Annotated in this window: 53 protein-coding genes (1 of these 53 running past the window's edge); 21 read left to right on the forward strand and 32 right to left on the reverse strand. The window is 52.8% G+C overall.

All coding sequences use genetic code 11. The features are described from left to right. Nucleotides 1–83: 83 nt before the first annotated feature. Complete coding sequence (gene purQ, locus ACP5D4_RS02655) at nt 84–782, reverse strand: phosphoribosylformylglycinamidine synthase subunit PurQ (RefSeq protein ID WP_428010071.1); 699 nt, start codon at nt 780–782, stop codon at nt 84–86. Beyond that, nucleotides 779–1,054, reverse strand: coding sequence for a phosphoribosylformylglycinamidine synthase subunit PurS (gene purS, locus ACP5D4_RS02660; protein ID WP_428010072.1), 276 nt, complete (start codon nt 1,052–1,054; stop codon nt 779–781). The genes purQ and purS overlap by 4 nt, the downstream gene beginning before the upstream one ends. Before the next feature lie 646 nt (nt 1,055–1,700). Here purS and ACP5D4_RS02665 point away from each other — a divergent pair. Next, the gene (locus ACP5D4_RS02665) at nt 1,701–2,096 is read left to right on the forward strand and encodes a Fur family transcriptional regulator (protein WP_428010073.1); all 396 of its coding nucleotides are present in this window, start codon (nt 1,701–1,703) and stop codon (nt 2,094–2,096) included. A 112-nt stretch (nt 2,097–2,208) separates the two neighbouring features. Here the strand turns inward: ACP5D4_RS02665 and ACP5D4_RS02670 are convergent, their stop codons facing one another. From ACP5D4_RS02670 to ACP5D4_RS02735, 14 genes are all read right to left on the reverse strand, one after another. Then, nucleotides 2,209–7,596 carry a PA14 domain-containing protein gene (locus ACP5D4_RS02670; protein ID WP_428010074.1) on the reverse strand — a complete coding sequence of 1,796 codons (5,388 nt, stop codon included), beginning with the start codon at nt 7,594–7,596 and terminating at the stop codon, nt 2,209–2,211. 670 nt (nt 7,597–8,266) lie between these two features. Beyond that, nucleotides 8,267–9,487: a hypothetical protein gene (locus tag ACP5D4_RS02675; protein ID WP_428010075.1), complete on the reverse strand. Its 1,221-nt coding sequence runs from the start codon at nt 9,485–9,487 to the stop codon at nt 8,267–8,269. Between the two features lie 66 nt (nt 9,488–9,553). Continuing rightward, the gene (locus ACP5D4_RS02680) at nt 9,554–11,017 is read right to left on the reverse strand and encodes an MBOAT family O-acyltransferase (RefSeq protein WP_428010076.1); all 1,464 of its coding nucleotides are present in this window, start codon (nt 11,015–11,017) and stop codon (nt 9,554–9,556) included. Nucleotides 11,018–11,141: 124 nt separating this feature from the next. Further along, complete coding sequence (locus tag ACP5D4_RS02685; RefSeq protein ID WP_428010077.1) at nt 11,142–12,389, reverse strand: glycosyltransferase family 4 protein; 1,248 nt, start codon at nt 12,387–12,389, stop codon at nt 11,142–11,144. 6 nt (nt 12,390–12,395) lie between these two features. Then, nucleotides 12,396–13,700 (reverse strand): glycosyltransferase, encoded by a 1,305-nt coding sequence (locus ACP5D4_RS02690; RefSeq protein ID WP_428010078.1) that lies wholly within the window; start codon nt 13,698–13,700, stop codon nt 12,396–12,398. Nucleotides 13,701–14,050: 350 nt separating this feature from the next. Continuing rightward, nucleotides 14,051–15,376 (reverse strand): UDP-N-acetylglucosamine 2-epimerase, encoded by a 1,326-nt coding sequence (locus ACP5D4_RS02695; RefSeq protein ID WP_428010079.1) that lies wholly within the window; start codon nt 15,374–15,376, stop codon nt 14,051–14,053. A gap of 67 nt (nt 15,377–15,443) precedes the next feature. After that, nucleotides 15,444–15,944, reverse strand: coding sequence for a KdsC family phosphatase (locus ACP5D4_RS02700; protein ID WP_428010080.1), 501 nt, complete (start codon nt 15,942–15,944; stop codon nt 15,444–15,446). A 38-nt stretch (nt 15,945–15,982) separates the two neighbouring features. Then, entirely contained in the window at nt 15,983–16,825 is an 843-nt protein-coding gene (gene kdsA / locus ACP5D4_RS02705; protein ID WP_428010081.1) for a 3-deoxy-8-phosphooctulonate synthase, read from the reverse strand. Further along, entirely contained in the window at nt 16,822–17,559 is a 738-nt protein-coding gene (kdsB, locus tag ACP5D4_RS02710) for a 3-deoxy-manno-octulosonate cytidylyltransferase (protein WP_428010082.1), read from the reverse strand. The genes kdsA and kdsB overlap by 4 nt, the downstream gene beginning before the upstream one ends. Beyond that, complete coding sequence (locus ACP5D4_RS02715) at nt 17,556–18,557, reverse strand: KpsF/GutQ family sugar-phosphate isomerase (protein ID WP_428010083.1); 1,002 nt, start codon at nt 18,555–18,557, stop codon at nt 17,556–17,558. The genes kdsB and ACP5D4_RS02715 overlap by 4 nt, the downstream gene beginning before the upstream one ends. Nucleotides 18,558–18,920: 363 nt before the next feature. Further along, nucleotides 18,921–20,078 (reverse strand): acyltransferase family protein, encoded by a 1,158-nt coding sequence (locus tag ACP5D4_RS02720; RefSeq protein WP_428010084.1) that lies wholly within the window; start codon nt 20,076–20,078, stop codon nt 18,921–18,923. Between the two features lie 177 nt (nt 20,079–20,255). After that, entirely contained in the window at nt 20,256–21,356 is a 1,101-nt protein-coding gene (locus tag ACP5D4_RS02725; RefSeq protein WP_428010085.1) for a class I SAM-dependent methyltransferase, read from the reverse strand. Nucleotides 21,357–21,417: 61 nt separating this feature from the next. After that, nucleotides 21,418–23,229, reverse strand: a complete 1,812-nt coding sequence (locus tag ACP5D4_RS02730) for an ABC transporter ATP-binding protein (RefSeq protein ID WP_428010086.1) — start codon at nt 23,227–23,229, stop codon at nt 21,418–21,420. 37 nt (nt 23,230–23,266) lie between these two features. Beyond that, nucleotides 23,267–23,419, reverse strand: a complete 153-nt coding sequence (locus ACP5D4_RS02735) for a hypothetical protein (RefSeq protein ID WP_428010087.1) — start codon at nt 23,417–23,419, stop codon at nt 23,267–23,269. 395 nt (nt 23,420–23,814) lie between these two features. Here ACP5D4_RS02735 and galE point away from each other — a divergent pair, with 395 nt between their 5' ends. Next, nucleotides 23,815–24,816, forward strand: a complete 1,002-nt coding sequence (gene galE / locus ACP5D4_RS02740; RefSeq protein WP_428010088.1) for a UDP-glucose 4-epimerase GalE — start codon at nt 23,815–23,817, stop codon at nt 24,814–24,816. 20 nt (nt 24,817–24,836) lie between these two features. Here galE and ACP5D4_RS02745 read toward each other — a convergent pair whose 3' ends face one another. From ACP5D4_RS02745 to ACP5D4_RS02775, 7 genes are all read right to left on the reverse strand, one after another. Beyond that, nucleotides 24,837–25,202 carry a hypothetical protein gene (locus ACP5D4_RS02745; RefSeq protein WP_428010089.1) on the reverse strand — a complete coding sequence of 122 codons (366 nt, stop codon included), beginning with the start codon at nt 25,200–25,202 and terminating at the stop codon, nt 24,837–24,839. A 194-nt stretch (nt 25,203–25,396) separates the two neighbouring features. After that, nucleotides 25,397–26,173: a hypothetical protein gene (locus tag ACP5D4_RS02750; protein WP_428010090.1), complete on the reverse strand. Its 777-nt coding sequence runs from the start codon at nt 26,171–26,173 to the stop codon at nt 25,397–25,399. 57 nt (nt 26,174–26,230) lie between these two features. Continuing rightward, the gene (locus tag ACP5D4_RS02755) at nt 26,231–27,157 is read right to left on the reverse strand and encodes an Npun_R2821/Npun_R2822 family protein (protein ID WP_428010091.1); all 927 of its coding nucleotides are present in this window, start codon (nt 27,155–27,157) and stop codon (nt 26,231–26,233) included. 362 nt (nt 27,158–27,519) lie between these two features. Then, entirely contained in the window at nt 27,520–28,515 is a 996-nt protein-coding gene (locus tag ACP5D4_RS02760) for an Npun_R2821/Npun_R2822 family protein (protein WP_428010092.1), read from the reverse strand. 205 nt (nt 28,516–28,720) lie between these two features. Then, nucleotides 28,721–30,130 (reverse strand): LCP family protein, encoded by a 1,410-nt coding sequence (locus ACP5D4_RS02765; RefSeq protein WP_428010093.1) that lies wholly within the window; start codon nt 30,128–30,130, stop codon nt 28,721–28,723. 140 nt (nt 30,131–30,270) lie between these two features. Further along, on the reverse strand, nt 30,271–30,612 hold the full coding sequence (locus ACP5D4_RS02770) for a hypothetical protein (RefSeq protein WP_428010094.1): 342 nt from the start codon (nt 30,610–30,612) through the stop codon (nt 30,271–30,273). Nucleotides 30,613–30,715: 103 nt separating this feature from the next. Next, nucleotides 30,716–32,356, reverse strand: coding sequence for a S8 family serine peptidase (locus ACP5D4_RS02775; RefSeq protein ID WP_428010095.1), 1,641 nt, complete (start codon nt 32,354–32,356; stop codon nt 30,716–30,718). 133 nt (nt 32,357–32,489) lie between these two features. Here ACP5D4_RS02775 and rpe point away from each other — a divergent pair, with 133 nt between their 5' ends. Then, the gene (gene rpe / locus ACP5D4_RS02780; protein WP_428010096.1) at nt 32,490–33,197 is read left to right on the forward strand and encodes a ribulose-phosphate 3-epimerase; all 708 of its coding nucleotides are present in this window, start codon (nt 32,490–32,492) and stop codon (nt 33,195–33,197) included. 77 nt (nt 33,198–33,274) lie between these two features. Here rpe and ACP5D4_RS02785 read toward each other — a convergent pair whose 3' ends face one another. Next, nucleotides 33,275–33,856, reverse strand: a complete 582-nt coding sequence (locus tag ACP5D4_RS02785) for a chromophore lyase CpcT/CpeT (protein ID WP_428010097.1) — start codon at nt 33,854–33,856, stop codon at nt 33,275–33,277. A 35-nt stretch (nt 33,857–33,891) separates the two neighbouring features. Between ACP5D4_RS02785 and ACP5D4_RS02790 the strand changes: the two genes are divergently transcribed. After that, a complete protein-coding gene (locus ACP5D4_RS02790) occupies nt 33,892–34,599 on the forward strand; it encodes a M15 family metallopeptidase (protein WP_428010098.1) in 708 nt (235 codons plus the stop codon). A 42-nt stretch (nt 34,600–34,641) separates the two neighbouring features. Here ACP5D4_RS02790 and ACP5D4_RS02795 read toward each other — a convergent pair whose 3' ends face one another. Beyond that, complete coding sequence (locus ACP5D4_RS02795; protein ID WP_428010099.1) at nt 34,642–34,926, reverse strand: DUF2470 domain-containing protein; 285 nt, start codon at nt 34,924–34,926, stop codon at nt 34,642–34,644. An 85-nt stretch (nt 34,927–35,011) separates the two neighbouring features. On the opposite strand from ACP5D4_RS02795, the gene ACP5D4_RS02800 reads away from it, so the two are divergent. From ACP5D4_RS02800 to ACP5D4_RS02820, 5 genes are all read left to right on the forward strand, one after another. Next, nucleotides 35,012–35,917 carry a DMT family transporter gene (locus tag ACP5D4_RS02800; protein ID WP_428010100.1) on the forward strand — a complete coding sequence of 302 codons (906 nt, stop codon included), beginning with the start codon at nt 35,012–35,014 and terminating at the stop codon, nt 35,915–35,917. Nucleotides 35,918–36,040: 123 nt separating this feature from the next. Next, nucleotides 36,041–36,208, forward strand: a complete 168-nt coding sequence (locus tag ACP5D4_RS02805) for a hypothetical protein (protein ID WP_428010101.1) — start codon at nt 36,041–36,043, stop codon at nt 36,206–36,208. Between the two features lie 731 nt (nt 36,209–36,939). Next, a complete protein-coding gene (locus tag ACP5D4_RS02810) occupies nt 36,940–37,452 on the forward strand; it encodes a hypothetical protein (protein WP_428010102.1) in 513 nt (170 codons plus the stop codon). A gap of 67 nt (nt 37,453–37,519) precedes the next feature. Continuing rightward, a complete protein-coding gene (locus ACP5D4_RS02815) occupies nt 37,520–38,407 on the forward strand; it encodes a hypothetical protein (protein ID WP_428010103.1) in 888 nt (295 codons plus the stop codon). Between the two features lie 689 nt (nt 38,408–39,096). Next, nucleotides 39,097–39,555: a YbjQ family protein gene (locus ACP5D4_RS02820; protein WP_428010104.1), complete on the forward strand. Its 459-nt coding sequence runs from the start codon at nt 39,097–39,099 to the stop codon at nt 39,553–39,555. 227 nt (nt 39,556–39,782) lie between these two features. Here the strand turns inward: ACP5D4_RS02820 and ACP5D4_RS02825 are convergent, their stop codons facing one another. The 3 genes from ACP5D4_RS02825 to ACP5D4_RS02835 all read right to left on the reverse strand — a co-directional run bounded on the left by ACP5D4_RS02825 (nt 39,783) and on the right by ACP5D4_RS02835 (nt 43,732). Continuing rightward, nucleotides 39,783–40,946: a cysteine desulfurase family protein gene (locus ACP5D4_RS02825; RefSeq protein WP_428010105.1), complete on the reverse strand. Its 1,164-nt coding sequence runs from the start codon at nt 40,944–40,946 to the stop codon at nt 39,783–39,785. Nucleotides 40,947–41,142: 196 nt separating this feature from the next. Further along, nucleotides 41,143–42,075: a homoserine kinase gene (gene thrB / locus ACP5D4_RS02830; RefSeq protein ID WP_428010106.1), complete on the reverse strand. Its 933-nt coding sequence runs from the start codon at nt 42,073–42,075 to the stop codon at nt 41,143–41,145. Nucleotides 42,076–42,316: 241 nt separating this feature from the next. Further along, nucleotides 42,317–43,732, reverse strand: a complete 1,416-nt coding sequence (locus ACP5D4_RS02835) for a hypothetical protein (RefSeq protein WP_428010107.1) — start codon at nt 43,730–43,732, stop codon at nt 42,317–42,319. A 123-nt stretch (nt 43,733–43,855) separates the two neighbouring features. Here ACP5D4_RS02835 and ACP5D4_RS02840 point away from each other — a divergent pair, with 123 nt between their 5' ends. The 10 genes from ACP5D4_RS02840 to ribH all read left to right on the forward strand — a co-directional run bounded on the left by ACP5D4_RS02840 (nt 43,856) and on the right by ribH (nt 52,278). Beyond that, nucleotides 43,856–44,110 carry a hypothetical protein gene (locus ACP5D4_RS02840; RefSeq protein WP_428010108.1) on the forward strand — a complete coding sequence of 85 codons (255 nt, stop codon included), beginning with the start codon at nt 43,856–43,858 and terminating at the stop codon, nt 44,108–44,110. A 67-nt stretch (nt 44,111–44,177) separates the two neighbouring features. Then, nucleotides 44,178–44,699, forward strand: a complete 522-nt coding sequence (locus ACP5D4_RS02845) for a hypothetical protein (protein WP_428010109.1) — start codon at nt 44,178–44,180, stop codon at nt 44,697–44,699. Nucleotides 44,700–44,867: 168 nt separating this feature from the next. Beyond that, nucleotides 44,868–46,412 (forward strand): serine/threonine protein kinase, encoded by a 1,545-nt coding sequence (locus ACP5D4_RS02850; protein ID WP_428010110.1) that lies wholly within the window; start codon nt 44,868–44,870, stop codon nt 46,410–46,412. A 115-nt stretch (nt 46,413–46,527) separates the two neighbouring features. Continuing rightward, a complete protein-coding gene (locus ACP5D4_RS02855) occupies nt 46,528–46,863 on the forward strand; it encodes a DUF6825 family protein (protein WP_428010111.1) in 336 nt (111 codons plus the stop codon). Between the two features lie 162 nt (nt 46,864–47,025). Then, nucleotides 47,026–48,816 carry an ABC1 kinase family protein gene (locus ACP5D4_RS02860; protein WP_428010112.1) on the forward strand — a complete coding sequence of 597 codons (1,791 nt, stop codon included), beginning with the start codon at nt 47,026–47,028 and terminating at the stop codon, nt 48,814–48,816. Nucleotides 48,817–48,831: 15 nt separating this feature from the next. Then, the gene (locus ACP5D4_RS02865; RefSeq protein ID WP_428010113.1) at nt 48,832–49,608 is read left to right on the forward strand and encodes a PP2C family protein-serine/threonine phosphatase; all 777 of its coding nucleotides are present in this window, start codon (nt 48,832–48,834) and stop codon (nt 49,606–49,608) included. 357 nt (nt 49,609–49,965) lie between these two features. Further along, the gene (locus tag ACP5D4_RS02870) at nt 49,966–50,172 is read left to right on the forward strand and encodes an NblA/ycf18 family protein (protein WP_428010114.1); all 207 of its coding nucleotides are present in this window, start codon (nt 49,966–49,968) and stop codon (nt 50,170–50,172) included. Between the two features lie 203 nt (nt 50,173–50,375). Then, nucleotides 50,376–51,260, forward strand: a complete 885-nt coding sequence (locus ACP5D4_RS02875; protein WP_428010115.1) for a universal stress protein — start codon at nt 50,376–50,378, stop codon at nt 51,258–51,260. A 95-nt stretch (nt 51,261–51,355) separates the two neighbouring features. Continuing rightward, nucleotides 51,356–51,547: a photosystem II reaction center protein PsbZ gene (gene psbZ, locus ACP5D4_RS02880; protein WP_428010116.1), complete on the forward strand. Its 192-nt coding sequence runs from the start codon at nt 51,356–51,358 to the stop codon at nt 51,545–51,547. 152 nt (nt 51,548–51,699) lie between these two features. Further along, nucleotides 51,700–52,278, forward strand: a complete 579-nt coding sequence (gene ribH / locus ACP5D4_RS02885; protein WP_428010117.1) for a 6,7-dimethyl-8-ribityllumazine synthase — start codon at nt 51,700–51,702, stop codon at nt 52,276–52,278. A gap of 434 nt (nt 52,279–52,712) precedes the next feature. Here ribH and ACP5D4_RS02890 read toward each other — a convergent pair whose 3' ends face one another. Beyond that, the gene (locus ACP5D4_RS02890; RefSeq protein WP_428010118.1) at nt 52,713–53,402 is read right to left on the reverse strand and encodes a hypothetical protein; all 690 of its coding nucleotides are present in this window, start codon (nt 53,400–53,402) and stop codon (nt 52,713–52,715) included. Further along, nucleotides 53,389–54,511 (reverse strand): peptide chain release factor 2 gene (gene prfB / locus ACP5D4_RS02895; protein WP_428010140.1). Its coding sequence is split into 2 segments (ribosomal slippage): nt 53,389–54,438 and nt 54,440–54,511, totalling 1,122 coding nucleotides; the frame shifts between segments, so codons are not numbered across the junction. Before prfB ends, ACP5D4_RS02890 begins: the two co-directional genes overlap by 14 nt. 134 nt (nt 54,512–54,645) lie before the next feature. On the opposite strand from prfB, the gene ACP5D4_RS02900 reads away from it, so the two are divergent. Further along, the gene (locus ACP5D4_RS02900) at nt 54,646–55,122 is read left to right on the forward strand and encodes a hypothetical protein (RefSeq protein WP_428010119.1); all 477 of its coding nucleotides are present in this window, start codon (nt 54,646–54,648) and stop codon (nt 55,120–55,122) included. Between the two features lie 147 nt (nt 55,123–55,269). Then, nucleotides 55,270–56,205: an AAA family ATPase gene (locus ACP5D4_RS02905; RefSeq protein ID WP_428010120.1), complete on the forward strand. Its 936-nt coding sequence runs from the start codon at nt 55,270–55,272 to the stop codon at nt 56,203–56,205. Nucleotides 56,206–56,588: 383 nt separating this feature from the next. Here the strand turns inward: ACP5D4_RS02905 and ACP5D4_RS02910 are convergent, their stop codons facing one another. Beyond that, complete coding sequence (locus ACP5D4_RS02910) at nt 56,589–57,254, reverse strand: hypothetical protein (protein ID WP_428010121.1); 666 nt, start codon at nt 57,252–57,254, stop codon at nt 56,589–56,591. Between the two features lie 132 nt (nt 57,255–57,386). Continuing rightward, nucleotides 57,387–57,671 carry the 3' portion of a hypothetical protein gene (locus tag ACP5D4_RS02915; protein ID WP_428010122.1) on the reverse strand. The gene runs 189 nt beyond the window's last position, so only the last 285 of its 474 coding nucleotides appear in the window; its start codon lies beyond the right edge, outside the window; its stop codon occupies nt 57,387–57,389.

Here is a 57,671-nt window from a genome sequence, read left to right on the forward strand (position 1 = left end):
GTAACTACCTGTGGGTAGGAATCACCGTCCTTCTAGGGCGGTGAGGATGTCAAACCTGAACGATCGACAAGTATCGGACAACATTATCGAGCCACAGCGACGGACTCGAGAATCCCTTTGAACAAAGCCAATCCGTCCGTTCCACCCACCATCGCATCGGAGGCCCGTTCCGGGTGAGGCATCATGCCTAGCACATTTTGTGCATCATTGCAAATTCCTGCAATATTATTTAACGAACCATTAGGATTGGCGTCTTCCGTGACTTCTCCAGCGGGGGAACAGTAGCGGAAGAGGACTTGTCCGTTATCTTCGAGTCGCGCCAGGGTATCAGCGTCAGCGTGGTAGCGGCCTTCACCGTGGGCGACGGGGAGGACGATGGGGCGATCGCCGCTGTACTGTTGCGTCCAGAAGACATCAGTACGCTCGACTTTCAGGGGGGTTCGATCGCAGATAAAGTGAAGGTCGCGGTTGCGAACCAAAGCACCGGGGAGCAGTCCCACTTCCGTCAGAATTTGGAAGCCGTTGCAAATCCCGAGAACATATTTTCCCTGACGGGCGTGTTCGACCACAGCGGGCATAATAGGAGAGAAGCGAGCGATCGCGCCGCAGCGAAGATAGTCCCCGTAACTGAAGCCACCGGGAACCACCACCACATCGACGTCACCGAGATCCGTTTCCCGGTGCCAAATTTTACGAGTCGGCTGTCCGAGGAGTTCTTGGGTGACGTATACCACGTCTCGATCGCAGTTAGAGCCAGGGAAGACGAGAACGCCGAATTTCATGCGCTAACCTCCTCAGCCATCGCAGTGACCTCAAAGCGGTAATTTTCGATAGTGGGATTAGCCAGAAGTCGATCGCACATAAAATCGACTTTCTCTCGTGCGTCCGCCTCGTCGTTAGCATCTAACGTCAGTTCGACGTATTTTCCGATACGAACGTCACCGACTCCCTCAAAGCCGAGTTGTTGTAGACCCGATCGAACCGCCGTTCCCGCCGGGTCGAGGACAGAGGGTCTGAGGGTAACATAGATTTGAGCTTGATAACGTTGACTCACAGCAATGCCTAGAACAAAGATCGGCGGAGGTGCTACCGCATACACTTAGTGACATCCTCCCGACGCTCACCCTAGCAGGTAGAGCGCGGGCTTCCCAAGATCGCTCTTGGGTATTCCTGCCCCACGCCACTTATCTAGGTCGAACCCCATGATTCTTCCCCCGACAGACCGACTTGACAGGCTGTTTCCAATTCCCAGAGTCCCTGGGTACAGCTTTACAGAAGCTTCCTTTGTACTGCAAAGTTTTTACCCACCCACAGTCCTTGGCCACAAAGCCAAGTGTTCTCGATGGAACGCCCTAACTTCGGCGATCGAGGTTCAGCGCCGTTCTAGAACTTTGGAGGTCCCGGCCATGCCTGACTTTCACTCTCAATCTACGGGTGGCTAGACCCTTGGTATTATAACCTAAAACCTTTGTGCTGTATGCACTTTACTCGACTGTAACCCAAAGATTGGGTGTCGATTTTCGGGGGATCGACCCCCTCAATCGACGAACCCCTCATTAGTTAAGTTACATCTTAAGTTACATCGGAGCGAACCCACTCCGACCGCACTCTCAACAAAGCTGTTACCCCAGAAACAGGTTCGGCGACAGCGATCGAACCCCGTCCCGCTACCACGATCGAACCCATTCCCAAAACTACCAATGAAAATCCGGCGCACCCGCTCCCAAGACAAAATCCTCAACCTTCTCGAGAGCCAAAAGCGATCGCTCTCGGCTCAAGACATCTACGTGGAACTGCGAAAGCGCAACCAGAGTGTAGGATTAGCCACCGTCTATCGCGCCTTAGAAGCCCTCAAACTCGAAGGATTAGTACAAGTGCGAACCCTCGCCAGCGGCGAATCCCTCTACTGTCCGCCCCACCAAGACAAACACCATCTGACGTGCTTGCAGTGCGGCGCCTCGATTCCGTTGAGCGAATGTCCCGTGCGCGATCTCGAAGAACAGCTTCACCAAGAACACCAATTCAAGATTTTTTACCACACCCTCGAATTTTTCGGACTCTGCCAACAGTGTCTGCAAGCCGAAAAATCCGTGTAAAACCCGTTGAGAATTAATAATTGACAGAGAACCGGAATAGAGTGCATGACGTAAAAAATCGGGTGTCGCAATGAAACCGAGAACTCCGAGACGCACCGACCATTTACACCACCTAGACCACGTTAATTTGACTCGCAGCCAAAGACGGCGTTCCCTCCAAAATTGCCAGCATAACCGGGGCGCCAGCCGCCGTTCCGTCAATATCGAAACTCAACCGTCCCGTAGCCGTATCGTAGAGGAACGTCGCATCGCTGCTGAGAGGCGCAGCATCCACACCGCTGACGAATACCCCCGTCTCCGAAGCCGTCGAACTCAGAACAACCCCCCCTTGCAAACCGCCGCCGAATCCCGCCGCCGACACTCGAACCCTGTCGTCGTCGTCGAAATCCATGAGAACGTCCGTTCCCTCCTGTGGGGCGTCGTAGGTGAAGGTATCCGCACCGCCACCGCCCGTTATCGTATCCGACCCCGCACCGCCCCTTAAAACATTGTCGCTGGCGTCGCCGTCGAGGGTTTGCGCCCCCTCGTTCGACCCAGCGTAAAGCGGAATTAAAAAACCGTTCCCCCGTTGCGTAAAGCCAAAATTGTTGAAAATTTGCTCAGTAACGCCGTTTTGAGTATCTTCAACAAGAATCTCGTAACTGCCCACGTTGTAGCGGGACTCGCCCACCCCCGCAATCGTCAGTTGAGACTCATTGTTGATAAATGCCGGACGATCGACCGGAATGCGATCGCCCCCTCCCGCCGGATAAATCAAACCGCCCAAAACCTCCGTGCGACCGCCATTAACATTCTCCACAACGACCCCTTCCTTCTCCGTCTTCAAACCCAAAATCCACAAATCCGAGCCATTGTTGAGGATGTTCGTCGTAGCGATTTCCGGATTGAGTTGACGGGCCCAAACCCGCTGTTGGTTAAACTCCCAACCGCCGATAGTCACATCTTCAATAAAAACCTTACCGCCCGTCACGCTGTTGCGATACGCCGTTCCCGAACTAGTTAGGATGTTCCGCATCGTCAGCGGTTGCGTCGTGGCTTGGTCGAACCAGTAGAAGCTACCGCCGCCGCTGTTACCCCAAAACCGCTCGATCGACACCGGGTTTGTCGTCCCCTCAAACCGGAACACAGGCTGATTTTGGCTTTTGAGAGGATCGTCAATAGTGAAAATCGTCTGAAAAGACAAACCCGTGATGGTTTGCACCCCATCGCCGACCGTCAACGTATCATTAATATCGTAATTTCCTTTCGGAAAGAACACCGTCGCCGCCCCAGAATCCAACGCCGCCTGAATCGCCGCCGTATCGTCGATCCCGTCGTTGGGAATCGCCCCGAACTCCGTCGGACTCACCCAGTTAGCCACATCGTCGTAAAACACCCCCGGCGCATCTTCCACGGGCAAACTTAACGAAGATTGCCCCGAGGGGAACGTACCGTGAATCGCCTGAGAAACATATTCATCAATACTGTTCCCCGGAACCACGACCCCGTTGTTGTCCAACGCCGAAGCATAACCCGAAGTCGCCACATTGCGGGCGTAGAGAGTTCCCGCGTCCATATCGATCGCAGAATTCCCCGAAGACCCGCCGCCAAAAGTACTATCGAGAACCGTAACAATGCCCCGTTGTTCCGTATTGCGAATCGCCGGGACACTGTTATTACTGGTGAGGTTGTAGAACGTGGAAATATTCCCTTCATTGAGAACCCCAACAACCCGTTGGTTCGACAGCGAGACGTTTTCAAAAACGTTGCTGTATTCGTTATGGTCAGTTTTGATGCCCACATCGAACCCTTCGATCGTGAGGTTTTTCATCATCGCCGGACCCGGCCAGGGCGTCGTCAACGCCAACCCCGTATTACCTCGGAAATTGCTATCGCTCGATCGAATCGTGACATTACGCAGACCCCCTTGGTTATTATTTTGGAACGCCACACCGATCGCACCCGGATTGTTCGCCCCCACATCAATCGTGATATCGTAAATCGAATTTTGGAACGCCTGCCCCGTACTCCCCGTACCATCAAACAACTCAATCAGCGGTTGCGGACTAGTCGCATTGCCGAACAACTCCAAACCGTTCGCCGCCTTAATCACCGTATTGTCCTGACTTTCCCCCAAAATAGACAAACGGCGATCGTCGCCCCAAGTCAAAGTATCCCTGACAATATACGTCCCATCGGGAAAATACACCGTGCGATTGTCCGCCATCGCCGCCAAAATCGCCGCCGTATCGTCCGTAACGCCATCTCCTTTCGCCCCGTAATCCCGCACATTGGCAATATTCGCCCCAGCCGGAAAATTGAATCCCGGCGTAGCAAAATCATCGTTGAGAATCGTACCCACAGCAGAATCGTCAACGATCGCCGCTTCCGTGGCATTACTGAGTTGCAAAGAGAAAGTTTCGTCATCTTCGATCTCTCCATCTCCCCGCACCGGAACCGTCACCGTCTGTTCCACCGTCCCCGCCGCAAAAGACAGCGTTCCCGAAGTCGCCGTATAATCGCTTCCCGCTGTCGCCGTCCCGTCGCTGGTGGCGTAATCCACCGTCACCACCTCGTCATTGGGCGCCGACAGTTTGACCGTAAACACCAAATCCGTCGTACCGCTATCCTCCTCATTCACCCGCACGTCCTGCACCGTCACCGTCGGATCTGGATACAGCTGACTTTGGGGAATCACCTCCCGCGTTTGCGACGGACTCGACCACAACAACTGCGCCGTCGCCCCCCCTTGATTTTCAAAATATTCCAACTCAATATCGTAGTGCTGACCCGCTTCCAGGGCAATGGTTCCCCTGTGTTCCGTCGGTCCTTGGAGTTGCCACTTATCGATAATCAGTTCGTCGTTGACCCACAGCCGCACCCCGTCGTCCGTAATCGTATGGAAAGAGTAGGTTTCCGTAAAACGGGGTTCGAGGTCTCCTATCCAACGAATCGAATAGAAATCGGAACTGAGTCCGCCAATGGCGGCACCTTGCCCCCAGCTAAAATCGATCGTCGGGTCGGTGCGGGTTCGGGCCAAGGTCTCGAAGTTCGTCCCGTTGAAATACTGACCCGTCAAACCCGTACCGCTGGCGCTGACGAAATCGTTATCGACGATGGTGAGAACGGCACTATCCTGAGACCCAATGCTGGCCCCTCCTGTAGGACTGTCCAGGGTCAGATTGAGGGTTTCCATACCTTCAATAGCGTCGTCATCTACCAGAGGAATCGAAATGACTTGCGGCGTATTGTCGCCATCGGCAAAACTCACCGCAATCGGCGTATCATCGTAATCCTCAGGACTCGTCGCCGTTACATCGCTGAAGCTTACCGTCGCCCCCACCGCGCCGCTGATACCGCCTTTGCGAGCCACTTGTACGGCGGCGATGGGCGTACCGTCTTCTCGCACGCTAAAGGTCAAATCGCTAAATTCCAGAGTTCCGGGGTTAGCATCGAGGGGATACAGCTGGCTCGTCGGCACGATTTCCCGGCTTTGGGACGCGCTCGACCATTCCAGTTGCGACACTGCCCGTCCCAAATATTCGTAATAATCGACGCGAATATCGTACTTTTGCCCCGGATTGAGGGTAACGGTGGCGCTATTGGTCGTCGGGGCTTGGATTTCCCAATCGTCGATGAGGAGTTCCCCATCGACCCACAACCGAACCCCGTCGCTGGTGGTGGTATAGAAAGTGTACTCTTCGGCGTACAGCGGCTCGATTTGCCCCTGCCAGCGCACAGCAAACGTATCGTCGTCCACCCTAGGATCGGGCATTCCACCATCCCAGTTAAAGTCAATAGTAGGGTCGGTGCGGGTCAGCACCAAATTGGCAAAATCGGGAAACTGACCGTCATGGTCGTAGTAGTACCCCGTCAGACCGGTTCCCGTGCCGATATTGGCGTCGTTGTCGATAATATTGACGCTGGCAGTATTTTGAACGCCGAGAGTCGCTCCCCCCGTGGGAGAAGTCAAAGTCAAATCAAAGGTTTCTTCTCCTTCAACGAGGTCATCGTCGGCGATAGGAATGGAGACGACCTTATCGGCATCGTCGCCGTCGTCAAAACTGACAGTAATGGGGTTGCTATCGTAATCGTCGGGACTCACAGCGGTGACGTCGCTGAGTTCCACAGTAGCGCTGACGACTCCGGTACTGCCTCCACTGCGGCTTACAGTGACATCGAGGACGGGGGTTCCGTCTTCTCGAATGCTGAATTCCGGCGCAGTAAAGGCAAGACTCCCGCGCGGTAAGTTGGGGTCGGGATACAGCTGGCTCGTCGGGACCACTTCTCTCGGTTGAGAGGCACTGGACCACTCCAGTTGTGAAATTGCCCGTCCTAAGTATTCGTAGTAATCGAGGCGAATGTTGTACTGTTGACCCGCCTCCAGGGTAATGGTGGCGCTGTTGGTGGTAGGGGCTTGGATTTCCCAATCGTCGATGAGGAGTTGTCCGTCCACCCACAGGCGCACGCCGTCGCTGGTGGTGGTGTAGAAGGTATAGGTTTCGGAATGTTCGGCTTCGATTTGCCCCTGCCAGCGCACGGCGAAGGTATCGTCGTCTACGGCAGGGGCGGGGGCGCCGCCATCCCAGTTAAAGTTGATGGTGGGGTCGGTGCGGGTCAGCACCAAGTTGGCAAAGTCGGGAAATTTGCTGTTGTGGTCGTAGTAGTATCCGGTTAAGCCGGTTCCGCTCCCCGAAGGAGAGGACGGCGTCGAGGAGGAATCGTTGTCAGCGATGGTGACGGTGGCGCGGGTTTGGGCGCCCAGGGTCGCGCCGTTGGTGGGGTTGACGAGGGCGACGTCGAAGGTTTCGTCCACTTCGATGAGGTCGTCGTCCACGATGGGAAGGGTGATGACTTTATCGGTATCGTCGCCGTCGGCAAAGCTGACGGTAATGGGGGTGCTATCGTAGTCGTCGGGACTCGACGCAGTGACGTCGCTGAGATCGAGGGTGACTTCGATCGATCCCGTGTTTCCCCCGCTACGGCTGACGGTGACGGCGGCGATGGGGGTTCCGTCTTCGTCGTAGCTGTATTCTGAGGCGGTCAGTTCCAGGGTTCCGGCGTCGCGGCTACCGGCGGAGTCGGGATAAAGCTGGCTGCTGGGGACGATTTCTCGGGTTTGAGAGGCACTGGACCACTCTAGTTGTGAAATGGCTCGTCCTAAGTATTCGTAGTAATCGAGGCGAATATCGTATTTCTGTCCTGCTTCTAGGGTAATGGTGGCGCTGTTGGTGGTAGGGGCTTGGATTTCCCAATCGTCGATGAGGAGTTGTCCGTCCACCCACAGGCGCACGCCGTCGCTGGTGGTGGTGTAGAAGGTATAGGTTTCGGAGTGTTCGGCTTCGATTTGCCCCTGCCAGCGCACGGCGAAGGTATCGTCGTCGACGCTGGGATCGGGCATTCCGCCATCCCAGTTGAAATCGACGGTGGGGTCGATTCGGGTCAGGACGAGGTTGGCAAAGTCGGGAAATTTACTGTCGTGGTCGTAGTAATATCCGGTCAGTCCGATACCGTTACTCATGGTTCTTAGGTCGCGATAAACTCAGTTGTCGTCTTGGGGCTGTTTGCGGAAGCGGTGCGGTTCTCTTTCTAGGAAAGCCGCGAGTCGGCGGGGACGCTTGAAAGACCCACTGCCCCCGAACACAGCTCGGCCTCGCATGGGAGGCGAGACCCCCACTTAACAAACGCTGCCAACACCCTGCTGGTCGCTCCAGGCTTCAATAAAGTTGTTGTTTAAGTGAATTAAACGTAGTTTTTTTTGAGTTACTTCTTATTATGGAGTCCGGAATCGGGGTTTTTAGAAAACTTCTCCGTGTCTTTACTGAATCTATAAAAACAGCGAACGCAAATCCTGCGTGAATTTGCGTTCGCTTTACGGAATCTTTAAAAATCGCGGTACGAAAGTACTCGGAGGCTAAGCGACGATTGAAAGTTGAGGGGCGTCGAGGTTGGGGATTTCCTGTGAACGACCACTCATCATCGCGAGGCGATAGATGAGATGAGTGGCTTCGAGCTTTCAAAGGGAATCGCCTCGGGAAGCGTCGAACGAATTCGACCGTCTTACTTCCCTCCAACGGAAAAGCCGGGTTTCTTGATTTCCATCCCCGAGTTGACAAAGCGGTGCGTTCCGGCCGGTTTCACTTTTTTTCTAACTCAAACAGCCATAAACGCCGGAATACAGCCTACCTTTCTCACTGTTGGCGGCTCACGGTATACCCGAGGGCGCTGCGAACGGCTTGTGCGACTTCGGCGACTTCGTGGGGATAGTCTTGTCGGTAGCGATCGCCCGCCGTCCGTATCGAGGCTAAATGAGTCTCCAAGGTATTCTCAGTCAGCAAAACGCCAAAATCTGAGGGAAGGTCTTCAAAACGCGCTGAATCTTGCGCCATAACTGCGAGAATCACATCGCCGAGTTCTTTTTTGTAGTGCGACGCTTCGAGATACCAGCGCATCTGTTCGGAACTCTTTTCGGGGGGAACGGCTTCGGTGGTGATGCTGTTGTAGCCGCTGAAATCCCACAGGGAAACTCGCGGTTTTTGGAAATTGCGGCGAGCGTCTTCTTCAACAATGGTGACGAGTTCTCGTTTCCAATTCTCGAAGTCTTTATACCGTCCCAATTCCCGCATTTTTTCCAGTTGTCGCGCGTGAACGGGGGAAATAAACAGTTTGAGTTCGATATTATGTTCTCGACAGTCGGCGATAATTTCTCGCAACACTTCCAGGGTATCTTCGGAAAACGCCGGAACGCTGAGATCGGTTTCTTCTACGCGAGCGAGAGAATAGTTGAGTTCTTCGCGAAACAGTTGGCGGGAGTCGATCGATTTCGCTTGGCGTTTTTTAAAGCCGCGATCGGTTTCGATGATATCCTGTTCGTAGTCGATCGCATTTTTGGCGATGGTTTTTAAGGAATCGATGGTAGTGTGGCGGGAAATCAGTCGATCGAGATAGCTCAAATAAACGTTGCGATCGACAAATCGAGATTTACTAAAATCTTCCCCCGGCGTCCAATTGACGCTGAAACTGCCCATATCCAACCCCAAAATGACCGTTTCTAAGTCTTGGTGTTCGAGGGCAAATTTCAAAACATCGCGAATTTCGTAAATATGCGATCCTTCTAACGCCGCGTTATACGCCGACGCACCGTCAAACACCGGATGTAACGGATCGATGCCGTTGTGAGTGCGCGAGGTTCCTAAAATCAGTGCATCGTACTTTCCCCCTTCGAGATCCAGGGATTTGACAGTACGCAGAACCGGTTCTGCCACTTGGTATTTCTCGCGGTTGAACTGGTCGATTTTGACGACACGAAACAAATGTTGCGGATCGACGACTAGGTTAAAACAAGCCAGTCCAAAAAATCCCGTGGCGGCAAATCCTAAATATTTGCGAACGTAGGCTCTTGAGGATTTCATAATTTAAAAAACGCGATAAACGTAAAAAAATGGGACTAAAAACTCAAATCAGTAATGCGATTTTTCTCAAAATTGGAAATAAATAAACTCGTTTTCTTGGGAAATAAACGACGCCGCCACCACTAACGCCGTCGCGCCAAACAACGCCCAATGAGGATCGGGCGTCCACTGCCAACGGCGAGTTTTAGCTAAAGCGGTTTCGGCAGCGTCTTCGAGTTCCGGAAGGCTGTCAGAAATCCATTCTTGGGTATTGGGGGCAAAGAAAGCGATGCCCAACAGTGCCGCAATCCAGACCACAGCATCTTGAGAAGACATCCCACTGAAACCGTTGAGTCCCACCATGCCCCGCAAGATCGCCGTCGCCGAGGCTAAATCGATGGCGCGGAACACCACCCAACCGACGACGATGGCTAAAAACGTCACCAACTGGGCGCTAACTCGATACCACCCAGCCTCAACGGGGGGCGTGTTTTTCTCCCACCAGCGATGTACGACGAGGTAAAATCCGTGCAATCCCCCCCACAACACAAAGGTCCAACCGGCGCCGTGCCACAATCCTCCTAACAGCATCGTCACCATTAAGTTGATGTAACGCCGCCTTTCGCCTTTGCGATTTCCGCCAAGGGGAATGTAAAGGTAATCCCGCAAAAATCGAGAGAGCGTCATGTGCCAGCGTCGCCAAAAGTCGGCAATACTAACAGATTTGTACGGAGAATTAAAGTTGAGGGGCAGGCGAATGCCAAACAACCGCGCCGCCCCGATGGCCATGTCGGAATATCCAGAAAAGTCGAAATACAGTTGTAAGGTATAGGCTAAGGCGCCCACCCAACCTTGAGCGAAACCGATTTGCGCTCCGTTGGCGGCTGCGTCGAAAACGGGATTGGCAAAGGTGGCGATGGTATCGGCGAATACGACTTTTTTAAACAAGCCGATGGAAAATATTGTCAGTCCGATCGCCATGTCGTCACTGTTGAATTTCAGGATTTTTCCTTGGGAGAATTGTGGGATAACATCGCCGTGATGGACGATCGGTCCGGCGATTAATTGGGGAAAGAAGCTGACGAACAGGCTGTATTTGAGAAAGCTGTATTCTTGGGTTTCGCCGCGATAGGCATCGACGAGATAGGCGATTTGTTGGAAGGTAAAGAAGGAAATCGCCAGGGGCAGGACGATCGCGCCGAAATCGAGGGTCGTTCCCAACAAGTCGTTGGCGATCGATGCGAAAAAGTTGGCGTATTTGAAATAGCCGATGAGCGCGAGGTTAACTGCAATACCGCCGATGAGTCCCCATTTGCGAGGGCCGTCGTTAAGGCGATCGCGACTCAAGAACCGGCCGACGGCGTAGTTAAAGACGATCGAAAACAGCAGCAGCAGTAAGTAGGGCGGATTCCACCATCCGTAAAAGAATAGGGACGCCGCCACCAGCCATCCAATGGCAAGCCGAGCGTATCCCCAACGGTTGATGGCGAAAAAGCCGATGAGGGCGACGGGCAGAAAGGCGAATATAAAAGTGTAGGAGTTAAACAGCATGACTGGGATAGTTAATAGTTGATAATTGATAGTTGATAGTCGATCGCGTTTTTAAGCCAGCGGTGAAGTAGAGAGGAAAAACCTCGATTCGATCGGGTTATATGAATTTCACCTTCTCATCTCATCATCCCCTCTTCTTCTCTGCGATTAACTGATTGAAAAGAGACTGATAGAGGCGGGCTTGTCGATCGAGCGGAAAGGCGACTTCTGCCTTTTGACGGGCTTGATAACAGAGTTTTTCGTGGCGGTCGTCGTCTTCGAGTACCCAAGCAATACCTCGGGCGAGGTCGTCGATATCGTAAGGTTTGACGAGATAGCCGTTATGGTGGGAATCGACGATATCTTTGGGACCGGTGGCGTTGAAGGCGACGACGGGGGTGCCGCAGGCTAGGGCTTCCGAGGCGGTTTGGCCGAAGGATTCGTAGATGGAGGGTACCACCATCACGTCGGCGGCGGAATACACGATCGATAGGGATAAATCGTCGCTGAAACTGCCCAGATAATGGGCGTTGAAGCCTAAATCTACGGGGTTGTTGGGTTTCTCGGCACCGAAGACCACCAATTCGACTCGTTCTCGCCATCCTTGTTGGCTTAACTGTTGCAAGGCGGGCATCAACAGGTGAAACCCTTTCCGTCGATCGGCGGTAGCAGAAAGCGCCCCAAACAACACGAGTTGCTTGTTTTGAGGGAGTTGTAATATGTTTCTGGCCACTGTTCGATCGATCGGCCGGTAGACTTGGGTATCGAGACAAAAGGGAATGGTTTCAACGCGGCGGTTGCGAAAGAGGGAACTGGCTTTCACGCAGTCGCTCATCCAGGTACTTGGGGTAACGACGGTAAGGTTCGCGTCGCGCCAGGCTTTCTGTTTGCGTTTCCACACCCGGCGAGACAGGTCGTTGTCTCGATCGCTCTTGAGTTGGGGACAGTTACCGCAGTTATCTTGGTAGCGATCGCAACTTCCGCTGTAGTGACACCCTCCAGTCAACGGCCACATATCCTGTAACGTCCACACCAGGGGTTGGTTCAGTTGGGTCAGAGTTTCAATTCTCACGAAGCCGTTACAAACCCAATGCAAGTTAACGACATCGGGATCGAGTTTTTGAACCTGTCGCCCGATGTTGTCGGGGAACCACTGAGTTGAAAAGAGTTTCTGTTCTCGCTGGGGATACTGTCGCAGCGGAAGTCCTATTGAGGGCGGCCCCAGTTTGGTCAGCAGGCTTTTTTCGGCGATGACGCTACGATCGCCGCTGGATTTTTCCCGTACTAGCATTTGGGACGGGACGCCGATGCTGCGTAAGCCCTGGTGGAGTCGGTAGGCTGCCCGGGCGGCACCTCCTCCGATGTCTGATGTACTGAGAACGAGCGGCCGCATAGTCAGTTAGGAATGAAAGCTAGAGAGGGCAGGGGAGGCGGGGGAAGAGGACGCCGAGTCGCCGACGATGGTTTTGAGAATGCGTTCGAGGGAGGCGATCGAATGTTGTTGGAGATAGCCCTCGAAGTCGAAGGATAGAGAGGTTTCGTTCGGTGTCTCGAGCAAGCGATCGAAAGCGTCGATACAGGCTTCGACATCTCCTTCGGGAATACTCAATCCCATACCGAACCGTTGCACTCGTCGGTCCATGCAGTATCCTTGGCTGACGACGAGCGGTTTTTGGAACAGGGCGGCTTTGGTTAAAGTATTACTGCTATATTGAAAGTTTTCGTATGCGGCAAAAAGTAGGTCGCAAGCATTTATAACACCATTAAAAGTGCCGTCATCTGGAATCGATTTTAAATAAAAAAAGCAATTTTTACTTTGACTTTCGGAAAAGCTTTGAAATTTTAAATAGTCGTCGTTTAATTCTCGATCGAAATCCTGGTTGAACATGGCCTGGGAGAGCGGCCCGGCAAAGACGAAAAACCAGTCTTTCTCCGCCGAGCGTTGGGCGACTTCCATCAGGGTTAACAATCCCTTGCGCTTGCTTAAGGAACCGACGAGTCCGATAATTTTTCGACCTTGGGCTTTGTCGCGAATTTGTCGAACGATGTCGCAGTTGGGTTTGGCTGGGGTTTCGTCGGTGAAGTCGGGGAAGGGAAAAACGGGACAAGGGAGTTGTCCTTGAAGTGTTTGGGCGATGTCTTCGTCGAGGAGAGTCAACGCCCGACAGTGGGAGGCTTTGGCGATCGACCAATGGTCGAGAGAAACGTTGGACAGGGGCAGTTTGCGATCGCCGAACCGCAAGGAACCGGGTCGAAAGTACAACCCCGACCAAGGATAGGGAAACAAGCGATCGACGATCGTGCCGTTGAGATAGTAACTAAAGTAATTATCTAACCAGTTAAAAAACACCAAATCTGGCTCGACACCGACGGTTTCGACGGCCTTCCGGACTTGGGTCGCGGCATAGTTCCACCGGGCTAAAACGGCGATGGGTTGGGGCAAACGACCGAGTCCGGGAAGGTTTTCGGGAAACATCCCGAAAAACGGAATTTCTTTCCGTTTGAGTTTGGGCATCTTCACCGGATGGAAGTATTCGAGGGAAACCGTACCGCGTTCTTCGAGCCAGTTCTGCACCGCATCGGGATCGGGGTAAAAGCAAAAGACGCGATATCCGGCCTCTAACATGGTTTTACAGAACCCGCGCATATAGGTGAGGTGATGACCTCGACCGTGGTTGGTGTCGATAAAGGCGATGCTTTTCATAGATTCAACAGATCGATCGTTAACGGTGTGAAGAGAATCCTTCTACGCACGAGTTTTTCGCAGTTGCTTTCAAGTTGCTCTTGAAAGGCGGGGTTTTAGATCCATTTTTGAGATCCATCCTTTTCGATAAAAACACGCAAGCCGGATCGGGGATGCTCGATGCGGTCGATCGCCTGCATTGTTTGTAGGGTATGCGATCGACTCGCCGCTTGCCAACAAAACCTGCGTAACTTCACAAAATCAATAAATACGATCGCCCTTAAATTACCGTATTTGTACGGAGAAGCGAGGCGGTTCCACCAGACGCTTCATCAAAAGTTTAAAAAAAGTGTGAAAACTTGCCATCGCCCTCAACGGGGGAGTTCCTGCAAGATCGTATCAACGGCGCGATCGGTGGAACCGCCATCGAGCTTGTAGGTAATATCCTCCGTCACCTTGTCGCGGGAGTCCACGGCGTCCCTATCGAACAACGCCGCCGAAACCGCCTCTTTTAACGAGTCTTCCGGCGAAGCGTAAGCGGTGCGATAACTCCCGTATTCTTCAAGATGTTTGTACCCCTTCGAGGGTCCGTCTTCAAACAAATCGAAGGCCACAACTTTCTTACCCATCATCAACGCTTCTTCCGCCACCGTCGAACACCGCGTCAACAGCAAATCGGAAATCGACAGAATCCCGTAAACGTCCAATTCCGTAATTTCCGGCTCGATAACGAGAATATCCGACGAAAGAGACAGTTCTTCTGCGGCGTCTCGATAAAGATTGGGGGTTTTACTGTCGTTGGGGTGCATCTTCACCAACAGCAGAACCCGATCGAAATCTAACCCTTTATAAAGCAGTCGAATATATTTTCGATACAATTCCTGCTCGTTTTCATACCCTTTATATTCAGTGTGCAAACAAGTGGCCACGGAAACAATTTTACGAGACTCCACTTTCTCCGCCATCTGGGGATATCGAGCCACTAACCGCTCGCGAACCTGTTGGGGATCGATGTCAGCGAGGCGATCGTGAAGCGGATTTCCCACCAAACGAATCCGGTTTTCATCGACGCCGTACTCTTCAACCAACTCCCGTTCGACTCGTTTTCCCCACACCATAAACTTATCGGAAGCCGTCGTCGCCAACCCCGCCACAGAATCCCGCCGCGTTCCCCCATGTTGAATCGACAGGGTTTTGACACCAAACTTTTTCAGGCGATCGACGGTATCCACACCGCATTGATGGAAGTCGTACAGCATTCGGTGGTCCAAACAGACCACCACCAGCTTGTTTTCCGGCTGTTGGCAGGCTTCGATGAGTTTACTATAATCCGTTTGAATCGGACAGTTGAGTGCTTCGAGTTTTTCTAAATTCGAGGGCGTTAACTGAAGTTGGTGAACGCCGCTCAATACAATTAAATTAACCTGAATTTTCTGATTTTGAACCTCTGGCCGTTGCCACAAATTGACCAGCAACGGAATTAACAGCCGCTCGCAGGCTTTAGAATACAGAAAAAACGTAATTTCCGGCTGTGTCGAAATCGATTGCCCCGGTAACTGAGTCAGAAAGTATTTCCCCAGCAGTTTCAGTTTGTCCTCAAACGTCAAATAATCCTGAGCCGGAAAGTAATACTCAGACAGAATCGAGGCTTCGATCGGCTGAATTGCCTTTCTCAACCCAGTTGTGAGTTTAACCATCGCTGCTGTGGTTCCCCGTTACATCTTCAGAATTGACGGATACGTTGAAGAGACCTCGCCCTCGTTCTTAGGAGCGACAGGCGACGAGCAGATCGCAAATTTCCCGCACCGCCCCCTCGCCGCCTCCTTTCTGCGTCACGTAAGCGGCTGCTTCGAGATTCGCAGACATGGCATCGGCCACCGTCAGGGGACAGCCCACCCACTCGAGAACGGGGATATCGTTGGCGTCATCTCCCATGTAGGCGACTTGCGTGCGATCGAGCTGCAAGGTTTCGCACAACCCTTTCAACGTCGCGAGTTTGTCCTCAATCCCCACATAAACATGGGCAATTCCCAAGGTTTTCGCCCGGTGGCGGGTGGCGGAGGCACCGCTGGCGCTAATAATGGCGATGTCGATTCCGGCGTTTTGGGCGAGTTTGATGCCCTGTCCGTCTTTGACATTGAACTTTTTCATCTGTTCGCCGCTATCGCTGTAGTACAAACCGCCATCCGTCAAAACGCCGTCTACATCTAAAGCGAACAGTTCGACGCGGGCGAATCGATCGCGCAAATCTTCCGCAAGAGCCACTCCCATCTCCTCAACCGTCACTCCTCAACCGTAAATTGCTATACCAGTACCGGAATCGCGGTTTCGTTGACCGCCTCCCGCACTCGCAAAATCGGACGCAATACCTCTTCGAGTTGCGCCAGGGGAATCATATTCGGTCCGTCGCTGAGGGCGCTTGCGGGGTCTTCGTGAATTTCCATAAACAGGGCGTCGATACCCACCGCCGCCGCCGCCCGCGCTAAAACCGGGGCATATTCCCGCTGTCCGCCGGATTTATTCCCCTGACCTCCCGGCATTTGGACGCTGTGGGTGGCGTCGAACACGACGGGATAGCCCAGTTGTCGCATTTGGGGCAACCCACGAAAATCCACGACGAGGGCGTTGTAACCGAAACTCGTTCCCCGTTCAGTCAGCAGCAGGTTTTTCGCGCCGGCCGCTTCCAGTTTTTTGACCACGTTTTTCATATCCCAGGGGGCGAGGAACTGTCCTTTTTTGACGTTAATCGCCCGTCCGGTTTTCGCCGCCGCCACGAGAAGGTCTGTTTGACGACAGAGGAAGGCGGGAATTTGCAAAACGTCTACCACTTCAGCGACGGGGGCGGCTTGGGAGCTTTCGTGAATGTCTGTTAAAACGGGAAGTCCGAATTCGTCTTTGACCCGTTGCAGAATTTTCAACCCTTTATCGATCGCCTGTCCGCGAAAGGAATCGATCGAGGTTCGGTTGGCTTTATCGAAAGAGGATTTAAAAATGTAGTTGATGCCGAGTCGATCGACCACTTTCGCGATCGATTCTGCCATCTTTAAGGTGAAGTCCTCCGATTCGATGACGCAAGGACCGCCGATGAGGGTCAGCGGTTGTCCGTCTCCAATATTGAGGGTGTCAGTAATTTGAGTGCGAATCACGATTTCAGACCTTTGGCGATGTACGAGGTAGCTTTTTCCAAATCTTCCGGCGTATTGATTTCGATCGCGGCTTTTTCCGTCTGACACACGCGAATCGCATAGCCGTGTTCGAGAACCCGCAACTGTTCTAGGCCTTCACACTGTTCGAGGGGAGTTGGGGTCAGTTTGGCATATTCAGCCAGGAAATCTTGTCGAAAGGCATACAACCCCAAATGATGGTAGACCGGGGCAACGCCTCGATTGCGGTAGTAAGGAATGGGGGCGCGGGAGAAATACAAGGCGTGTCCTCCCACATCGCACACCACTTTCACGGTATTCGCGTCCTGGTAGTCCCCATCCGACTCCAAGGGACAACCGAGGGTGGTCATTTCTGGCATTTCCCCTCGGACGTAGGGTTCGAGGAGATGCACGAGGGATTCTGGCGTCACGAAGGGTTGGTCGCCTTGGACGTTCGCCACCACTTCCATATCCCGATAGCGTTCGGCCACTTCTGCCACGCGATCGGTGCCGCTGGGATGGTCGTCCCGCGTCATTTCCACGTTACCCCCGAACTCGCGCACGCAGTCGGCGATTTTGTCGTTGTCGGTGGCGACGACCACGCGATCGAACAGAGAACATTGACAGGCAGCTTCGTACACCCACTGCACCATCGGACGCTCCCCCAGTCGCACCAGGGGTTTACCCGGAAAGCGTTGGGATTGGTAGCGGGCGGGAATTACGGCGAGAATTTTCACAGCAGGCCGCTCCGTGCGATGTCGTGCAAGCGCAACAAGCCGATACAGCGTCGGTCTTTGTCGATAACGGGCAACACGGCAATCTGGGAGGGGCGATCTTCCATAATTTTCAGGGCGTCGTAAGCCAGCATTTCCGCCGTCACGGCGATGGGGTTGCGCGTCATGATGTGACCGGCTTGTAGTTGGGCCAGTTCGCTGGGATCGATTTTTTGCATAGCCCGCCGTAAGTCGCCGTCAGTGATAATACCGATGAGGCGATCGTTGTCGATGACGTTGACCGCTCCGAGTCCGCCTTTACTGATTTGACTGACGGCTTCGAGCCAACTGGCGTCGGGTTCGATGGTGGGATTGTCGTCTCCGCCGTGCATCAAGTCGGACACGCGAACAGTCAGCCGTTTGCCCAACCGTCCGGCGGGGTGGTTGAGGGCGAAATCTTCTGGAGTCAGTCCTTTGAGTTCCATGACCGTCATCGCCAGGGCATCTCCGATGGCGATCGCCACCGTGGTGCTGGTCGTCGGTGCCAGGTGCAGGTGGCCGGCTTCTTTTTCGATGGTGGCGTTGAGGACGACGTCGGCGTTGCGGGCGAGGGTCGATCGCACGTTGCCGACGAGGGCGATAATGGGGACGTTTCGCTGTTTGAGGCAGGGCAACATGGCCAGCACCTCGTCCGTTTCGCCGCTGTTACTGAGGGCGATGGTGATGTCGTCTCCCGAGACGATACCCAAGTCGCCGTGTAGGGCTTCTGAGGGGTGGAGGAACACGGCCACGACGCCGATACTCGTCAGGGTGGCAGCAATTTTTCGCGCGACGATGCCGGATTTTCCGACCCCTGACAACACGACTTTGCCGCGACAGTTGGCCATGAGGGCGACGGCTTTATCGACTTCCTCGGCTTGAAGTTGTTCGGCCACTTTGGCGATGGCTTCAGCTTCGAGTTGGAGGAGTTCGGTGACTTTGGAACAATGACTTTTTGGGAGAAACGAGATGGGAGACTGCATCGGTTGCCCCTTGAATTGCGATCGACAGGCAGAGGCTCGCACCTAGGCTCGCATTCTAGACTCGTGCTTGAGATAGCGTTGCCAAACTGCTGCTTATTTTCGAGCGTAAGCGATCGATTCTACGATTGCCAAGGTTTTCTCCGTATCTTCATCAAAATCATAAAATCGATCGCGCGGCGTCAACCGTATTTATACGGGTTTTGAGTTTTGAGAGCGGTGGGCGAAAAGGGAGATTTTACGGGCGATCGATCGCTGCGGACGAAGTTCTCGAGACCGTCTTGAGACCTGCTAGTGCAAACAGTTGAGTGGGTTCGTTTTTGAAGTTTTGATGAAGGACGAGGCGGGAACGAGCGGGGTGCAAGCCTATCGTACCAACGGTTTCAGCCACGGACCTCGAGCTTTCGGTCGCCCCATCAGTTGCGGCACGACGGTATTTAACAGTTTGGCCACCGGCCAAGCCACCAGCAGGGACAGCAACGTTAAACCGAACGCCAGAATGTGGGCGGTTGCGCTGTTTTGGAGGTTGAAGTAGGGGGCGATCGCGCGAACGATCTCAATATTAAAGGTGTTATCGAGAATGCCGTTCAAACCCAACAAAATCAGGGTACTGCGACCGATATCCAACAGAGGCGGCCACGGCGGCGTCAGTTGCGCGATCGCCATCGTCGCCAACGCTCCGGCTAAGGCCGTCAACAGGAACCAAAACCAGTTTCCGTAACTGGCCACCGCCATCGAAACAATCTCGATCGATCCGCGAAACGGTCCGCTATTGAGGCCGAACGTCAGCACCGTTAAGGCGACGCCACCCACAGCGACAGCTAGGGAACGACCGCGATGGGGATGCGCTCCGCCATCGCTGGCAAACACTCGCAAACGAGCGCAGCCGAGTCCGAACAAATAGAACGAATAAGCGGCGATCGCTTCGTAAACATACCAGACATTGCGATCGATCCCCGTCAAAGACACCACGAGATCGAACTGGCTGTTGACGAGAGCGCCGACGACTGAAAACGCAATCGCCGCGCCAAAAATTGCTCGAGCAGATCTCAGATATCGCTTCAAGCCAAAATGTATAATTTCGACGACGAACAAGCAGACTAAAAACCAAGTTACTGCACTAAAAACCGGGAACCCCCGCAACAGTTTTAACCAATGAAAAACATAGGCTTCCAAATTCCAAGCTTCCTGTTGTCCCGCCGGAAATACCAAAGCAATCCCCAATCCTATCGTGTTAAACACCAATACAGGAAGCAAACGCGAGAGTGCCTGATATTTCAGGAAGTAACCCAAAGACTGTTTTTTGTCTTTATAGACGTATCCCGACAAAATAAAGAATAGTGGGATATGAAAGGAATGCTTAAACTTCAATGCGGACAACAGCAAAACATAGTCGAGATCGACAAAACTTTCTAACAAATGTCCGTAAAACACAAGAAAGATACCGTAAGCCTTGGCAATATCTAACCAAGCAATTCGGCTTGAATGGGGTTTGGAAGTTTGAATTCGATCGGAAAGCAACATTTAAAAAATACCTTCAATACAAAGATCGGAGAAAGATTCGCCACAAATCAGTTGAGTTTCGAGTTCGACCAAACGGGTTTTTACCAAAAACCCGGCATCTTGGAAATGCCGGGTTTCTCAGAGTGTATTCGGTACGGCGTCCAGCCCGGTCAGCTTTAAAAATGCCTTAGCGAGACCTTAGCGAGCGAACACCCTTTTGACTTTACGCCACAGGCGATCGGGAGAAGTCAAGGTTTCTAACTTGTTCGCGATCTGACCTTTACACAATCCCATTTCATAAAGACTCTCGGTTCGTTTGAGATATTTCAAATAGCGATTTCCGACAGGTTCAAAACCTGGGTTTTCTGTCATCGTTTCAGCCAAACGAAGTTTAACCCACAGTTCGGGAGATTTCGACCAAGGGGTTTCGAGGCGGGTGTCGGGAACGACTTTTTCAGCACTGTAACCGGCGCGACGGGCTAACCGTCGGACGCCTTCGATCGAGAAATTGTATTTGTGGGCCACGTGCAAGTACATCAACAAATTACCCACCGCCGCCGGATGTCCGATTTCATCAATATGATAAATATCGGGGACGATAACGAGGATTTGTCCGTTCGGCTTCAAAAAGTTCCGACATTGGTTTAAAAAGGCCACGGTATCGGTGAGATGCTCGAAAACGTGATGCAAATAAATCAGATCGAATTTCACCTCGGGCATCGCTTCGCCAATGGCGTCGATCGAGCCGTAAAACAGACTTTCAACACCGTTTTGTTTCCCGAGTTCCATCACCGTCGTATCGTAGTCGCAGCCAGCAACGTTGTAACCCCGTTCTTGAATCGTTTTCAACGCACCGCCGCCGCCACAGCCCACTTCGCACACCCAGCCGCCCTCGGGGAGTTCGTCGCCCACCGTCGCGAGAATTTTCTCGGCATAGCTGCGCTGGCTGGCAAAATAGCTATCGTAAGTCCCTTCTTCGAGATCCATTCCGTACATTCGACGGTAGGTATGGGTGTAGAAGTCACCGAGGCTGGCTTCGTCGAGATAGGGATCGATGCGAACGGTGCCGCAACTGAGACAGAGAACGGACTTAAACGGTAAGCCGTAACGATCGATCTCAGACAGGAGAACATCGTTTTTCTCGGCACCGCAGGGACAACTCGTCGGATGTAACTGATACTCGCCGGATTCGAGTTTCGATCGCACTAAGTCGATGAGTTCCCGTTGCGTCGCCGATACAGACGGCTTAAAGGGATGAGTGGGATTGAAGGCGAATCGCGGCGAAAGGACTTGAGACATCGCTAAACCTCTTTAAAAATAAGGGAAAAACTCGATAAAAAACTCGATCGCCCTCGAACTGCTATTGCAGGGCTTCGGGTTCGAGGACGACTTCGGCGTAACTACCGGATTTGACGACGCGACCTTTTTCCATCAGATAAATTCGATCGCAATGTTCGACGGTGGTGAGACGGTGGGCGATAATAATGAGGGTTTTCTCGCCGCTGAGGGCTTGAATCGACTGATTGACGAGATGTTCGGTTTCGTTATCCAAAGCAGAAGTCGCTTCATCGAGAACCAAGATATCCCGTTCGTGATACAACGCCCGAGCGATACCGATACGCTGTCGCTGTCCCCCAGAAAGACGAACCCCCCGTTCTCCCACCTGGGTTTTAATCCCTTGGGGTAAATCCTGCATCAGTTCGCCGAGTTGGGCGGCGTGAATCGCTTTATCGAGCCGTTCGGCGTCGATCTCCTCGTCGTTTACCCCAAAGGCGATGTTGCGTTCGATAGTGTCTTCGGTTAGGAAAATCGACTGGGGAATGTAGCCAATGAGGTTCTGCCACGCTCGCAAGTCGCGATAGATAGAAATACCATCGACGCGAATATCGCCAGATTGAGGCAGAAGCAAGCCGAGAATCGTATCCACGAGGGTGGTTTTTCCCGCCCCAGATTTGCCAATCAGGGCGATCGATTCCCCTTTAGCCAGCGTTAAGGAAACGCCGGTGAGGGCGTTTTCTTCTGCCGCCGGATAGCGATATACCAGCTCGTCGAGACAAATTTCTTTTTGAAAGCTCAGGGTACGGCTGGGGCTGGCGTTCCCGTTGTCGTTGGCTGTCGCGACGAGATACCCCGCCGGCATTTCTTCGGAGTTGCGTTTAGTTTCCAGTTCTCGGATATCGTTGTACACCTTATTCAGGGCATAGCTGGAACTCCGCAGGGTTTGCGTACTATTGACGAGATTGGTAATAGCTGGCATCAAGCGAATCGAGGCCAGGGCGAAAATTCCCAACACTCCCGTTAAGTTGTCGATATCGTTACCCAACAGCAGGTAAATGGAGGTAAACCCCACCACGACGATGACGAGCATGGCTTCGACGACGATGCGGGGAATCAGTTTGATCGACAGTAAGGAACTGGCGGACTCTTCGTATTCTCGAACCCGCTGAGATAGAGCGTCTTCAAAGTAGCTCGCACAGCCGATGACTTTGGTTTCTTTGATGCCGCCAATACCGTGGTTGATCGTGCGGATCGTCGCTTCGTTAGATTTACTGAGTCGCTTTCCCCATTCTTTCACCCGATCTCGGTAATTATGCAGAATAAATATCAAGGGAAGAAACAATGTCAAGATAACGACAACAGCTAAGAGGTTCGTGGCACAGAGTAAAATACTCAGAGAAACGATAACAATCAGGTTGGCTGTGGAGTTGAGTAAGGTCATTAAGACCGAATTGGAAAACGATCGCGTATCGTCGATAATGCTTTGGATGATGTAGGAGCTACTTTTAGAGAGGTGAAAGGTATAGGGTGCGTTGAGATAAGCGTCGATCAGCTTTTTACAAAGTTCTCCTCTTTGGTGAAAACTAAAGACAAAAACGTAGCGTTTGACGTGCCATGTAATCCAAGACTTTACAATAAAAACAACACTAATTAGCAAGCCAAGAAGAGCGACAAAAACCATTTCCGATTGAAGGTTTAAGGTATTATAAATAAACTTTGTTATTGCATTTGTATGAATCGTTTCAGGATTGTTTGTCAAGGACAAAAACGGCCCAATCAAGCCAATTCCAAACACCTCTAATGTAGAAACGAAGATAAACAAAGCGACAATCAAAAAGAGTCGCTTTTTGGGGGCAGGCAGAACGTAAAAGAATTTTTTTAGATACCCTAACATTTAAACTCTCGTATGATAAAAAACAGCAGTTTTGCGCTTAAATTACCAGGGAGTTCGCGTTTGGGGGCGTGACGTCCACTGGATATCCCTGGGTTGGGGCTTTCGGGAGCAAAAGCTGGATGTGATAGGTCGTTCTCCAATTCGAGCGATCGTACAACGCTGAAAACACGACGGGAGGACTCGGTGACATCTCTGCCGTTCGTCGGGCAGCTCGTGCGTGCTTTTCCGTCGAAGATAGCACAGGCTTGGAAGAAGGCGCTCGTCTGCGAGGAAAAAACTTAGGGAAATTTTAAATTACAGGGAGAGTTGTAAAGATTTCTTGGTCTGCTGTACCGCTGTTTTTATATTTGTCTCGATCGCTAGAGGGGAGGAAAGAGTACATAAAAGCGATCGATCCCGGTTTGGGGACGAGTGCTGTGGAAAATACGGAGAACCACGGGGCGCGGCCTCGCTGAAGGAGCGGTTCTCTCAGGAAAGTGCTTCGGGGAGTCAATGGCGGCGAATCCTGTCGAACTTTCACACGATCCGGAAATTTGCGCCTATCCTAAGCACTAGAAGCAAAGCCCTGTAAGGAGAAAATCAGCCGTGTCGTCAGCCAAACCGACGATTTTAGTAACCGGAGGAGCGGGATACATCGGTTCTCACGCCGTTCTCGCCTTAAAAGACGCCGGATATGAAGTTATCGTTCTCGATAACCTGGTTTACGGCCATCGCGATTTACTGGAAAAGGTCTTGAACGTGGAGTTCGTCGTGGGTGACACCACCGATCGAACCTTGCTCGATCGACTCTTCCAAACCCACGACATCGCCGCCGTCATGCACTTCGCCGCCTATATCTTCGTCGGCGAATCCGTCACCGATCCCGCCAAGTACTACCACAACAACGTCGTGGGAACGCTGACCCTTCTCGAAGCCATGAAAACGGCGTCAGTGGACAAATTCGTATTTTCCTCCACCTGCGCCACCTACGGCATTCCGCAATTTATGCCGCTGACGGAAGACCACCCGCAACATCCCATCAATCCCTACGGCTACAGCAAGCTTTTCGTCGAACAAATGCTGTCGGACTTCGATAGGGCTTACGGCTTGAAATCTGTCCGATTCCGGTATTTCAACGCCGCCGGAGCCGATCCCCAAGGACGACTCGGGGAAGATCACGATCCCGAAACGCACCTGATTCCCCTGGTGTTGCAGGCGGCGTTGGGACTGCGGGAGTCGATCGCCATTTTCGGTACAGACTACGACACCCCAGACGGAACCTGCGTTCGCGACTACATCCACGTCTGCGATTTAGCCCAGGCTCACGTCTTGGGGTTGGAATACTTATTGAAAGGAGGAGACTCTCAAACCTTCAATCTCGGCAACGGCAACGGTTTTTCGGTTAAAGAAGTCATTGAAGTGGCACGAGAGATAACGGGACGAGAGATTCCCGTGAAATTGGGAGAACGTCGTTCTGGAGATACACCCGTGTTAGTGGGCAGCAGTGCCAAAGCCAGAGAAATCCTCGGCTGGCAACCGCAATACGGGGAGTTGCGGGATATCGTCGCCCACGCTTGGCAGTGGCATCAGAAACGCCACGGTTCTTAGAGACTCACTGGGGAATCCCGTTACTCGAAGCAGAACCGGGGAACCTCTACAATGCGACCGTAGAGGAAGTTAGGACGGTCTCTGTCGCCTCCCTCGTCGAGGTCGGGGGGCTGACAGCACAGAGCGAGTTTCGAGATTCCCGGCATCAAATCCATGACTTTACCGACGAGACGCTCGGCCACTTCGACGAGTTCTTCGGTGTCGTCGAGGGTCGAGGCGATAATGAAGAAGGTCTGTTCTCCAGTGGGACTCGGTGCAAATCCAAAACTGCAATCGTACAGCAGGTCTTGAAGCGAGTCGTCAAAAGCCTGACAGAAGTACGTCAAGAGGGCTTCGTGGAAACTTTGGGTCAGTTCGCGATCGCGAGAGCTGTATTCTGAACGCATGGTGGTTGTCCTTGAATTCTGCGCCGGTTGGGACGCTTGTATGACGCCTCGACCTCTCTATACATCTACTGTGACTCGAAATTGGGAAAATTTGGGCGATCGAGATCTACGACGGGTGCGATCGTCGATAGGTTTCACAGCGATCGAGATTGGTTTAAGCTGAGATCTCGATCGCACGGGGTCGGTCTGTCGTTTTATCGATAGTAAAAATCAAAGTCTTGTAACGCTCGCAACCGCGCCCGATTCAAACGATAGTGATAGCCGAGTCGTTTGCTGAAACTTTTCCACAGCGTCGGTTTGGGGCGACTTAAGGAAGCGTCCCAATGTTTCAGAGCCGCCGCGAGTTCGCGATAGCCCTCGTTATGAACTGACAAGCCCACTTTCGCGGCTGCCAAGCCCATGAAATTCCCCGATCCGGCATACATTCCGCGCAATTCCATGTAGTCGCCGATTTTTTGCCACATCCGTAGAAATTCCCGTTCTTTGCCCCCTTCGGGAACCACAACGTACAACGCCTCGCCAATCCAGACGGCATTTTCCCATTGGTTGGGGGTCATTTCCAGTTTGTCCGCCACTTTTTTGAGATCGGGCAAACTGTGGGGGCGGTTTTTCGTGACGTGATCGACGAGGTTCTCGTAAACGGAGGTGATACCGGGTTTCCAGTGAAGATCCTCGGGAATGCGATCGACGAGATGGGTATCGGCGTCGATGTGAATCACCACCGGGGCGATCGACAGGGCGGTTTCGATGAGAAACAGTTTGTCGTTATAGCAGTGTAAAATCCCTTGCTGGCTGTGTTTGAACGCTTTGATGTTGCTGACGGTATCGAAGTCGCTGGGTTTGTCGGTATACACCACCAACGACGAACCGGGAGCGTGTTGGGCGAGTTCTTCGGCCAAGCCGACGGTCATCGTTCGATATCGCTGACCCAGTGCGAGGGTCGCAAAGCAGTAATCTTTTTCTTTCGGCATCGTTACCTAATTCCTTAGTCGCGATTGGGTCGGGATTTGGATAACAGTTTAGATACGTTAGGGCTTGAATTTTCTCAGGACTGATTTCACTCTGTCGATCGCCTGTCGCGTCCAACTTTTCGGGGGCGGCGCGATCGCCGGTCGTTCGGGAATCGGTTCCCCGAGATAGCGGTAGTGTTGCCAAATATCCCAGTAAGGACAGCCCGGTTCGATGCGAACGCCCGCCCAGTGCAAATATTGCAAGGGCTGGCCGGTTTTGGGATCGAACAGGCGATCGCCTTTTTGCTGGAAGTGGGGACTTCCCGCCCAGCTGCCCGGTGCGCCGCCAGGACGACGCACCACGTTAAACCGACGGGCAATCCGTTTGAGAACTAGGTAGTTGAAAATAGGTTGGTCGGTGGTTTTTTGAGAGAAGTCGAAGTAATCGGGATGTTGGGCGCATTCGGCAAACGTATCGTACAAATCTTGCACGGAAAACAGATTTTTTTTCGACGCCCACCAGCCGCTATTAAATACATCTTTTAGGTCGTCTGCTGTAAAAATACCCGCCTCTAAAACCTTCGAGGTAAAAACATCTTTAATGCCGTTCGCGTGTTGGTAGTCACAACATAAAAAGTCATATTCATCAAGATATTTTAAATTGTCTATAATTTTTTCAAAGACGACAATATCGACATCGATATAGAGAAATTCGTCGAAAGGACCGAACCAGCACGCCTGTTTTCGTTGTTTGTTGGGATTGCTAAAAAAGTCTTTCCCAAAAATTTCGTGGAGTTGTTGACAGAGGGTTTCGACGAAGTCTAAATCCTCGTAAAGCTGCACGCCGTATTCTTTCGTGACGACATCGGCCACTTTTTGATGGTTGTCGTCAAAGGGAATCATGACGATCGGCGTTTCGGCGTCGCGGAGACGGATACTTTTTAACAGGGCGATCGTCTGTTCGTAAACTTTATCGTTGGCGACGATGTAAATCCCACGAGTCATAGTATTGACCATCTATAGTTACTTTTCGTAGGTTGGGTTGAGTTTACGAAACTCAACAGCAGCCAATTCGATTATTCGTATAATTTTGCTTTTTCTAGCGTCAATTCAAACGACATCAGATTTGGCGTGTATTTTGGAAAATGGTATCACGAGGCATCATAACCAGACAGTCTTGCAAAATATTGTTACAATATAGGATCGGTTGACGACAGGAACCGTTTCAAAGATTTTTGGCTACAAAGATCCGGCAGACACAGAGTTTTTGGAATTCGTGGCTAAAAAGCCGTCGCAACGCAGAATTCCGAACTCAAGTTTATCGTAAAAGTCTCCAAGCATCAGTTTGGCCCCCTAAAACTTTGGCACTAGTGCGTGAGTTTGAGTTTTTTGAGAATGCGTTGAGTTAAGGTGGGTTTTGGATTGTAAGGTTTCGGTTTTCCCGTCAGTTTGGGGCGTTTTTCCGGTTCGTGAAGGTAACGATAGTATAAAAACAGATCGCGGTAGGGAAATTCGACATTTTCTCCCGCACAAACCCGCGAAAACGCTTTAAGCGGAATCCCGATGTAATGAAGGTACGTTAACCGTTGACCTTTATCGTAGAGAACGTTATCTCGATTTTCAAAATGAGGCGATGTGACGCAACATCCCGTTTTTTCGGAATCTGAAAAATGCTGAGAAAAATTGTAAACGGACTTGTGCGATCGCATCATCATATAGTTTACGATCGACTGATCCGGTCCGTTGACGTAGAGAATTTCCGCTTCGTCAGATTTGAGGTGTTCTAACAGTTCTTTCCGAGCCTCTTCATCAAACAATCCCCGTTTCGTTCCGTAGAAACCCGCGCAAAAAATCTCCGATTCGATGCGTTCTTTCGGAAAGACATCGTAAAGTTTTTCCGAGGTCACGTCGTAAACGTGAGACGGGTCTTTATATTGAAAATCGTAGACGACGCAATCGTAAGAATCGAGCTTTTCAAAAATAAAATCGACCGAATTCATCAACAGCGTATCGCCGTCCATGTAAATAAAGCGATCGAACGGCCCGTCAAACCCACAAAACCGTCGATGCATTCCCACGCGGTTGAACCGTTCTCCCGGCTGCAAGTTCCAGCTTTGAAACGCCGTCGGATGCGCTCTCCAAATCTCCTCAGCAAAGGTTTCCCAGCGTCGGATCGACTCAGTATCGTCGTAAAGTTGGACGTTGGGGCGACGGGCGATTTCCGCCGCCACGCGATCGACGTTATCGTCGTAGGGAAAAACGCAGACGGGCATCTGCGGCCCCTGCACGGCTTCAATACTGTTGAGGAGAGCGACCAATTGATCGTAAACGCGATCGTTGGCGAGAGTACAAATTCCATCCATAACGTTCGCTCGTGCAGTGGAGTTTTGCTGTGTCGATCTATCTTGTCGATCGTGGAAAAATCGAATCCCGAGAACTGGTCGGTGACAGAAATTCGGGGGTAGCTGTCAATACTGTCCGTATCATAACCGCTTTTCTCGCAAGCCGCGAGGGGCGATCGATCGCAAGTTTTACCTGACGCGATCGCCTTCCCCCAGACTCGACGATTTACCACAAATCCGACTGAACGTAGGAGTCCTGGCGATCGAGCCAATCGCGGCCCAGTTGAATGGTGATATCCGATTGTAAAACCCCGGTACTTTCGACGCGCACTTCTCCAAAGCCCAGAGAACGGCGCAAATCCACCGCACTATCGCGATCGCCGTTTTGTGCGACGATTCGCGTTTCCCGTAACGGTTCAGTCCACTGACGGTCTTCGTAGACGTTGCGGTATCCCGCCTCCATCAACTTATTAATCAGGGCGTTAACCGCTTCGGGTTGATTCGTACTGTCTTGAATCGCGATGCGAAGATAGTACGGATCGGCCATCCACGCCTGAGCCGGGGCTTGTTCCCGACCGAAATGTTCGGCCACCAGCGCATCGATACGATTGTAATCTGGAATCCAGTAACTCGGATCTTGGGGCGTTGCGGGGCTGTTAAAGTCCCCGGGAAGCATGAGCATTTGAGCGTTTTCGCGGCTCGTTTTACTGGCGAAATTCAGTAACGCCACCAGTTCCTCGATGCTGAGGTTCGTATCGACGTGTTCTTGAATCGCCGAGAGAATGTTGGGAAGACGCACCAGAGTCATGGGATTGACCGCCTGTTCGATAAACGCCCGCATCAAAATCTGCTGGCGTTGGATGCGTCCGATATCTCCCAAGCCGTCGTGACGGAACCGCAGAAATTGCAACACTTCGTTTCCGTTGAGATGTTGTTCGCCCTCCTTGAGGTCGATATAGAGGTGTTGCGTTTGGTCGATATACTTCATATCTTTGGGAACGTAAACATTAACCCCACCGAGGGCGTCAATGAGTTTTTCAATTCCCTGAATGTTGACGCGAACGTAGCGATCGATCCCCACGCCGCCGAGCAAATCACTGACCGATCGCGCACTCAACGCCGGTCCACCGAGGGCGTTAGCTTCGTTGATTTTCGTATCGCCGTACCCTTCAACCCAAGCCAAGGTATCCCGAGGCACCGACAGCAGCGTCAGTTGGTGGCTGTCTGGCTCGAAGCGAACCAACAGCATACTGTCAGAAAGACCGTCGAGGGAGTTGACGAGGGGATCGTGACCAGACCGTTTGAGAGGTCTTCCCAAATCCGAGTTGAGAACCTTCGTTCCTAACACCAGAATATTCACCGGCCGCGTCAACTCCGGCATCTTCATATTCGTCATCGCCAGGTCGTCCTGGCTGAAGATGCCGCGATCTTCAGGGCGCAGTTTCGTCTGCATCAAGGGAGTACTCGAGAGGGAAACGGCCAGCAACGCTCCGGCCGTCGCCGAGAGCATCGCAACTCCCGTAAGTCCCAATCCCAACCACAGCCAGCCAAACCCCGACTTCGAGGATTTTTGGGAAGAGGCAGTGCGATCGGACTGTTGAACGAAAGATTGATGGGAACGGTTCTGTGCTGACACGGAATTCCTCACACACGAAAAGTCTACGAAAACGACGATACTCGCTCGCTACCATATATTAGCGTTATCGATCGCGCCGAGAATCAGCAATTTCCGATCCCAGACTTTTCGTAGATATACGACCGTAGGTTTACGGTCGATTACGGCAGGCGATCGCTCAAGTCGCTAATTCCGGGCAACCACACCGGACGTCCGAGATACAGCCGCACCATCAGTCCGAAGCAGGTCAAGAAATAGGTCGTCGTCCAAACACTACTGATAACGAGCAGCGGTACAGTTCCCACTTCAGTGGTACTGACGGCAGTTCCTAAAGAAACATACCCCAGCAACCAAATTAACGCCAGTGTCACGGACAAACGGCTCACTGCATTTTGATGGCGGCTACCATTTTTCCGATACAGGGTCCACCAGGCGAAAAAGAAGCCAAAAACCGGCGTCGCGTAGAACAATAAGGAACGAAGTTCGGGGTCTCGTGAAGTCATAGTCGGGATGATGGAATGAGGGGGAGATGGAGAAAATACATTATCGGTGCGTGACGCTTTCTCGGTAATAGCTTTCACACCCGATTTTTCCGCGTCACGCACCCTACTGTCCACGGCTCACAGTCCACCAGGCGAGGGCGTAGTCTTGCTCGGCGTCGTTAACTTGGCGGTTGTAGACGACGCGGAGTTTGTAGCGGCCGGTTTCGGGAACGGCGTGGAAGATGTGTTCGACGCTATCGACGGGACTGGTGGAAGACCAGATGCTGTCAGAAATGTCGTCGGAATCGGCAGGCATTAAGTAAAGGTCGAGGTCGTTGAGACCGCGATCGATAAACTCCTCTCCTTCATCGTACAAGCCGTTTCCGTTGGTGTCGTCGAGATCGACTTGACGGCTCCAAGCGAGGGTTGCAGCCACGTAACTGTCGGCTTGTAAGGGTTCCTCGATAACGTAATCGCGATAGTTGTTGGTTTCCACTTGATAGAAATCCCAACCGATGGCGGGAATTGCGTCACTGGGACGCCACTGGCCGGGGCGAAACTGTTGGTATGCTCGGAAGGCGTTGAGATGGCCGGTTCCCATACCTCGATGTAAGGGGACTTCCGGGTCGTTGTGGGCGTCGGAGGTGAGCCAGTTTCCTTCTTGTCGATCGCCGATGGTGCGGGTCATCCCTTGTAACAGCCCGTTTCCGGTATCTTGCACTTTGTCGGCGGAGTTGAGGAGTACCGCTTTCATGACTTGGTGGCGGCGACTGTCGAGGCTCCAGTTGGGGGCGTTTTGGCTCAGTTGGCGATCGCCGTATTCTTGCAGTAACGCCACGGTTCCCACGACGTGGGGGGCGGCGAAACTGGTTCCGGTACTTTCAAATAAGCTACCGTCGGGGCGCAGGAGATCGACGTTACGACCGGGGGCTAACAGGCTGATGAGGCGGCGTCCGTCGATGTTGGTTTCGAGTCCCACTAAGCGGCTGCGAACCCCTTCAAACACGCTGCTGAGGTTGGCAACATCGACGCGATCGAAGACGCCGTTTTCGGCTCGGCTAAAGGCCACGTTCACGCCGTTAAAGTTATCGGTGGGAATGGGAATGCCGCCGTTTCCCTGGTTTCCGGCGATGACATAGAGAACGTCATGTTGGTTGGCAGACCAGTCGATGCAAAGGGTCAAATGGGCGTTTCCGTCGAGAACGGCGTTATCGCGGGGGTCGAGCCAGAGGGGTTCGCCGAAGCTGAAGTTAATCGCCCGCACGTCGTCAGTGTTTTGCAGGGCGACGTGCTGGGTGGTGGCGCATTCTTGGGCTTGGCGGTTCGCCCCCATTTCCGTGGCGGCTCCGGCGGAGTACAGTCGAGCTTCGGGAGAGACGCCCATGGCTTCTTTGTTGTTGCTCACCATTACCCCGGCGACGCTGTGGGCGTGGGCGTCGACGTTGGTTTCGGTTTGGGCGGGGGCGTCTCGCATGAACACCCCCGCTAAGTCGGGGGCGTTTTCGGGATCGGGGGGAACGTCTTTATCGATGCCGAATTGGGCTGGACGCCCGATTTCCACTTGTCCGATGCCGATTTTACGGCCGAGGAGGTTGTAGGGTTCGCCGTGAAGCCGTTGGGCGTCGATGCCTCCTTCTCCGGTGGAGGAGGTGGCGAAGGCTGAGGTGGGGGATAAGGTGTAAGCGATGCCGAGGGTACTGATGAAAGCGGCTCTGAGTTTGGCAAAAATTGGCGATCGATCCAGGGACGGTTTTCTATCCTTCAAGGCTTGACTCCTGTTGAATCCATACAAAAAACGGCCGTTGTTTGCGCACCACTGGCGAATTTTGCCGACATCTTTTGTTACACTTTGGGAAATCATGTATCGATCGTAACAAGTATATCGGGAAGACTGCGACATGGCAGAGACGCAATCTAAGAAACAAACGGTTATCGCTCCTTCAATTTTATCAGCGGATTTCAGCCGTTTGGGGGAAGAAATCAAGGCAGTAGACGAAGCGGGCGCCGACTGGATTCACGTAGACGTAATGGACGGCCGTTTCGTGCCGAACATCACTATCGGCCCGTTAATCGTGCAAGCGATTCGTCCGATGACGGAAAAACCCTTGGACGTTCATTTGATGATCGTCGAGCCGGAAAAATACGTGGAAGATTTTGCGAAAGCGGGGGCGGATATTATTTCGGTTCACGCCGAGCATAATGCTTCGCCGCACTTGCATCGGACGCTCGGACAAATTCGCGAACTCGGGAAACAAGCGGGGGTCGTCCTCAATCCCGGTACGCCGTTAGAATTGATCGAATATGTTTTGGAATTATGCGATCTGATTCTGATTATGAGCGTGAACCCCGGTTTCGGCGGTCAAAGCTTTATTCCGGAAGTGGTTCCCAAGATTCAAAAACTGCGTCAAATGTGCGACGAGCGGGGTCTCGATCCTTGGATTGAGGTCGATGGCGGACTCAAACCGGCCAATACTTGGCAAGTTCTCGAGGCTGGCGCTAACGCCATTGTGGCCGGTTCTGCGGTGTTTAAAGCGCCGAGTTATGCTGAGGCGATCGAAGGGATTCGCCACAGCAAACGTCCGACGCCGGAAATGGCAACGGTGTAGGTCGTTTTTCGGGTATTGTCCCTCGTTCCCAGTCGAAAGACTGGGAACGCTGTTTTTTGGGGTTCTCTTTTTGGGGCTTAAACTGGATAATCCTGCAATTTTTGAAAGTCGTAAGCCCCCATTAACGCGCCCCACAAGCCTCGCCCCGTCTCGGGATCGATGCCGCGATCGAAACTGCGAAACCGCCCTGCACTCGCTTCAAATCCCAACTCGACTTGACGGGTTTTTCCGTCGTACTGGAAACAGCATTTTGCGCCTTCTGGGGGTTCGGCGACAAAGACCCCCGCTCGATCGCTCACCTCTAATACGCAACCGGGCAAATCCTCCAAATCCTCCTGAGTCAAGCTCTCGAGTAACTGAGGATTCGCCCCCGCGCCTTTGAATTTCGTCGGTTCCCGAAACGCCTTATACTCAACACGCAACGGCGAGACCTCCCCAAGTTTCAATACCAACACTCGCTGACGATAGGGCTGTTGGAGTTTCAAGGCGGGGGCTTGTTCGGCGAACAATGCCAAATCTCCGTCGATGGAAATGGGTAGGGGACGATGCCACAGGCGAATGTGGACGAACCAGGCGGGATTTTCCCGAGCTTGCTCGCCGTTGTCGAATTCTCCGGCGAGGAGACGGGCGAGGATGTTGACTTGTATGGGGGTTGACATATTTTATAAAATGTGGTATAGCTTGCGAAATTTTAATGAAACCTTATCAAACGATCGCCATTCGAGAGTGCGGCGAACCCTTGGTATCAGTTCCCGAAGAAGTGTTTTCGCTGGAGTTACCGCATCCTTACGCGAAACTGGGCGCTCCCTACGACGATCGATCTCCGTTTTTCCTGCGTCGGGGAATATTCGATCGACTTCAGGCCGCTCAAAAAGCTCTACAACAACAGCGTCCCGGTTGGCGAATTCGCATTTTCGACGCCTATCGTCCCCTTGCGGTGCAGCAGTTTATGGTGAATTATACGTTTGCCGAAGTAGTTCGATCGAAACAGCTTTCTCCCGAGGCGCTCACCCCCCAACAGCGTCGGGACATCTTAGACGAAGTGTATCGATTCTGGGCGCTTCCGAGTCTCGATCGCGCCACGCCGCCCCCCCACAGTACAGGAGCGGCGGTAGACGTGACTTTGGTAGACGAGTGCGATCGCGAGATCGACATGGGATCGCCCATTGACGAACTCTCCGAACGTTCCTATCCCAACCATTTCGCCGACGCCACCACCGCCGCAGAACGTCAGTTTCACGAAAACCGCCAAATTCTCGCCGAAGCCATGACCTCAGCGGAATTCGCCCAACATCCCAACGAGTGGTGGCATTTCAGCTACGGCGACCAACTCTGGGCGTGGCTGACGCAGCGTTCTACCGCGATTTACGGACGAGGGGATGAGATTGCAGAAATAACGTGAAATCATCTCATCAGCCCCTCATCTCATCAGCCCCTCATCTCATCAACCCTTGGCTCTAGCTTGTTTGAGCATATCGATCAGCGTATGGTGAGCATCTTCAGCATCCTTGAGATCGCGATCGAACCCCACGCGCAGGGACACCGTATCGCCATTAATTCGGACGTTTAAGGTCATCCCTTGGGGGTCGATGGACTCCATCACCGCCGATTCCGCCTCCGGTTTGTCGCCATAAACACGAGCGTAAACCAACACCGCATCGGCGTGGTCGTCGTTCATATGTTTGCAAATGCGATCGCTGACGGTGGGAGTAATTGCTTCGCTGGTCATCGTCATCACTACCAAAAGTCCAATTCACCCTTAAGCTTACCTGTTAAACGCAGGTTGCGCTTTCGACTCACGGACATCAAAACCTATGGAACGAAGTCCTTCCAAACTGCAAGTGTCGATCGTTTTGGCAGTGGGAATCGTTGCCGTTTCCACCGCAGCTATCTGGATTCGCCTAGCCGTCAACGCCGCAGGCGGCGGAGGGGCTGGCTTGAGTCTCGTTTTGGCCGCGTCGCGGTTGCTGTTGTCCTCCTTGCTGTTAGTCCCCACCTGGGCGAAGGTTCGCTGGCAAAACGTTCCCCAGGCCTTGGGGTTCGCCGTCGCCTCGGGAATCTGCATGGCAGCGCACTTCGCCACCTGGACTACTTCTCTGTCTTACACCTCCATCGCCGCTGCCACCACCATCGTCACCAGCAATCCCTTATGGATTGTCATCTTGTCCTGGTGGTGGTTTGGGGAACGGATTTCCCGGCGGACGGCGGTGGGAATCGCCATCGCTCTCTTCGGCGGATTTTTGGTGGGAACGAGCGAGACTGGCGTTACGTCGATTTCTACAAACCCCCTTTTGGGCAATACCCTAGCTTTGTTCGGAGCTTGGACGATTAGTTTGTACTTGCTGTTCGGACGGGAAGCCCAACGTCGAGGGTTGGGGACCACGGGATATATTGCCGTAGCCTACACGGTGGGGGCGCTGATTTTGGTGCCGACGCCGATGGTCTTTGGGGCGAGTTATCTGGGGCATCCCTGGCCGGTGTACGGTGCGATCGTCTTGATGGCGTTGCTACCTCAATTAATCGGTCATACAAGTATTAATTGGACACTTCGTTGGCTGTCACCAACTCTTGTGACTTTGGCGATTTTATTAGAGCCAGTTTGTTCGAGTTTGTTCGGATATTGGGCGTTTGGAGAAGTGCCATCTTTGGGGGTGTTTGTAGGGGCGCTCGTGCTGTTGAGTGGCGTGGGAATCGCCGCTCTGGATTTGTCTCGCCATTAATGCGATCGAGATCGCGATTTGGCGTGATGGCGATCGCAGATTTCTCGGTTTTAGATCCTGACATTCCGGAAAAAAATTGTCATCCTAGTAAATAGGAAGAAGAGTAAGGCAAGGGGCAAACGCATGAACGAGGAATCTCTCACTAAAAAGAAAGTCAAACGAGATGAAAAGGTGAATACCGCTTTGTCAGCAAACGAAATTTACCAACGCGATACGCAAAAATTCTTGCATTCGATGACGAATCTGTTTGCCACGGATTTACTGGTGTCCGTGATGGGAGCGAGCCGCTAACGGCGGTGAAAGTCACGGGTTGATTGAAGTGCGATCGATCGCGAGTTTAATATAATTCACAAACCCTCTCAGGTTAGCCGCAGAGAGGGTTTGTTTTTTAGGGATTTTTACAGTGGTTTTGGATGTTATTTGTAATTTTTGTTCTTCTTATCCCAAGAATCGTAATTTTTCGCCCGATCGATCGCCGACAAGCGAAATAAAGAATTCAAATTATAAAACCCGATCTTACCCCCTATAAAATAACTGGTAATTCCAGGATTTTTGACTCAAAAATTTAAATTGTTTTGGAGATTCAAACGACGGGCTAGAAAATCGGTGATTTTATCGTCGATCGAATTTTTTTGAGCCTCTTTATCGAGAAAGACACCACCCAATTGAGATCGATAAATTTTACAGAAATTCCACAAAATTGCTATAACAACTCTAAGTCAATTGTGGCAATTCACAGACGTAAAAATCAAGATCGAACGAATGTCGGATTGTCTCCAGATCCCCGGCATCTTGGAGATGCCGGGGATCTCGCATAGCCGATCTCCCATAGCCCTTGACCGATCGGAGATTTGGCAACGAATCATTGAGTATTGCTATATCGTCATCAAAAATCCGACTTTCTCGACCGATCGAAATCGCCCGCGATGAGATTAAGACGAACTTAGGAATCTCAGGGTTTTTGCGGAGGCGATGCTACGATCGAACCTTAAGTCAACCGTTCCCGATTACCCCGCAGTGTTATGAGTTTTGCAGCCCTTCGCCAACCCATCGTTGCCTTACTCCTAGCGACGATGCTTGTTGTGGGTGGATGTCGCAACCCCCAAACCCCCACGCCCCCATCAGATACCGCCCAACAGGTTCAACCCGCTGAAGGGGGCGCCGTCGCGCGAGACGCCGTTCCCGGTAGCGCCTTCAACAAATTCTTCCCCGCCGCCGGTGACGGCTACGATCGCGTTTACACCCAAGAAAAAACAGGATTCGCCGAAGCCAAGCTCAAACAAGACGGACAAGATGTCGCGATGCTGGCGATTTCCGATACCCTCAGCACCCCCGCCGCCGCGAAGAAATTCCAAAACAGCCAAGAGACAATCGCCGGATATCCCGCCGTGACTCTGGGAAATACCCAAACGGCGATTCTCGTCGCCGATCGCTTCCAAGTCAAAGTCATCTCGCGCAGCCCCGACTTTACGGAAGTCGATCGCGAAGCCTGGATTCAAAAGTTTGATTTGTCCGGTTTAGCCCAGCTTAAATAGCTGAAAAATCACTGAAAAATCCCGAAGAAATTCCGTCAAAAGCCCATAAAAAGAGTCATTACCCGCCATGAGCAAATCCATTAACCAACGAGTTGACGAACTCCCCACCAATAACATCACCATTTTCTCCCTGCGATCGCTCGATTTCGTCCTTCCGGGCGAATGGGAAAACCTCGTCGGGTGGGATAACAGCATCCGCACCATTACCGGAGAAAGCGACGATAGCTTGATTCAACTGGTGAGCGATCGCGCCCTCGCCCTCTACAACGACAAATCCCAAGGCTATCAAACCGCCCTCTGGCTGTACGATACCATCGACAGCGCCGGAAGCGCCCTGGGAACGGCGGCCATGGCCAACAAAGTCGGCGAAAAAGTCCCCCTGTTGGGCTTTCTCAACAAACTCACTCCCAAAGCGGACAAAGCCCAAACCATCGATTTAACCTTGAAACTCGTCGTCGAAATCGTCGCCTTTTGCAAAATCAACGGAATTCCCGGCGACAGCATCGGCGATTTCGTTAAATCCCTCGGCGACTACAGCGGCGAATCCCTGATGCGGATGGCGGCGTTAGTCTGTTTTGACGGCTTGATTCCCTTGGGTCCCGATTTCGTGGAAGCCGTCGGAGAACGCCTGGGAATGCTCAGCCCCAGCGAACTGGAAGACAATCAGGAATTCAAAAAAATTAAAGATGAAATTCCCGGGAAAAACGCCGAACATAAACTAGGCTTCATGGGCGAAAGCTTCGAGTCCGTTCGCGGTTGGATGAGTGACTTCGTCACGTCTCACGAGTTGACGCCGCAAAAGGTTAGCAATCGTCTACAGAGCTTTATCGAGTTCAGCGACGATCGCCTCGACTATCTAGCTGCGTTTCTCGATATGAGTACGGATTACTACCGTCATACGGGGGTGCAAACCCTCGCCCGTCGTTTAATCGAACGATCCTTGGCGGAGATTTAGCTGCGACGAGGTTTGACCATTTTCATCTGAATTTAGAGGCGTCGGTTTCGGCGTCTCTAAAAAAATTCACGATGGATAGCATTTTCTTTAAACTTGCTACAAAGAGTTCACGAATGGGTTGGTTGCTTAGGTTGGAGGTAGCGCCCACGCCACCTAACAGCAGTAAGCTTTATTCCGTCTCGTTTTCTTTCGTAAAGTCAACTCAGCCTACGAATATCTATAGCAAGGTTATCGAAAATTGGGATGACGCAGAAACCCGGTTTTTAACGCGATTCGGTTATGTCAACCCCAAGCTCAGAACGAAACTCCGGGTTTCTTGACCGACAAGTGCATAACTCCTGTCTATCAATGCCGAGAAACCGGAAATCTAAACAATATGGAAAATCCGCAATAAAGTTTTTCTAAACTCCCTATATTCATCGTAAATAATTCGTGGCAAAATTCCTAATCGGTCTAAGGGCTGTGTGAGATCCCCGGCATCTTGGATATACCGGGGATCTGGCGAGACCGTCCGACCTTCAATCTTAACTTTCACTTCTGTTCGTTGTTACCAATGAATGAGGATTGCTCTCGTTTTTTAAAATTACAATTTTTTTAAAAGTACAAAATTTATGGCAAAAAATTAGGAAGTCTACCAAAAAACTCTTCTAAACTTTCCAGTTTATACTCTCAAAAAAGGATGTATAACCGTGATTTTAACCACTTTAGAAGGCGTGCCGGGGAAAGAAATTATCAAACATTACGGTATCGTGCAAGGCAGTACGGTACGGGCGAAAAACATCGCCCGCGATATGGGAGCCGGATTACAAAATATTGTTGGTGGCGAGTTGAAAGGCTATACCGAACCCCTCCCTAACGCCCGGCATACCATGTTATTTGTTGGAATTGTGGTGATTTCTTCAGATTACTTTAAAACCTTCATGATGTATTTCCGAAACCTTATCGGGGGGCAAGTCGTGGCCTATGAAAGTTTGCTCGATCGCGGTCGTCGCGAAGCGCTACTGCGAGTCAAAGAACAAGCTATACAATGGGGCGCTCGGGAAATTCTCAACGTGCGTTACGAAACCTCTGAAGTTGGAGGAGGTTTCCCCGAAAGAGGCGGCCCGGTGTCGATCGAAGTCATCGCCTACGGCACCGGAATTCGGTGACGGGAGAAGTCGCGAAACGCTGAAAATCTGGAGTTTCAAACCCACCCCCTCACTCAAAACCGCCTTGACGCTATCAACAGTTTGGCGAGCGATCGCAATTGGCGTATGGAAGGAGAATTCATCCCGCCGCCAGAGGGGTTGGGTTGTCCGAATTTTCAGTGCCAGGAATAGGGGAGTTAACCTGATGAGGAGAAATTCTCTTCTCATCTCACCATCGCCTCACCGCCTCATCGCCTTACCGCCTCGGCCATCGAGCGAGACCGTTCCAACACCTGTTTTAACACCATTGCCGTCCAGTCGATATCGGCTTCGGTGGTACTGCGTCCCAGGGTTAGGCGAATTCCCCGTTTGGCGAGGGCTTCGCTGTATCCCATCGCAGACAAGACCGGACTGGGGGCGAGTTTGCCGCTGTGACAGGCAGAACCGGAACTGATGGCGATTCCGGCGAGGTTCAGTTGGCGCACGATCGCTTTCCCCGTGAGGCGTTCGTGGGTGTCCGTCACGCAAAAACTGACGTGATGGGGCAGTCGGTGGGTGCGATCGCCTGTCGGCAGTAACATGGACACCGAAGACAGGCGATCGAAGAGGCGATCGCGTAGTCTCGTCAACCGTTGTGCTTCGGCTTCCAACTCCTGCATCGCCAGTTCCGCCGCTACGCCAAACCCGGCGATGTTGGGAACCGCCTGGGTTCCCGATCGCAATCCCATTTCCTGGCCGCCGCCGCTCAACCAGGGCAGCAGTTCGACGCCAGACCGCCGATACAGCGCCCCGATTCCTTTCGGACCGTAGAGTTTGTGACTCGAGAGGGACAGGAAATCCACCGGAAGCTGTTGCACGTCGATGGGGAGTCGTCCCGCCACCTGTACGGCGTCGGTATGGAACAGCGCCCCGTTCGATCGCGCGATATCTCCGAGAACGCGAATCGGTTGCACCGTCCCCACTTCGCTCTGTCCGTAGATGACCGACACCAGCACTGTATCGGGACGCAACGCCTCTTGCAAATCCCTCGGATTCACCCGTCCGCATCGATCGATCGGTAAATAGGTGACGCGCCATCCCTGTTTTTCTAACCAGCGGGCCGGTTCGGACACCGCCGGATGTTCGACGCTCGAGACGATAAGATGCTGGGGCGTTTCGTACTGACGGGCGATTCCCATCAATACGCCGTTATTGGACTCGGTACCGCCGCTCGTAAAGAGGATTTCGTCCGGTTCGGCGTTGAGTAACCCCGCCACTTGCAATCGCGCGGTTTCCAGGGTCGTCGCGGCCTTCTGACCCCAGTGATGCAAACTGGAGGGATTCCCCCAAGCCTCGGTTAAGGCTTCGGTCATCGCGGCGATGGCTTCCGGGCGCGTGGGGGTCGTCGCGCTGTGATCCAAGTAGATTTGCATGATTCAAGTGATAATTGATAATTGATAATTGATAATTGATAGTTGATACTGAGTCCCGTTCCGAATCGGTCTCAAGTCACTGTTTCTAGTTTATCGAGTTTCCTCTCGGGTTTGGCCGGTTGGTGTTATCAATTATCAAGTGTCAAGATTGAGTCTCTCCACGGCTCGATCGTTGTCAATTATCAAGTATCAACTCTCACCGATCGATTGTGAGCTTCGCGCCTGTCGTGTCGATTTGGAGCGATCGCACCCAAGCCGTGATTCCCGTGGCGTCCCAAGTGTTTTTCATGGCTTTGACGACGCCATCGGCGCGATCGCGAGCGGTAAGCGCCAACAGGGTCGGCCCCGCCCCGCTAATGGCGACGCCGAAAGCCCCGGCCGCCAGTGCCGCAGCGCGAACCTCTGCATAACCGACAATGAGTTTTTGACGATAGGGTTGGTGGACGCGATCGAGCATTCCCGCCGTCAACCATTTCTGATTTCCCGTCTCCAATCCCTTGACAAGAAGACCTAAATGTGCTGTGTTAAAAACGGTATCGCCTCGAGAATAGCGATCGGGGAGGACGCGCCGCGCCTCTGCCGTAGACAGCTCGAAATCGGGAACGGCGACGATGGGAACGATATCGGGATGCCACGCGATCTCGCAGGTAGACCAATCGAGATCGTCGGTAGCGGCTAACTGACAGCCCCCCACCAGCGCCGGGACGACGTTATCGGGGTGGCCTTCAATGGAAATCGCCAAACGCATCAACTCGTGGCGGCTTAAGGGGTTTCCTGCCAACTGATTGGCGCCGAGGAGGCCGCCGACGATGGCCGTGGCCGAACTGCCCAACCCTCGCGCTAGGGGAATTCCCAGAGAAATATCGATGCGAACAGGGGGGATCGGTCGATCGAGGGTCTCGAACAGTTTGGCAAAAACGCGATAGACCAAATTTCGTTCGTCCCTGTCCACGCGCTCGGATTCCGATCCCCGAACGGCGATCTCAAAGGCGCTTAACCGCCCTGCCTCCGGACTCAGGGGGGAAAACTCAAACCTATTGTAGAGGGTCAAAGCCGCCCCCAAGCAATCGAATCCAGGCCCCAAATTCGCCGTGGTAGCAGGAACGGTGACGGTAACAGTGTTAGTCATTCGAGATCGTCGATGTCAGCGATGCGGATCTAGCACATTGGCAAATTTTATCCCGGCCGGGGTACAGTTCGGCGTCAAAACCTCTGCCTTTCTCGAGGCAGGTCTCTCCTCCTCGGTCGATCCTCGGCCAGTTTTCCTCCGCGATCGCACCCCGGTCAGCGGGTTTTCCGCCTCAGTTTACCCATCTTTCACCTCGTCGATCGTCCTGGGCGGCCAATCCAAAAGAACGCACCCCGACGCCTCACACACGAACCGAATCGACAACATCTCTCTCGAGATCGGGTTCGACCGCCAACATCTGCGCTCGACTGTACCCCAATCGCACCACGCCTCGGGAAAGAGTTTGTACGATATCGATTTGACCGTTTCGTAACAGCGTGTGATTGAGAAAGGCTTCCGAGGGCAGTTTTCCGGCCAGGAAATCCTTCGCCGCCACCAACAAATCCGTCACGCATTCAAACCCCACCGCTCGAATAATAAACGTCGAGGTGGGGGAGTTTTTCAAGTCGTAAGCCGACTCGCGGGTGCGTCCCTTACTCAAGAGGGCTAGAACTTCCGCTTCCAAGGGGGTACGCGGCGGTCGTTCGATGGCAATCGGCGGCAGGAATTGTTCCAAGGCGGGCGTTTTCACCCCCGGTTCGGGGAACTCGCCCATCAACGTGGAAATGTGAACGTTGCGGCCGAGTCGATAGGAGAGAGCCTCGAGGACGGCGATCGTAATTAGTTTAATACCTAAATACAGTTTCGCCGTTTCCAAATTTTTACGGGTGTTTTCGAGTAACTTCTGATAGGTATCGTCGTCCGGTTCGCCGCGATATTGAGCGAACACCCGTTCCGGTTTGAGGAAATTAATAAATCCCTCCATCTTTTGAATCGAGCGGCGATAGCCCCGGACTGTGTAAGAATTGGCGCCGATCAGCTCGTGGTTGGTTTCCGGCAGTAAGTTCCAGGTATTATCGAGAAATTCCGCCGAATTGGGCAGGGCGAAGTTTTCCACGTCCCGATTGGCCAGGCGTACCGCCCGTTTGACCACTTCATACACCTGCTCGATCGCCCAACCGAGATGCCAGTCCCGATTGAGGTCTTCAATATGCTTTTGCAAGACTTCGCTGGCGGTCAGTCCTTCCGGGGAACGGCCGCGAAAAGGAATCGTGGCTTCGATACAGGCGGCGATCGCCACCAAGTCCGTCGTCGGGAGAAATGGGGAAAGCACCTGCGTGGCGATGGCGGCGCTGAGAAATTCGTTTTGTCCGCGAAACGGATCGAGGATTTGACCGGGGTGGAAGCCAAACACCCGCAGGGCGATCTCGAAGGCGCGATCGCCGGGAAGTTCGGCTTCCTCGAGAATGACGATCTGTCCGTCTTCTTCCTTGATGTAGTTCGAGATATAACGACTGACGTTGAGGTTGATACCCGAGTCGACCTGAACGTAAACCAGATCGTGAAACAGGGCGGCCAGCACCTCGATGGGATCGTCCGAGCCACCCACCTCGAAAATGTGAGATGGCGTGTGAAAATACCGCCACTGACCCGTCATCGCCTGTACGATCAGCGAGGCGATGGGTTCGATCGGCTCGAGGGGGGGAGGTGAGGCCAGTTCGTCGATCGATCGAACCAGACATTCTAAACAGCGTTGGTAGGCGACTTCTAAATCCATCGATCCCTCTCGTGAGTTTCCCTGACTCGCGTGCTTGCTGGCAATTTTAGACGATCCCGATCCTCTCGGTATAGGTGATATTTCTGTTAGATTTTGTAAATCGACGGGTTCGATCGTAATCTCGTGCTGTCGAGATACCTGGCGAGAGGATCGCCCGAAGGCCACTTGCCTTATCCCAACGTTCCCTCGGGGTCGAACCTCCCGTTTTCGGCGGGGCGATGGAGAGCGAACACCTCAGATATCGAACGAGGAGATATGGCTAAGCGCAGTGCCAATTCTACTCTAGCCGATAACTCCTCGAGCTGCCACGCTCCCGATGGCGTCAACGAGCCAAGTCGAAGATGGCGATCGCGTCTTGCCGAAACGCCGAACCCTTGACTTCAATCAATAGGAGTCAAATTGAGCTTTCCCGTCCAATTTGCCGTTTGAAAAACTGACCCCAGCCATGTCTAAAGACCTTCCCGCTTCGATCGACGATCTCGTAACCCGTCAAACCGAGTTAGCCGAAACGCTACAATCGCTGCGCCAGGAGCGCGATCGCCTCGTCCCCCAGCTCGAAGAAGCCAAAGCCGAAGCGGCCAAACCCCCCGAACCCGCCACCGGAAGCTCTCCCGAAAGCTTACTCGAGTCCGCCACCCAGTCCGCCTTAACCCGCTACACCTGGAAAGCCAAAGCCGAAGGCTTACAAGTCACCCTCGACTGGATTCACAAGCGCCTAGCGGAAGGAGAACCGCAACTGCAACAGCTCGAGAGGCAAATCGCCGAAGCTCACCGCCGCTTAGAACGGGAAACCGAAGCCCGAAAAGGCATCGAAGCCATGAACGCCGCCATCGAGACGGTCAAACGACAGCTCGTCGAGTTGAAAGCCCGCGAGTGCCATCACATCTACGCCGTCAACCTACCGGAATTCTGTCTCGACGAACACGGACAAGTCAGCGTTCGCCCCCATTCCTTCAAAATTCCCTGATTTTTTCAGAGTGTCTTAACAAAAACGAGCCAGGGAGCCAGGGAGCCAGGGAGCCAGGGAGCCAGGGAGAAACTTTTAACTCTCAAGTGTTCCCTGACGAAGTGCCTTCTCCTTTTCCCAAAGGGTCAACTTGCTCTAGCATGAGTAAAAATTCACATAGAGAATTTTATGAAGGTTCGGGCAGGAACTTTACTACAAGGCGGTAAATACGCCATCGAAGATACGCTCGGTCAGGGATATTTCGGTACCACCTATCGGGCGACCCACGCTCGGCTCTGGCAACCCGTTGTTATCAAAACCCTCAGCGATACCTTGTTGTCGCACCCCGACGGTCAAGAGTTCGCGCGTCGGTTTGTCGAACAGTCGCGGCTGTTGGCACGCTGTCAGCATCCCAACTTACCGCGCGTGCTGGACTTGTTTGAAGAAGACGGACAGCCGTTCGCCGTGATGGATTACATTCCCGGTGCGACCTTGGCGCAATTGGTGCGGGACGGAAAGACAATGGCGGTCGATCGCGCTGTCGATTACGTGCGACAACTAGCCGAAGCGGTGGGGGTCTTGCATCAAAACGGCTTGCTGCACCGGGATGTCAAACCCGAACACGCCATCCGCGCCGTCGGGAGCGATCGCATCGTCCTGGTGGAAGTCGGGCTGACGCGGGATCTCAACCTCGAAGTCGATCTCACCCATAACAACCTGCTCTCGCCGGGATACGCCGCCCCGGAACAGTACGACAGTCAGCGACCCCGAACCCCCGCCACAGACGTTTACGCCCTCGCGGCCACCCTCTACACCCTGCTGAGCGGACAACCGCCCACCATCGCCGCCCTGCGCGATCGCGTTCCCCTCAACGAACTGCGCCCGAACCAAGCCCCCCTCGACCCCGCCCTCGACTGGGCGATCGCCAAAGGACTAGAACTCGACCCCCAACGACGCCCTACCAGCGTCAAAGAATGGTTAGCCCTCTTACCGCCGTCTCGCAGTCCCGCCCAAGGCGGGGTGTCCTCGAAGTCCACCCGCCCAAAATCTCAACCCACCGCCCCCCCTGCCAAACCCTACAAACCCATTTTCGCTCGTCCTTGGGTACCGGCCTTGTTTTTCTCCACCTCGATCGTGGCAGCGATTGGCGGTGCGGGAGTCGTAGTCGCCCTGCGATCGGGACTGACCGATCGCCCCAACACGCCCCCGTCCCAACTATTGCGATCGACCCCTTCGCCCCAGGAGTTTTCCGATCCCGACGCCGAAGTATTCGACGAACCCTTCCAAAACCCGGGAGACTGGACGTACACCTCGCCCCTCGAACCGGAAACCGAATACTCCCGTAACGATTGGTCGGAGGAACGCCGTTCCGAACCGGCCCCCGAACCCGCCCCCGAACCCGCCCCCCGTTGGAGTCCTCCCGAACCGACTCCAGCCCCCTACTACTCCAACGATTCAGACTGGGTTCCGGTTCGAACAGAAACCCCCGAGGCGAAATCAGACCCCGAACCCGTCTTATCCGAAGAACCCTTTACCGCCACCGACGCCGAAGCGCCTCCCGTTTGGTCTGAACCCGCCGCCGCCCCCTTGGAATCGACGCCGCCTAGGGAAGTCGAGCCGAGTTGGGAAGAACTCAAAAGCCCTCCCGTCGAATCGCAACCCGCCCCGGATCTCTCCGGCGCGAAAGAAAACCTAGAGCCGTTTAAAGAGACTCCCTCAAGTTCCACCTCGTGAGGGTTGTAGCCGGGGAGGGACGGCGAAATTTGCCAAATCCCCCCGGTTGGCGTGTTCCAGACCCGAGATCGGACGTTATAATTTTGTTACAGAAGCTTAATAATCAGATCGCGTCATGAGCAAATCTCCCGTCCACGCCTTTTTAGTGGGTCGCGTCCTCGCAGAAGAAATCGGTTCGACCATCGAAAAAACTCTAACCAACACCTTGAGCGAACTCGGAAAATTCGACGCCGAACAGCGGGAAAACCTGCGTCAGTTTTCCGATCGCGTGATGGAACGCGTCGAGTCTCTGGAGGTGGAAACCTCTCGGGAAACCGCCAGCGGTGGCGTCAGTACCGCTGTTTCGACGGATACTGACCTCCAAGCCCTCGTTGATAACCTACGGGCTGAAATCGCTCAAGTGCGATCGGAACTCCAACGCTATCGCAATGAAACGACCGCGTCGGAATAACCGACTTTCCCCGCAGCCGCAGGTGCGTTTTCCGAGATTCCCCGTCCGTCGATGGGGGAGAAGGTAAGGTAGCTGTGGTCTGGCTTCTGTCTGTCAAACGAGCAAGTCTCGCTTGCTCGTTCGGCTTGTCACCCTAACGTCACCCCCAGGAACGGAAACCGAGTGTCTGCTCTGTCTGAGGATTCTATTACCCAACCCGCTCGCAACGGTCGCGTCTCCAAATCCGATCCGGCAGCGGTCGAGCGCATCCGCATCGCCCCCAGCGGCGATCGCGGCGTGAAGTATGCGTCGAAATCCTATCGCTGGAACCGCAAAAACTACTCGAAAACCCGTCGCCGCATCGAAGTTTGGTCTTTCGTGGCTCGGTTCCTGTTTGAGTTGTGGCTCAACAAACGCCACTGGAGTTATGTCGGCGGTTACACGGAAGCGAAAGCCGCCGCGCGACGCCGCCGCCTCGCCTGCTGGATTCGGGAAACGTTTCTCGACCTCGGACCGACGTTTATCAAACTCGGACAGCTCTTTTCGACGCGATCGGATTTGTTCCCCGTTGAATACGTCGAGGAACTCTCGAAACTGCAAGACCGGGTTCCCGCCTTCGATTACGAACAAGCTGAGGCGATCGTGCGGGAAGATTTCGGTAAGTCCTCTAAAGAACTGTACCGCTTCTTCGACCCGGTTCCCCTGGCGGCGGCCAGTTTGGGACAAGTCCACAAAGCCCAACTGCACAGCGGCGAGGAAATCGTCGTGAAAGTCCAGCGCCCGGGACTCAAGCGACTGTTCGATATCGACCTCTCCATCGCCCGAGGGGTGGCGCTGTACTTACAAAACCATTCGGAATGGGGCAAAGGTCGCGACTGGATGGGGATTTACGACGAGTGCTGTCGCATTCTCTATCTGGAAATCGACTATCTCAACGAAGGGCGCAACGCGGACACCTTCCGCCGTAATTTTCGCGGCGTGGAATGGGTGCGGGTGCCTCGGGTGTATTGGCGTTATACCTCGTCTCGAGTGCTGACCTTGGAATACGTTCCGGGGATTAAAATCAGCCACTACGACGCCCTGGAAGCGGCGGGACTCGATCGAAAACAACTGGCCAGCCTCGGCGCGATCGCCTATTTGAAACAACTCCTCGATTACGGCTTTTTCCACGCCGACCCCCATCCGGGGAACTTAGCCGTCGATCCGGAAGGGGCGCTGATTTTCTACGATTTCGGCATGATGGGGCAGATTACCTCGAACCTGCGCCAAAAGATGATGGAGTTGTTTTTCGGTATCGCCCAGCGGGATGCAGACCGCGTGGTGGTGGCGTTGGTGGAAGTGGAAGCCCTGGCGCCGATGGACGACCCGGGGCCGGTACGCCGCGCCATTCAATACATTCTCGATAACTTGATGGACAAGCCCTTTGAGGAGCAGTCCGTCGAAGCGATTACTGACGACCTTTACGAAATCGCCTACGACCAGCCGTTTCGCTTCCCGGCGACGTTTACGTTCGTCATGCGGGCTTTTTCGACCCTGGAGGGGGTAGGCAAAGGTCTCGATCCCGACTTTAATTTTATGGAGGTGGCTAAGCCGTTTGCCTTAAATCTTATGAACGAAGGAAGAGAAGAGTACGGTAACAGTATTCTCGGCGAGTTGAGCCGTCAAGCCAGCGAAGTGAGTTCGACCGCCTTGGGCTTGCCTCGTCGTATTGAGGATACCCTTGAAAAGCTCGAACGGGGCGATATTCGCGTGCGGGTTCGCGCCACGGATACCGACCGGGTTTTACGTCGCACGGTCGGGATGCAGTTGAGTACGAACTATACTTTGTTAATCAGTGCGTTTACATTGTCGGCTACGATTTTATTAGTTAACGGCCGCGTGTGGATTGCGGGTGTCGTGGCTCTGGTGGCTGTCGCCCTGGTGGTGGCGCTGCTGAGGCTGCTGGCACGGCTCGATCGCGCCGATCGCTTTTAAATTCGCCTTTGTGTTATGAAATCCGCCTTCGCTGGTTGTACGGATAAAGGTCTCGTCCGCGCTATCAATCAGGACGCTTACCACATCGATCCTCAAGGTCGCTTTTTTATCGTGGCTGACGGTATGGGCGGCCATGCGGCCGGCCAGGAAGCCAGTCGCATCGCGAAAGAGACGATTTGTCGCTATATCGAAGAACGTATCGACGGAGGGAAACCTCCGGAACTCCTCCTCAAGGAAGCGTTTCATGCGGCGAACCGGACGATTATAGAAGACCAAGGGGTACATCCGGAAAACGCCGATATGGGAACGACGGCGGTGGCCGCTCTGTTTCATCAAACTGACAACGGCACCGCACCTCAGTTGTGGTGCGCCAATTTGGGGGATTCGAGAATTTACCGCTTTCGAGAGCGACATCTCGAACAGGTGACGGAAGACGATACTTGGGTGGCGCAGGCGGTGAAAGCGGGGGCTTTGGAAGCTGACGAAGCTCGCGTTCACCCCTGGCGTCACGTTTTGTCTCAGTGTTTGGGACGGGAGGATATGGGCGAGGTGGAAATCCGCGCCCTGGATTTGCAACCGGGCGATCGCATTTTGCTCTGTAGCGACGGGTTGACGGAAGAGTTGTCTGACGCCCGCATCGCCGAGGAATTGGAAAAATCTGCGGATTGCCAAGAGGCCGTCGAGGCCTTGGTGAAAGCGGCTAAAGACGCAGGCGGACGAGATAACGTTACGGTCGTCTCCATCGCCATCGAGTCTCTCGAAGCTCCGAATCCTGACGACGCTTCGGCCTAGTGACAGACCTCCGAGGCACTTTAGCAAAACTTTAGATCCGAGCGAACCCCTTTGAAAACCCCCGATTTCAACGTTAAATCGGGGGTTTCCGTTCGTGATGAGCATTTTTACCGTTGACAAATTGATACAACTTCCACCAAGGCGGAACTCGAGGACGCCTCACACCGTCTCTGTCAACAACGCTTAACTCAGAATTTGGCAATTTTGTCAAATGTTTGTTATATTCTGTAACAACTTGTCCGAGGCTTAGGTGAGTTGCCCGTAAGTAGAAAGTCGTCGTGCTTTATAGCGAGACGGAAAAACGGGAATCCTAAGACTAGACAAGACCACATCTGAATCGATGAGGAGGAACCACCGATGGATCGACCGATCGAACTCACCTTAGAACAGCAATTCAGCTTGCGTTCTTTTGAGACCCAGGTTGCCCAGATGAGTCGCGAACAAGCTCAACAGTTTCTCCTGCAACTGTACGAACAAATGATGCTTCGCGAAGTCACCTACAAAAACCTGCTCAAACATCAATGGGGCATCGATGGCGGGTTCTCGCCGCCGCAATCGACCTAAACCGGCTCTGCTGTCGGCGACCTCCCTCTCTAGCTCCGTTCCTGGCCGAGGAAAAGATCTGGGGATGACGGGGCGTCACTGCAGCGGTTCTCTGCGGTATCCTCACCACAAGCCGCTCCCCGCTTGCGCGATCGCCATTAACCGAGACCGAACGAATTCGACTACTCTAGAAAGTAGGTCTCTCGATCGTTAAGCAACGTTCCATGTTTCACAACCTTCTCATTTGTACTGACTTTCAAGATGGCTTGCATCGTCTGGTTCGCTTCGTCCCCAGTCTCGCCGCTGCCGGAATGCGTCGCATCGTCTTCTTCAATTCAGTTCCTCTAAATGAAGATCGCGGCATTCCTAAAGTTGACGAACAAGCCATCGATCGCGCCCGAGAACGGCTCTCCGTCGCCTTGCAAGATGTCCCCGAGGGTGTCGAGGTGTATGTTGAGATCGAAACCGATCGCACCGTCGATAACATCCTCAAAACCATCAAAACCCACGAGTGCGACCTCATTCTCCTCGGGACGCAGAACAAAACCTTACTCAACGAAAAACTCTTCGGCAGCACCACCGCCGCCCTCGTCGAGCGCATTAAAATTCCCATGCTGGTGATGCGTCCGGCGCTGATTTCCACCTACACCAACGAAGAACTCGACTTACGCTGTCGCCATCTGCTGCGCTATCTGCTGGTGGCCTACGATGGCAGCGACAGCGCCAAATACCTGGTCCAATCTATCCGCGAACAGGCCAGCCAACGCCCTAAAGAATCTCTCGAAACCTGTTTGCTGGGCTGGATTATCGAACATCACGGTCGCCGTGGCGTTCCCCAATCCGAAACCGCCGAAACCGTCCAAGCAGAACTCGACGAGGTAAAAGGCGACCTCGATGCCTTGGGCTTAACCGTCCACACCGCCGTCCGAGAAGGCGATCGACTCACCGAATTCATGAATTTAGCCATGGAACGGGACGTCAGTGCCATCGCCGTCACCTCTCCGAGTTTGCCTCGACTGCTCGAATGGTCTCGTCCCAATTTCGCTAACAAACTCCTCCGTCGAAGCTGGCATCCGGTGCTGTTTGTTCCCCCCGAGCGATCGCACTAAAATCCGGTCAACCGCTACGACAGTGCGGACAAAGACCGGCCGAAATATGATAAGTATATGAGGAAAGCTCAGCATTCACGTTACAAAACAAAACAATGTTTTCAATCCTTTTTCAGATCGCTTTAGCTGCATTAGTTCTGTGGTCTTTCGTGATGGTGGTCGGGGTTCCCGTCGCCTATGCCTCTCCTCAAAACTGGGAGCAATCCAAGGGGTTGCTCTGGTTGGGATCGGGCATTTGGGTCGCCCTCGTCCTGGCCGTCGGCGTCCTGAACTACTTCGTTGTCTAAACGAGCCGTTTGCGGCTGTTTTCCAACCCGGCAACCGTTGCGATGCCGGGTTCGGTTTGTCTTTCGGCGACTCCAAACACACCCCCGATACCTCGAACGTCGAATCTCGACCGTTTGGAATCGCACCGTTGTTAATTTAACTCCTCCCCAATATGGCAGTTTTTGAAGGAACCTTTACCAGCGACAAGCCTTTTCGCTTTGCGATCGTCATTGCTCGTTTTAACGACTTAGTGACGGGCAAACTTCTAGCCGGATGCCAAGATTGTTTGAAACGCCACGGCATCGACGCGAACCCCGAGGGACAACAAGTCGATTACGTCTGGGTTCCTGGTAGTTTTGAAGTGCCACTGGTGGCTCGCCAACTGGCACTCAACGGGGAGTACGATGCGATTATCTGCCTCGGTGCCGTCATTCGCGGCCAAACCCCTCATTTCGATTACGTCGCCGCAGAAGTGTCGAAAGGAGTGGCCGCCGCCGGATTCCAAACGGGCGTTCCCATCGTCTTCGGCGTCGTCACCACGGACACGATGCAGCAAGCGTTAGAACGGGCGGGAATTAAGAGCAATCTGGGCTGGAGTTACGCGATGAACGCCATTGAAATGGCGAGTTTGATGCACAATATCAAACACGGTATCCGTCAGGGTGGCGATTTTCCTAGGTTTTCTGGCGACGACAGCAACGTTTTGATGCCCAATATTCGAGATGAGGACAGGGGTGGCGAACTGGGTTAGCCACCGTGAGCTGTCCGTCTCGACGCTCACCCTCTCGGGTAAAGCGGGGGTTCCTTCTCGCGGGTTAAGGTAAATGCTGCTTCTGATTCTGAAATAACTGTTCGATCTTGCCCCCGTAGCCGCGTTTCATGCAACGCGGCTACGGGGTTTTAGGTGACTTGAGCCAAACCGACTTGGAAAATCGGATTCTGTATTGCCAACTTGGGTCGAGAAACCCGATTTCTGCGTCAGTCCTACGTCTCCCCGCTTCACTGAAAAAAGCTCCAGTCACCCAACGACTGGAGCCAGTAGCGAACAGGAGATTACCCAACATGGCTGTGAAGGGGGATGCTAGACCAAGCCCACCTCTTGCAGCCCTGTCGTTGTTACGAATTGTAACACAACATTAATGTTTGTAAAGTCACGCTGAAGGAAGGTTCGTTCAGCAATGTGCGTTAACAGGATGTCGGGTTCGCCATGCGGAGTTTTCCCCACATGGGCGAACCGCGAACGCAGCAGCCTAATGCTTTCAACCAGCGGACAACGGTGTGGTTGCAGGTGTTGAACGCCCAATAGGATTCGGCGTCGGGGACGAAATACAAGCCGACGGCGCGGTTGTACTGGGGTGTGGCGGAACTGCGTTCGTAGCGGCGATCGATCTGTTGGCGCAATGCTGCGACGCGATCGCGCTCGACCCCCACCGGAAACAAATATCGTTCGGCGCGATTTCCCTGTTGCAGTTCTCGTTCTAAGTCTTCGAGATTTTCGCCATCCCAGGCGATCGCGCGACGTCCCAAGGTTCCCGGCGTGGGATAGGCGACGGCTCTCAACAAACTCCCCCAGTCGTTGTTATTCTCGGCGTAGACGGCGCGATCGCCGAAGGAATATTCCACAAACCCGTCCGCTGTGGGTAATACGAGACTGTTGTGGCCGAACTGTCCCAGGATATCGTAAGCCACCACGTACACCGTTTCGGGACGTTCCGGTTGTTGCGGCGGACTCACGATCGCCTGTCGGTTCGCCCACAACGCCACCGCAAAAAGCCCCAACACCACGAGCGCCCCCCACCGTCGCACTCGTCGAGTCCACAGGTGAGGGGCGATCGCATTGTTGGCTCGATTCGGCGATCGATTAGGCGGAGACACTTTCGGTTAACTGGCTGTCTTGGCGCAAATAGGCTTCGATCAAGCCATCTAAATCGCCGTTCATCACGTCGTCAATGGCGCTGGTTTCAACACCCGTTCGCAAATCCTTCACCATTTGATAAGGATGAAAAACGTAGTTGCGGATTTGGTTTCCCCAAGCCGCTTCTACCATGTCACCGCGAATGTCAGCGATTTCTTGAAGCCGTTGTTCTTCGGCGATCGCCAATAATTTCGCTTTCAACAACGCCAGGGCTTTTTCCTTGTTTTGCAACTGCGATCGCTCCTGAGTGCAGCGTACCGCCAACCCCGAAGGAATATGCACCACGCGCACGGCGGTTTCCACTTTGTTGACGTTTTGACCGCCTTTTCCGCCCGATCGCGAGGTGGTGATTTCCAAATCCTTTTCGGGAATCTCCAGCGTCACGGACTTATCTAAAATCGGCATCACGTCCACCCCGGCAAAACTGGTTTGACGTTTCCCGTTGGCGTTGAACGGCGAAATCCGCACCAAGCGATGGGTTCCTTTTTCCGATTTTAAATAGCCGTAGGCGTATCGGCCTTCAATCTCGAGAGTGACGGATTTAATTCCCGCTTCGCCCCCTTCCGAAAGTTCCGTCGTCGTGACTTTATAGCCGTGTTGTTCCCCCCAGCGCGTATACATCCGCAGCAGCATTTCCGCCCAATCCTGAGCGTCCGTACCGCCCGCGCCCGCGTCGATGGACAACACCGCGCCGCCTTTGTCATAGGGCCCCGAGAGCAGTTGTTGCAGTTCCCACTGTTCCAACTCGCGATCGAGCTTCTTGACATTTGACGCGGCTTCTGATATAAGCGCCTCGTCCGTATCGTCTTCCAAGAGTTCGAGAACTGCTTGCGTATCTTCCAAACTTGAGAGCCAAGTACGATACTGCTCCAAGCTGGACTTCAAGTCGTTCAACTCTTGAAGTGTAGACTGAGCCGCCTCTTGGTCGTCCCAAAATTCCGGCTGTGCGGCGATTTGTTCTAAATCTGCAATTTTCGCCTTCAGTGCAGGCGGGTCAAAGATAGTCCTGGGTTTTCCCCAGGCGTTCGGAGAGCAGTTCGACTTCGCGTTTGATATCTGCGAATTCCATAGTCGATCGAATTTCTGTAAAGGTCGTTCTTCTCCATTTTGCCATTTTTGCCCAAATGCGTGAAGCGTCACCTTCGGGGTCGATCGCCGTTGCGTGAAGCGTCAAGCGATAAAATGCTACATTCAACACCATATGTGTTCGCGTCAATTCACGAAATTATGATGCTCGTCCGAGAAGCCCTCGATCGCCCCGAAGTTCTGCTACAACTGAAGTTAGCCCTGATACGCGCTCTCAACCGCGAAGAGAAAAATTGGGGGTATTTCAGAACTGTACGGGGGGACGACGGAAACTTTCATCTCGACATTCCCCATCTTCCCTCGCTGAAGTTCGTTCAAAACCCCGAGCGCTACATTTACAAACTTTACTGGGGCCGTGCTGAGAAACCTTCGGTCTACACTCGTAAGAAGAAGAAAACCGTCACCCACCCCAAAACCCGACAAGACAAGATTCAGCGGACTTACGAAGTTCTCTTTCTCCCTGACGGGCGATCGAGCGTTCGCACCATCAACCGTCTGTTAGGCACCGAAATCCGCGATCGCATCGCCGCCAACGTCTCAGCCCAATCCGACGACGAACTCGAACCCCTAGTCTTACTCACCGAAGCAACGTAGGTGAAGAGATGAGGGGATGATGAGGTAAGGAGGTGAGGAGAACACATCATCCGGTCATCTCCTCGTCCGGTCATCAGGTCATCTCCCTATCACCTCATCCCCGACAGCGTTTCATTATCAATTGTCAATTATCAACTATCAACTGCCATGAGTGCTTCTGAGAAACTGCATGAGAGTGCTGCAATGATCGAGCGATTGCGAGACAATCTCAGTCGCACGATTGTCGGGAAAGAACGAGCGATTCGGTTGGTACTCGTGGCGATGCTGTCGGGAGGACACGCTTTACTCGAAGACGTTCCCGGCGTCGGAAAAACCCTGTTAGCTAAGTCTCTGGCGCGATCGATCGGCGGGAAGTTCCAGCGCATCCAATGCACCCCCGATTTACTCCCGACGGACATCACCGGAACCAATATCTGGAATCCCCGAACGGGAGATTTTGAGTTTCTTCCGGGCCCCGTTTTCGCCAACGTTCTCCTCTGTGACGAAATCAACCGCGCCACCCCCCGCACCCAGTCGGCGTTACTGGAGGTGATGGAGGAAAAACAAGTTACCGTTGACGGCGTTTCTCGCAACGTTCCCCAACCGTTTTTCGTCATCGCCACCCAAAACCCTATCGAATATCAGGGAACCTTTCCCCTCCCGGAAGCGCAAATGGATCGCTTTACCCTGTCGCTGTCGTTAGGATATCCCACGGAAGCCGAAGAGTTGCAAATGTTGCAACAGCTTCACGACAGCGTTCCGGTAGACAAACTCGAACCTTGCTTGAGCTTTGACGAATTGCGAGATTTGTGCTTGATGTGCGGCGGCGTGACCGTCAAGACAGCTTTACAGCAATATATCCTCAATCTAGTTCGCGCCACCCGCGATGACGACGAGATTACCTTAGGCGTGAGTCCGCGCGGTGCTGCGGCGTTACAGAAAGCCACCCAGGCTTATGCGTTCCTCGACGGACGAGACTACGCCCTTCCTGACGATGTGAAAGCGATCGCCCCTCACGTTCTCGCCCACCGTTTAATTCCCGCTGGGGGACGCAAAGCCGATGCGATCGTGGCGCGGTTGCTGGAAACCGTTGCCGTTCCGTAGGTTTAGAAGAAAAAAGCGATTGCAGCGTTAAAGTGGGCAACAAAAGCAATAAATACTCATTTTTAACAGAACTTATACCCTTTTCCCAAAGTCATGCAATAGATGTCCGTGGGGGCAACCCTCCCGGGTTGCCCGATTCAAGCCTTCGCACCATTAGTAAGGTTGGCTGAAGTTGCCCTAGTAGAGATGCGGTTTTATTGGAGACCCAAAATATTTAAAGCCGATTGAAACAGTCTAAATCCATATCCGTAGTAGAGATCTCTTACATAGATATCGTAATGAGGCACTCTCACTATAAAAAGTGCATAAGGTAATACCACAAAATAAACACCTGACAACCACCGTGGAAATTTGAATTCCTGTAAATAAGTAACCGCTTTTGACTAAAACTGGTAAATCGGGTTAAAAGCTCTTAATATCCATTGATTCTGAGAGTAGCCCGCCACCTCCGCTTGAATTAAGCTAGGACTCAAACAACAGAGCATATAAGAAATAGACGTAATAAAGAACCATCGTCCCCAATCTAGAGCGATGATGTACAGAATAAAAGAACCCAAAAAGGGAATTACAGCATATTTAAAACTAAAACTCTTGAGGATATCGCTCGAACTAACGGGAGGTAAATACTTGACGCGATCGCTTGTATAACGATATTGGTTCAGTTTTTCAACCGAGTTGATTAAAATCTTAGATGAAGCCCGAACTAAAACAACTGTACTGATACCAAAAACGAACAGCCAGAGAGATAATTTTAATTTTCCATCGCCGAAAATATTATTCGACCAAATTTTCTGGAATACATCTTGCATCGAAATATCAAAAAAGGTCAGAACTCCGGGAAGTTCCCGATCGCAGTCTGTGGCTAACATTTGATAGGCATCGCCGTAGGCTTGCCAAGATTCACAAATTGCTAATGCCGTTTCGCGGTCTCCTTTGAATACCATACATAACAAAGATACCAAAATGGTCGGAAGATAGATTGCGAGAGTTCTCCACAACGCTTCCTTTTTGGGCAAGACTAAGCCAATACAGGTTAAGGTGATTAGCATATTTAAAGGAATTGCCAGAAAAAGAATGGCTTCGTGGCTTAATGCCGTAGGAATCGACAGCAGATTATAGACGAAAAACAAGCGATAGCAGTATCGATCGATTATTGCTTTCGAGTTTGCAGGTTTGGTATTTTATAAATTTGAATTCTCTTTTAAATTTAAGCTTCTAGCGGATATTTGTACGAGAAATAGATTGGCGATCGCTCCAAAAAATAAAAAGAAATCTTTCCTGCCAATTGCTTTGAAATCCTTGAGCGGAAACATAATAAGAGATGGCAAAAATAAGACGATCACCAACGATTCTAAGTCTAACATGCCTTTTGATTTATTAATTTTTAAAAAACAAACAGAAGCAAACAGGAGATATACCAAATACGAAAGACTTCTCAAAGCTTCGTATATATTTATGTTATAGCT

It is taken from the genome of Baaleninema sp. (assembly GCF_049974805.1).
In the GTDB taxonomy this organism is placed as follows: Bacteria; Cyanobacteriota; Cyanobacteriia; order Cyanobacteriales; family Geitlerinemataceae; genus Baaleninema.

Coding starts and splice junctions, on each gene's coding strand:
- purQ (WP_428010071.1), bottom strand. CDS start 782: ATGAAATTCGGCGTTCTCGTCTTCCCTGGCTCTAACTGCGATCGAGAC.
- ACP5D4_RS02665 (WP_428010073.1), top strand. CDS start 1,701: ATGAAAATCCGGCGCACCCGCTCCCAAGACAAAATCCTCAACCTTCTC.
- ACP5D4_RS02670 (WP_428010074.1), bottom strand. CDS start 7,596: ATGAGTAACGGTATCGGACTGACCGGATATTACTACGACCACGACAGT.
- ACP5D4_RS02675 (WP_428010075.1), bottom strand. CDS start 9,487: ATGAAATCCTCAAGAGCCTACGTTCGCAAATATTTAGGATTTGCCGCC.
- ACP5D4_RS02680 (WP_428010076.1), bottom strand. CDS start 11,017: ATGCTGTTTAACTCCTACACTTTTATATTCGCCTTTCTGCCCGTCGCC.
- ACP5D4_RS02685 (WP_428010077.1), bottom strand. CDS start 12,389: ATGCGGCCGCTCGTTCTCAGTACATCAGACATCGGAGGAGGTGCCGCC.
- ACP5D4_RS02690 (WP_428010078.1), bottom strand. CDS start 13,700: ATGAAAAGCATCGCCTTTATCGACACCAACCACGGTCGAGGTCATCAC.
- ACP5D4_RS02695 (WP_428010079.1), bottom strand. CDS start 15,376: ATGGTTAAACTCACAACTGGGTTGAGAAAGGCAATTCAGCCGATCGAA.
- ACP5D4_RS02715 (WP_428010083.1), bottom strand. CDS start 18,557: ATGCAGTCTCCCATCTCGTTTCTCCCAAAAAGTCATTGTTCCAAAGTC.
- ACP5D4_RS02720 (WP_428010084.1), bottom strand. CDS start 20,078: ATGTTGCTTTCCGATCGAATTCAAACTTCCAAACCCCATTCAAGCCGA.
- ACP5D4_RS02725 (WP_428010085.1), bottom strand. CDS start 21,356: ATGTCTCAAGTCCTTTCGCCGCGATTCGCCTTCAATCCCACTCATCCC.
- ACP5D4_RS02730 (WP_428010086.1), bottom strand. CDS start 23,229: ATGTTAGGGTATCTAAAAAAATTCTTTTACGTTCTGCCTGCCCCCAAA.
- ACP5D4_RS02735 (WP_428010087.1), bottom strand. CDS start 23,419: ATGTCACCGAGTCCTCCCGTCGTGTTTTCAGCGTTGTACGATCGCTCG.
- ACP5D4_RS02745 (WP_428010089.1), bottom strand. CDS start 25,202: ATGCGTTCAGAATACAGCTCTCGCGATCGCGAACTGACCCAAAGTTTC.
- ACP5D4_RS02750 (WP_428010090.1), bottom strand. CDS start 26,173: ATGCCGAAAGAAAAAGATTACTGCTTTGCGACCCTCGCACTGGGTCAG.
- ACP5D4_RS02755 (WP_428010091.1), bottom strand. CDS start 27,157: ATGACTCGTGGGATTTACATCGTCGCCAACGATAAAGTTTACGAACAG.
- ACP5D4_RS02760 (WP_428010092.1), bottom strand. CDS start 28,515: ATGGATGGAATTTGTACTCTCGCCAACGATCGCGTTTACGATCAATTG.
- ACP5D4_RS02770 (WP_428010094.1), bottom strand. CDS start 30,612: ATGACTTCACGAGACCCCGAACTTCGTTCCTTATTGTTCTACGCGACG.
- rpe (WP_428010096.1), top strand. CDS start 32,490: ATGGCAGAGACGCAATCTAAGAAACAAACGGTTATCGCTCCTTCAATT.
- ACP5D4_RS02785 (WP_428010097.1), bottom strand. CDS start 33,856: ATGTCAACCCCCATACAAGTCAACATCCTCGCCCGTCTCCTCGCCGGA.
- ACP5D4_RS02790 (WP_428010098.1), top strand. CDS start 33,892: ATGAAACCTTATCAAACGATCGCCATTCGAGAGTGCGGCGAACCCTTG.
- ACP5D4_RS02795 (WP_428010099.1), bottom strand. CDS start 34,926: ATGACCAGCGAAGCAATTACTCCCACCGTCAGCGATCGCATTTGCAAA.
- ACP5D4_RS02800 (WP_428010100.1), top strand. CDS start 35,012: ATGGAACGAAGTCCTTCCAAACTGCAAGTGTCGATCGTTTTGGCAGTG.
- ACP5D4_RS02805 (WP_428010101.1), top strand. CDS start 36,041: ATGAACGAGGAATCTCTCACTAAAAAGAAAGTCAAACGAGATGAAAAG.
- ACP5D4_RS02810 (WP_428010102.1), top strand. CDS start 36,940: ATGAGTTTTGCAGCCCTTCGCCAACCCATCGTTGCCTTACTCCTAGCG.
- ACP5D4_RS02815 (WP_428010103.1), top strand. CDS start 37,520: ATGAGCAAATCCATTAACCAACGAGTTGACGAACTCCCCACCAATAAC.
- ACP5D4_RS02825 (WP_428010105.1), bottom strand. CDS start 40,946: ATGCAAATCTACTTGGATCACAGCGCGACGACCCCCACGCGCCCGGAA.
- thrB (WP_428010106.1), bottom strand. CDS start 42,075: ATGACTAACACTGTTACCGTCACCGTTCCTGCTACCACGGCGAATTTG.
- ACP5D4_RS02835 (WP_428010107.1), bottom strand. CDS start 43,732: ATGGATTTAGAAGTCGCCTACCAACGCTGTTTAGAATGTCTGGTTCGA.
- ACP5D4_RS02845 (WP_428010109.1), top strand. CDS start 44,178: ATGTCTAAAGACCTTCCCGCTTCGATCGACGATCTCGTAACCCGTCAA.
- ACP5D4_RS02850 (WP_428010110.1), top strand. CDS start 44,868: ATGAAGGTTCGGGCAGGAACTTTACTACAAGGCGGTAAATACGCCATC.
- ACP5D4_RS02855 (WP_428010111.1), top strand. CDS start 46,528: ATGAGCAAATCTCCCGTCCACGCCTTTTTAGTGGGTCGCGTCCTCGCA.
- ACP5D4_RS02865 (WP_428010113.1), top strand. CDS start 48,832: ATGAAATCCGCCTTCGCTGGTTGTACGGATAAAGGTCTCGTCCGCGCT.
- ACP5D4_RS02870 (WP_428010114.1), top strand. CDS start 49,966: ATGGATCGACCGATCGAACTCACCTTAGAACAGCAATTCAGCTTGCGT.
- ACP5D4_RS02875 (WP_428010115.1), top strand. CDS start 50,376: ATGTTTCACAACCTTCTCATTTGTACTGACTTTCAAGATGGCTTGCAT.
- psbZ (WP_428010116.1), top strand. CDS start 51,356: ATGTTTTCAATCCTTTTTCAGATCGCTTTAGCTGCATTAGTTCTGTGG.
- ribH (WP_428010117.1), top strand. CDS start 51,700: ATGGCAGTTTTTGAAGGAACCTTTACCAGCGACAAGCCTTTTCGCTTT.
- ACP5D4_RS02905 (WP_428010120.1), top strand. CDS start 55,270: ATGAGTGCTTCTGAGAAACTGCATGAGAGTGCTGCAATGATCGAGCGA.
- ACP5D4_RS02910 (WP_428010121.1), bottom strand. CDS start 57,254: ATGCTAATCACCTTAACCTGTATTGGCTTAGTCTTGCCCAAAAAGGAA.